General features: G+C 60.5%; 47 protein-coding genes and 1 pseudogene (1 of these 48 cut by a window edge). 24 read left to right on the forward strand and 24 right to left on the reverse strand.

Annotated features, from left to right (window positions below; genetic code table 11):
- On the reverse strand, nucleotides 1-555 hold the 5' portion of the coding sequence (plsY, locus tag CAF90_RS27090) for a glycerol-3-phosphate 1-O-acyltransferase PlsY (protein WP_007959895.1). Its footprint begins 15 nt before the window's first position; 555 of the gene's 570 nt are visible here — the first part of the coding sequence; it begins with the start codon at nucleotides 553-555; its stop codon lies beyond the left edge, outside the window.
- Between the two features lie 74 nt (nucleotides 556-629).
- Between plsY and folB the strand changes: the two genes are divergently transcribed.
- Both folB and folK read left to right on the forward strand, forming a co-directional pair.
- Nucleotides 630-986 (forward strand): dihydroneopterin aldolase, encoded by a 357-nt coding sequence (gene folB, locus CAF90_RS27095; RefSeq protein ID WP_011336216.1) that lies wholly within the window; start codon nucleotides 630-632, stop codon nucleotides 984-986.
- Nucleotides 977-1,495, forward strand: a complete 519-nt coding sequence (gene folK, locus CAF90_RS27100; protein WP_085609090.1) for a 2-amino-4-hydroxy-6-hydroxymethyldihydropteridine diphosphokinase — start codon at nucleotides 977-979, stop codon at nucleotides 1,493-1,495. Before folB ends, folK begins: the two co-directional genes overlap by 10 nt.
- A gap of 39 nt (nucleotides 1,496-1,534) precedes the next feature.
- On the opposite strand, the gene CAF90_RS27105 is transcribed toward folK, so the two are convergent.
- The 11 genes from CAF90_RS27105 to CAF90_RS27155 form a co-directional block, all read right to left on the reverse strand.
- The gene (locus CAF90_RS27105; protein WP_085609091.1) at nucleotides 1,535-2,764 is read right to left on the reverse strand and encodes a multifunctional CCA addition/repair protein; all 1,230 of its coding nucleotides are present in this window, start codon (nucleotides 2,762-2,764) and stop codon (nucleotides 1,535-1,537) included.
- Between the two features lie 63 nt (nucleotides 2,765-2,827).
- Nucleotides 2,828-4,399 carry a SpoVR family protein gene (locus tag CAF90_RS27110; protein ID WP_007959904.1) on the reverse strand — a complete coding sequence of 524 codons (1,572 nt, stop codon included), beginning with the start codon at nucleotides 4,397-4,399 and terminating at the stop codon, nucleotides 2,828-2,830.
- The gene (locus tag CAF90_RS27115) at nucleotides 4,396-5,667 is read right to left on the reverse strand and encodes a YeaH/YhbH family protein (RefSeq protein ID WP_007959907.1); all 1,272 of its coding nucleotides are present in this window, start codon (nucleotides 5,665-5,667) and stop codon (nucleotides 4,396-4,398) included. The genes CAF90_RS27110 and CAF90_RS27115 overlap by 4 nt, the downstream gene beginning before the upstream one ends.
- 205 nt (nucleotides 5,668-5,872) lie before the next feature.
- Nucleotides 5,873-7,795, reverse strand: coding sequence for a PrkA family serine protein kinase (locus tag CAF90_RS27120; protein WP_007959909.1), 1,923 nt, complete (start codon nucleotides 7,793-7,795; stop codon nucleotides 5,873-5,875).
- A gap of 297 nt (nucleotides 7,796-8,092) precedes the next feature.
- Entirely contained in the window at nucleotides 8,093-8,422 is a 330-nt protein-coding gene (gene glpE, locus CAF90_RS27125) for a thiosulfate sulfurtransferase GlpE (protein ID WP_007959911.1), read from the reverse strand.
- Between the two features lie 33 nt (nucleotides 8,423-8,455).
- Nucleotides 8,456-9,337, reverse strand: coding sequence for a symmetrical bis(5'-nucleosyl)-tetraphosphatase (locus CAF90_RS27130; RefSeq protein ID WP_007959914.1), 882 nt, complete (start codon nucleotides 9,335-9,337; stop codon nucleotides 8,456-8,458).
- Nucleotides 9,337-9,717 carry a Co2+/Mg2+ efflux protein ApaG gene (apaG, locus tag CAF90_RS27135; RefSeq protein ID WP_064380341.1) on the reverse strand — a complete coding sequence of 127 codons (381 nt, stop codon included), beginning with the start codon at nucleotides 9,715-9,717 and terminating at the stop codon, nucleotides 9,337-9,339. Before apaG ends, CAF90_RS27130 begins: the two co-directional genes overlap by 1 nt.
- A 116-nt stretch (nucleotides 9,718-9,833) precedes the next feature.
- Nucleotides 9,834-10,652, reverse strand: a complete 819-nt coding sequence (gene rsmA / locus CAF90_RS27140) for a 16S rRNA (adenine(1518)-N(6)/adenine(1519)-N(6))-dimethyltransferase RsmA (protein ID WP_007959916.1) — start codon at nucleotides 10,650-10,652, stop codon at nucleotides 9,834-9,836.
- A complete protein-coding gene (gene pdxA / locus CAF90_RS27145; protein WP_085609092.1) occupies nucleotides 10,649-11,638 on the reverse strand; it encodes a 4-hydroxythreonine-4-phosphate dehydrogenase PdxA in 990 nt (329 codons plus the stop codon). Before pdxA ends, rsmA begins: the two co-directional genes overlap by 4 nt.
- Nucleotides 11,635-12,951, reverse strand: a complete 1,317-nt coding sequence (gene surA / locus CAF90_RS27150; RefSeq protein WP_007959918.1) for a peptidylprolyl isomerase SurA — start codon at nucleotides 12,949-12,951, stop codon at nucleotides 11,635-11,637. Before surA ends, pdxA begins: the two co-directional genes overlap by 4 nt.
- Nucleotides 12,932-15,730 (reverse strand): LPS-assembly protein LptD, encoded by a 2,799-nt coding sequence (locus CAF90_RS27155; protein ID WP_085609093.1) that lies wholly within the window; start codon nucleotides 15,728-15,730, stop codon nucleotides 12,932-12,934. The genes surA and CAF90_RS27155 overlap by 20 nt, the downstream gene beginning before the upstream one ends.
- Before the next feature lie 130 nt (nucleotides 15,731-15,860).
- Between CAF90_RS27155 and CAF90_RS27160 the strand changes: the two genes are divergently transcribed.
- Genes CAF90_RS27160 through CAF90_RS27170 form a run of 3 tightly spaced genes read left to right on the forward strand, consistent with a single transcriptional unit; the run spans nucleotide 15,861 to nucleotide 18,317 of the window.
- Nucleotides 15,861-16,880 carry an aminoglycoside phosphotransferase family protein gene (locus CAF90_RS27160; protein ID WP_007959920.1) on the forward strand — a complete coding sequence of 340 codons (1,020 nt, stop codon included), beginning with the start codon at nucleotides 15,861-15,863 and terminating at the stop codon, nucleotides 16,878-16,880.
- Complete coding sequence (murU, locus tag CAF90_RS27165; protein ID WP_085609094.1) at nucleotides 16,877-17,548, forward strand: N-acetylmuramate alpha-1-phosphate uridylyltransferase MurU; 672 nt, start codon at nucleotides 16,877-16,879, stop codon at nucleotides 17,546-17,548. The genes CAF90_RS27160 and murU overlap by 4 nt, the downstream gene beginning before the upstream one ends.
- Nucleotide 17,549: 1 nt before the next feature.
- A complete protein-coding gene (locus CAF90_RS27170; RefSeq protein ID WP_085609095.1) occupies nucleotides 17,550-18,317 on the forward strand; it encodes a TerB family tellurite resistance protein in 768 nt (255 codons plus the stop codon).
- Between the two features lie 60 nt (nucleotides 18,318-18,377).
- Here CAF90_RS27170 and CAF90_RS27175 read toward each other — a convergent pair whose 3' ends face one another.
- Complete coding sequence (locus CAF90_RS27175; protein WP_085609096.1) at nucleotides 18,378-19,367, reverse strand: alpha/beta hydrolase family protein; 990 nt, start codon at nucleotides 19,365-19,367, stop codon at nucleotides 18,378-18,380.
- Nucleotides 19,368-19,440: 73 nt separating this feature from the next.
- Here CAF90_RS27175 and CAF90_RS27180 point away from each other — a divergent pair, with 73 nt between their 5' ends.
- The 10 genes from CAF90_RS27180 to trpE all read left to right on the forward strand — a co-directional run bounded on the left by CAF90_RS27180 (nucleotide 19,441) and on the right by trpE (nucleotide 31,654).
- Nucleotides 19,441-21,840, forward strand: coding sequence for a PAS domain S-box protein (locus CAF90_RS27180; RefSeq protein WP_085609097.1), 2,400 nt, complete (start codon nucleotides 19,441-19,443; stop codon nucleotides 21,838-21,840).
- Nucleotides 21,841-22,470 (forward strand): response regulator transcription factor, encoded by a 630-nt coding sequence (locus tag CAF90_RS27185; protein WP_007959929.1) that lies wholly within the window; start codon nucleotides 21,841-21,843, stop codon nucleotides 22,468-22,470.
- Nucleotides 22,471-22,688: 218 nt separating this feature from the next.
- Nucleotides 22,689-23,813, forward strand: a complete 1,125-nt coding sequence (locus tag CAF90_RS27190) for an ABC transporter ATP-binding protein (protein WP_007959931.1) — start codon at nucleotides 22,689-22,691, stop codon at nucleotides 23,811-23,813.
- Between the two features lie 48 nt (nucleotides 23,814-23,861).
- Nucleotides 23,862-24,905, forward strand: coding sequence for an ABC transporter substrate-binding protein (locus CAF90_RS27195; protein WP_007959933.1), 1,044 nt, complete (start codon nucleotides 23,862-23,864; stop codon nucleotides 24,903-24,905).
- 166 nt (nucleotides 24,906-25,071) lie between these two features.
- The gene (locus CAF90_RS27200) at nucleotides 25,072-26,319 is read left to right on the forward strand and encodes an ABC transporter permease (protein ID WP_007959935.1); all 1,248 of its coding nucleotides are present in this window, start codon (nucleotides 25,072-25,074) and stop codon (nucleotides 26,317-26,319) included.
- A 12-nt stretch (nucleotides 26,320-26,331) separates the two neighbouring features.
- On the forward strand, nucleotides 26,332-27,156 hold the full coding sequence (locus CAF90_RS27205; protein ID WP_011336198.1) for an ABC transporter permease: 825 nt from the start codon (nucleotides 26,332-26,334) through the stop codon (nucleotides 27,154-27,156).
- A 195-nt stretch (nucleotides 27,157-27,351) separates the two neighbouring features.
- Nucleotides 27,352-28,500 carry an iron-containing alcohol dehydrogenase gene (locus CAF90_RS27210; RefSeq protein WP_085609098.1) on the forward strand — a complete coding sequence of 383 codons (1,149 nt, stop codon included), beginning with the start codon at nucleotides 27,352-27,354 and terminating at the stop codon, nucleotides 28,498-28,500.
- Between the two features lie 114 nt (nucleotides 28,501-28,614).
- A complete protein-coding gene (gene rpe, locus CAF90_RS27215; protein WP_007918813.1) occupies nucleotides 28,615-29,289 on the forward strand; it encodes a ribulose-phosphate 3-epimerase in 675 nt (224 codons plus the stop codon).
- A complete protein-coding gene (locus CAF90_RS27220; RefSeq protein ID WP_085609099.1) occupies nucleotides 29,286-30,104 on the forward strand; it encodes a phosphoglycolate phosphatase in 819 nt (272 codons plus the stop codon). The genes rpe and CAF90_RS27220 overlap by 4 nt, the downstream gene beginning before the upstream one ends.
- A 71-nt stretch (nucleotides 30,105-30,175) precedes the next feature.
- Nucleotides 30,176-31,654, forward strand: a complete 1,479-nt coding sequence (gene trpE / locus CAF90_RS27225; RefSeq protein ID WP_007956307.1) for an anthranilate synthase component I — start codon at nucleotides 30,176-30,178, stop codon at nucleotides 31,652-31,654.
- A 70-nt stretch (nucleotides 31,655-31,724) separates the two neighbouring features.
- Here trpE and estP read toward each other — a convergent pair whose 3' ends face one another.
- Nucleotides 31,725-33,635 carry an esterase EstP gene (gene estP, locus CAF90_RS27230; protein WP_085609100.1) on the reverse strand — a complete coding sequence of 637 codons (1,911 nt, stop codon included), beginning with the start codon at nucleotides 33,633-33,635 and terminating at the stop codon, nucleotides 31,725-31,727.
- A gap of 403 nt (nucleotides 33,636-34,038) precedes the next feature.
- On the opposite strand from estP, the gene CAF90_RS27235 reads away from it, so the two are divergent.
- From CAF90_RS27235 to CAF90_RS27250, 4 genes are all read left to right on the forward strand, one after another.
- Nucleotides 34,039-34,632, forward strand: a complete 594-nt coding sequence (locus tag CAF90_RS27235; RefSeq protein ID WP_007956309.1) for an aminodeoxychorismate/anthranilate synthase component II — start codon at nucleotides 34,039-34,041, stop codon at nucleotides 34,630-34,632.
- A 9-nt stretch (nucleotides 34,633-34,641) separates the two neighbouring features.
- Nucleotides 34,642-35,691 carry an anthranilate phosphoribosyltransferase gene (trpD, locus tag CAF90_RS27240; protein ID WP_007956310.1) on the forward strand — a complete coding sequence of 350 codons (1,050 nt, stop codon included), beginning with the start codon at nucleotides 34,642-34,644 and terminating at the stop codon, nucleotides 35,689-35,691.
- On the forward strand, nucleotides 35,688-36,524 hold the full coding sequence (gene trpC / locus CAF90_RS27245; protein ID WP_007956311.1) for an indole-3-glycerol phosphate synthase TrpC: 837 nt from the start codon (nucleotides 35,688-35,690) through the stop codon (nucleotides 36,522-36,524). Before trpD ends, trpC begins: the two co-directional genes overlap by 4 nt.
- 96 nt (nucleotides 36,525-36,620) lie before the next feature.
- On the forward strand, nucleotides 36,621-37,319 hold the full coding sequence (locus CAF90_RS27250; protein WP_011336191.1) for a lipoate--protein ligase family protein: 699 nt from the start codon (nucleotides 36,621-36,623) through the stop codon (nucleotides 37,317-37,319).
- Between the two features lie 10 nt (nucleotides 37,320-37,329).
- Here the strand turns inward: CAF90_RS27250 and crp are convergent, their stop codons facing one another.
- On the reverse strand, nucleotides 37,330-37,974 hold the full coding sequence (crp, locus tag CAF90_RS27255; RefSeq protein WP_007956313.1) for a cAMP-activated global transcriptional regulator CRP: 645 nt from the start codon (nucleotides 37,972-37,974) through the stop codon (nucleotides 37,330-37,332).
- Between the two features lie 236 nt (nucleotides 37,975-38,210).
- Between crp and CAF90_RS27260 the strand changes: the two genes are divergently transcribed.
- A complete protein-coding gene (locus CAF90_RS27260; protein ID WP_003228794.1) occupies nucleotides 38,211-38,633 on the forward strand; it encodes an OsmC family protein in 423 nt (140 codons plus the stop codon).
- Between the two features lie 237 nt (nucleotides 38,634-38,870).
- Entirely contained in the window at nucleotides 38,871-39,665 is a 795-nt protein-coding gene (speD, locus tag CAF90_RS27265; RefSeq protein ID WP_085609101.1) for an adenosylmethionine decarboxylase, read from the forward strand.
- 61 nt (nucleotides 39,666-39,726) lie between these two features.
- On the opposite strand, the gene coq7 is transcribed toward speD, so the two are convergent.
- The 6 genes from coq7 to hemJ form a co-directional block, all read right to left on the reverse strand.
- Entirely contained in the window at nucleotides 39,727-40,374 is a 648-nt protein-coding gene (gene coq7 / locus CAF90_RS27270; protein WP_007956317.1) for a 2-polyprenyl-3-methyl-6-methoxy-1,4-benzoquinone monooxygenase, read from the reverse strand.
- 107 nt (nucleotides 40,375-40,481) lie between these two features.
- Complete coding sequence (locus CAF90_RS27275) at nucleotides 40,482-40,820, reverse strand: histidine triad nucleotide-binding protein (RefSeq protein ID WP_007956318.1); 339 nt, start codon at nucleotides 40,818-40,820, stop codon at nucleotides 40,482-40,484.
- A gap of 81 nt (nucleotides 40,821-40,901) precedes the next feature.
- Nucleotides 40,902-41,690, reverse strand: coding sequence for an SDR family oxidoreductase (locus tag CAF90_RS27280; RefSeq protein ID WP_085609102.1), 789 nt, complete (start codon nucleotides 41,688-41,690; stop codon nucleotides 40,902-40,904).
- 61 nt (nucleotides 41,691-41,751) lie between these two features.
- A complete protein-coding gene (locus CAF90_RS27285) occupies nucleotides 41,752-42,702 on the reverse strand; it encodes a DUF805 domain-containing protein (RefSeq protein ID WP_085609103.1) in 951 nt (316 codons plus the stop codon).
- 70 nt (nucleotides 42,703-42,772) lie between these two features.
- Complete coding sequence (locus tag CAF90_RS27290) at nucleotides 42,773-43,741, reverse strand: nitronate monooxygenase family protein (protein WP_007956326.1); 969 nt, start codon at nucleotides 43,739-43,741, stop codon at nucleotides 42,773-42,775.
- A 33-nt stretch (nucleotides 43,742-43,774) separates the two neighbouring features.
- Nucleotides 43,775-44,203 (reverse strand): protoporphyrinogen oxidase HemJ, encoded by a 429-nt coding sequence (gene hemJ / locus CAF90_RS27295; protein WP_007956328.1) that lies wholly within the window; start codon nucleotides 44,201-44,203, stop codon nucleotides 43,775-43,777.
- Nucleotides 44,204-44,338: 135 nt separating this feature from the next.
- Between hemJ and argC the strand changes: the two genes are divergently transcribed.
- Both argC and erpA read left to right on the forward strand, forming a co-directional pair.
- Complete coding sequence (gene argC / locus CAF90_RS27300) at nucleotides 44,339-45,373, forward strand: N-acetyl-gamma-glutamyl-phosphate reductase (protein ID WP_085609104.1); 1,035 nt, start codon at nucleotides 44,339-44,341, stop codon at nucleotides 45,371-45,373.
- Nucleotides 45,374-45,541: 168 nt separating this feature from the next.
- Nucleotides 45,542-45,892, forward strand: coding sequence for an iron-sulfur cluster insertion protein ErpA (gene erpA / locus CAF90_RS27305; protein ID WP_003228776.1), 351 nt, complete (start codon nucleotides 45,542-45,544; stop codon nucleotides 45,890-45,892).
- A gap of 72 nt (nucleotides 45,893-45,964) precedes the next feature.
- On the opposite strand, the gene CAF90_RS27310 is transcribed toward erpA, so the two are convergent.
- On the reverse strand, nucleotides 45,965-47,056 hold the full coding sequence (locus CAF90_RS27310) for an anhydro-N-acetylmuramic acid kinase (RefSeq protein WP_085609105.1): 1,092 nt from the start codon (nucleotides 47,054-47,056) through the stop codon (nucleotides 45,965-45,967).
- A gap of 3 nt (nucleotides 47,057-47,059) precedes the next feature.
- A complete protein-coding gene (locus tag CAF90_RS27315; RefSeq protein ID WP_085609106.1) occupies nucleotides 47,060-48,484 on the reverse strand; it encodes a peptidoglycan DD-metalloendopeptidase family protein in 1,425 nt (474 codons plus the stop codon).
- 210 nt (nucleotides 48,485-48,694) lie between these two features.
- Here CAF90_RS27315 and tyrS point away from each other — a divergent pair, with 210 nt between their 5' ends.
- Nucleotides 48,695-49,894, forward strand: a complete 1,200-nt coding sequence (gene tyrS / locus CAF90_RS27320) for a tyrosine--tRNA ligase (protein WP_085609107.1) — start codon at nucleotides 48,695-48,697, stop codon at nucleotides 49,892-49,894.
- A 122-nt stretch (nucleotides 49,895-50,016) separates the two neighbouring features.
- Here tyrS and CAF90_RS29640 read toward each other — a convergent pair.
- Nucleotides 50,017-50,223, reverse strand: a pseudogene (locus tag CAF90_RS29640) (hypothetical protein); the annotation flags it as partial.

The following is a 50,223-nucleotide window of genomic DNA, read 5'->3' on the forward strand; positions in this document are numbered from 1 at the left end:
GCGCCCGGCGAACAGGTCGCGTAGATTGCCCCGGTGGCGCCAGACGATCAGCAGTGTCAGCGTGCTCATCGGCAACAGCGCCGCCGGTTCCTGCCAGGCCAGCAACGGCAGGGTCAGCGGAGTGGCGATCAGCGCCGCCAGCGAGCTGGTGCGGGTCAGGTAGAAGGTCAGCAGCCAGGCGCACACGGCCAGCAGCGCGGCGGGTGGATACAGCCCCAGCAGCATGCCGGCCGCCGTGGCAACGCCCTTGCCACCGCGAAAGCGGAAGTACAACGGGAACAGGTGACCGATCACGGCGCAGACGCCGATCCACGCCTGATCCTGCAGCGAAAGGCCCATTGCCGAAGCGATCAGCACCGGTAGCAGGCCTTTGCACAGATCACCCAGCAGGGTCAGGATCGCGAGTTTGCGTCCGGCCAGGCGCAGCATGTTGGTGGCGCCGGCATTACCCGAGCCACTCATTCGCGGATCCGGATTTCCGGTCAGGCGGCTGAGCAAAATGGCGAAGGACAGAGAGCCGAGCAGGTAGGCGAGGATCGCCAGTAACCAAAACATGCTAACTATTCCGGGCGAGGACGCCCTGATTCTAACGGCGCATTGCGCCCTTGTCGTGCAGCGGAGAAAAGTGCTTGGACAGAGTGTTTATCGAGGGCCTGGAAGTCGACACCGTGATCGGTGCCTACGACTGGGAGCGCGGCATCCGACAGTGCCTGCGTCTTGATTTGAGCTTCGCCTGGGACAATCGCCCGGCCGCGGCCGGTGACGATCTGACCCTGGCGCTCGATTACGCCAGTGTGTCCACAAGGATCCAGGCCTTTGCCGAGCAATCCCAGTATCAACTGGTCGAGACCTTCGCCGAGCGTCTGGTTGAAGTGCTGATGAATGAATTCAAGATCACCTGGGTGCGCCTGAAGCTGACCAAGCCAGGTGCCGTACCGGCCGCCAAGGGTGGTGTGGGTGTGGAGATCGAGCGCGGATGCCGCTGACCCAGGTCTATCTCGGGCTCGGTAGCAATATCGAGCGCGAAACCCATTTGCAGGCCGGTCTGGATGCCTTGTCCACGTTTCTGGTGGATATCCGCTGTTCGCCTGTGTTCGAAAGCCTGCCGGTGGGAATCAAGAGCGGGCCGTTCTTCAACTTCGTGGTGTCGGCGTTCACCGATCTGCCGTTGATCGAGCTGGATCGCCGCTTGAAGTTCATTGAAGCGGACAACGGTCGCTATGCGCCGGATCGCAAGGGCTTGCCGCTGGATATCGACGTGTTGCTGTACGGCGATCTGGCGGGCAACTTCGACGGGCTGATCCTGCCTCGTGCGGAAATCCTGAAAAATGCCTTTGTGCTGTGGCCGCTGTCGCTGATTGCGCCGGATCGGGTACATCCCGGTGTAGGAAAAAGCTTTGCCACATTGTGGGCCGAAGCGCAGATCGATCAAGTGCTGGCACCGGTCGGATTTGAGTGGCGCGGTACTCAGCTCACGCCTTCAGACCTGTCTTGAGCAGTTTGATCCGCCCTCGCAAGGGCGGATCAGGTGTTTTCAGGACGCCGCCGATTCCTTGTAAACCTTCAACGCCTTGAGCCGTTCGCGCTTGATTGCCTCGCCCAGTTCCGGGCCTTTGAATCCCTTCTCCAGCAACGGCTGCACTGCCACGCCACGTGCCACATTGGCCGCGCCGCGCAGGTAATCCGCCTGTGGATAACTGCGCTGCTCAAGTCCTTTGCGGCCTCGGGCATCCATCTCGCACGCGACGATGAATTCTTCGAAACGCTGCGGACGACGGTAAACGTCAAAGCTTTGCAGCAACTCCAGCAAGGTCGAAGCCTTCAGCTCCAGAGCGCGATGTCCGTGGGTGTGATATTGGCCGACCAGCAAGGCCAGCTCCTGACAGTCCTTCGGTGCCTTGAAGCGCTCGTTGACCGCTTTGATCAGCTTCAGGCCTTTGTGCTCATGGGCGATGTGCCTTGGCCATTCCTCCTTTGGAGTCAGGCCTTTGCCGAGGTCGTGCAGCAGGCAGGCCCAGCGCACGGTCAGCGGTTGCTTGTGCAGGGCTGACTGCTCAAGCACGCTCAGGGTGTGAATGCCGCTGTCGATTTCCGGGTGATGGGCTTCCGGCTGCGGCACGCCGAACAAGGCATCGACCTCCGGCATCAGCACCTTCAAGGCGCCGCAATCGCGCAGCACCTGAATGAAAACTTGAGGCTGATCTTCCATCAGCGCGCGGGAAATCTCCTTCCAGCTACGTTCGGCCGTAAGGGCTTCCAGTTCGCCCGATTCGCTGAGCTGACGCATCAGCTCCAGGGTCTCGGGCGCTACCTTGAAGCCAAGCTCCGCGTAACGGGCGGCAAAGCGCGCAACACGCAGAACCCTGAGCGGATCTTCGGCAAACGCGGGGGAAACGTGGCGTAGAATCCGCTCTTCGAGATCGCGCTGGCCGTGGTAGGGATCGGTCAGATTTTGCTGATCGTCTTCGGCCATGGCGTTGATCGTGAGGTCACGGCGGATCAGGTCTTCTTCAAGCGTGACCTCGGGGCTGGCGTGAAAGGTGAAACCGCCATAACCGCGACCGCTCTTGCGCTCGGTGCGGGCGAGGGCGTATTCCTCGCCGCTTTTCGGGTGAAGAAACACCGGGAAATCCGCGCCGACCGGGCGAAATCCCTTGGCGAGCATTTCTTCTGTGGTCGCGCCGACCACCACCCAATCGATATCGGTGACCGGTTTGCCCAGCAGGCGATCACGTACCGCACCGCCGACCTTGTAAATCTGCATAAAAAACCTCCGTTGGCCCGACAGGATAACCCTTGCGCCGGACTTTCGGAGGCCTGAACGGGATCAAAGATGAATGACGGCCAGGTCGAGTCGACCGTAATCCCCCTCACTGTGTTCGCTGCGGGGTGGAACATGATGGGTCTTCATGATCTGGTCGCCCTGCAGGGTTTCCAGGTGAATGTCGAAACCCCACAGCCGATGCAGGTGTTTCAGAACCTCCTCGGTGGAATCGCCCAGCGGTTTGCGGTCGTGTTGCTGGTGGCGCAGGGTCAGCGAGCGATCGCCGCGGCGGTCGATGCTGTAAATCTGCACGTTCGGTTCGCGATTGCCGAGGTTGTATTGCGCTGCGAGCGTTTCGCGAATGATCCGGTAGCCGCCCTCGTCATGGATCGCGGGCACCAGCAGATCGTCTTTCTGATCGTCATCGAGAATGCTGAACAGCTTAAGGTCGCGGATCACCTTGGGTGACAGGTACTGCAGGATGAAACTCTCATCCTTGAAGCTGCTCATGGCGAACTTGATGGTCGACAGCCAGTCGCTGCCGGCGATTTCCGGGAACCAGCGGCGGTCTTCTTCCGTGGGCTCTTCGCACATGCGGCGGATGTCGCGATACATCGCAAAACCCAGCGCGTACGGGTTGATGCCGTTGTAATAAGGGCTGTCGAACCCCGGCTGGAACACCACGCTGGTGTGGGACGTCAGGAACTCCATCATGAAGCCGTCCGTCACCAGGCCTTCGTCGTACAGGTCGTTCATCAGCGTGTAGTGCCAGAACGTCGCCCAGCCTTCGTTCATCACCTGGGTCTGGCGCTGTGGATAGAAATACTGGGCGATCTTGCGCACGATCCGCACGATCTCGCGTTGCCAGGGTTCCAGCAGCGGGGCGTGTTTCTCGATGAAATACAGGATGTTTTCCTGTGGTTCAGCCGGGAAGCGCGCGTTGTCCTTGTCGCTGTACTTGTCCGCGCCTTTGGGAATGGTGCGCCACAGATCGTTGATCTGTTTCTGCAGGTGTTCTTCGCGATCCTTCTGCCGGCGCCGCTCTTCCTCGGCGGAAATCGGATACGGACGTTTGTAACGGTCGACACCGTAGTTCATCAGGGCGTGGCAGGAATCGAGCAGATCCTCCACGGCATCAATCCCGTGGCGCTCCTCGCACTGCATGATGTACTGCTTGGCGAACACCAAGTAATCGATGATCGAACTGGCGTCGGTCCAGGTGCGGAACAGATAGTTGCCCTTGAAAAAGCTGTTGTGGCCGTAGCAGGCATGCGCGACCACCAGTGCCTGCATGCAGATGGTGTTTTCCTCCATCAGGTACGCGATGCACGGGTCCGAGTTGATCACGATCTCGTACGCCAGCCCCATCTGCCCGCGGCTGTAGGATTTCTCGGTGCTGAGGAAGTGCTTGCCGTAGGACCAATGGTGATAGCCCAGCGGCATGCCGACCGAAGCGTAGGCGTCCATCATCTGTTCGGCGGTGATCACTTCGATCTGGTTGGGGTAGGTGTCCAGGGCGTAGCCGGCCGCGATACGGGCGATTTCGCGGTCGTACGTCTGGATCAGCTCGAATGTCCATTCCGAGCCGGTGGAAATGGGTTGGCGCTTCTGCTCTTTGGCGGTCTTGGCAGTCATGTCACTAACCTGCGCTGGAAGAGTTCACGGAAGACCGGATAGATATCCCCGGCCGAGACCAGTTGTTGCTGGGCAAAAGTGTCGGAAAAGGCTTCGGCGATGCGCTCGTACTCGTACCACAAGGCCTGATGTTCGCGCGGGGTGATCTCCACGTAAGTGTAGTACTGCACAAAAGGCATGATCTGGTTGATCAGGATGTCGCGGCAGATCGGCGAGTCGTCGTTCCAGTTGTCGCCGTCGGAAGCCTGGGCGGCGTAGATGTTCCACTCGTTGCTCGGGTAGCGCTCGGCCATGATTTCCTGCATCAGTTTCAGGGCGCTGGAAACGATGGTGCCGCCGGTCTCGCGGGAATAGAAAAACTCCTCTTCGTCCACTTCGCGGGCGCTGGTGTGGTGGCGGATGAACACCACGTCGATCTTGTCGTAGTTGCGCTTGAGGAACAGGTACAACAGGATGAAGAAGCGCTTGGCGATGTCCTTGGTCGCCTGGGTCATGGAGCCGGAAACGTCCATCAGGCAGAACATCACGGCTTTCGAACTGGGGTTCGGTTGCTTGATCAGCAGGTTGTACTTGAGGTCGAAAGTATCGAGGAACGGCACCCGATGGATGCGCGCACTGAGCTTCTCGATTTCCGCTTCGAGATCCTGAATGTCGCCGAAGTTGTCGGGTTCTTCGCGTTTGAGTCGCGCCAGTTCCTCTTTGACCTCGCGCAGTTTGGCGCGGCTGCTGCCCGATAGCGCAATACGCCGAGCGTGGGCCGAGCGCAGGGTGCGGATGATGTTGATCCGCGACGGGTTGCCCTCGTTGCTGATTCCCGCACGCACAGTCTTGAAGGTGTCGGTGCCGGTCAGGTTGCGCTTGACCAGGTTGGGCAGTTCGAGATCCTCGAACATGAATTCGAGGAATTCTTCCTGGGTGATCTGGAAGACGAACTCGTCCATGCCTTCGCCGGAGTTGCCGGCCTTGCCCGGCCCACGGCCTCCGCCACCTCCCGGCGGACGGGCGATGTGTTCGCCTGCGGTGAATTCCTTGTTGCCGGGGTGAACCACGGTCTGCTTGCCGCCGCGACCATGGTGAAGCACCGGTTCGTCGATATCGCGACCGGGAATGCTGATCTGCTCGCCGTGCTCCATATCAGTAATGGAACGCCGGCTGACCGCCTCTTCGACAGCCTTCTTGATGTGGTCACGGTAACGCCGCAGGAAGCGCTGACGGTTCACCGTGCTCTTGTTCTTGCCATTGAGACGTCGGTCGATCACATAGCTCATGACTGCTCCTTAGAAGCTGTCCTGCAAAGGGGCGAGCGGTCATGCAGCATTGAACCGAATGCCAAGGGACGTACACGCTCCCCCAAGCGCTTTGGGTGCTGCCTGAACCTCGCTACCGCCTTTCGAACACCTTCCAGAGGCCTGTGTAGCAGAAAATGCGCGCACAGGCCTCGGGCTGACGACAACCGGTCTGACCGGCCGCGGTTTACTGTGATTTTCTGACCCGCAGATACCACTCGGAGAGCAGTCGTACCTGTTTGTCGGTGTAGCCGCGTTCGACCATTCGTGTAACGAAGTCGTTGTGTTTCTGTTGATCCTCTTTGCTGGCCTTGGCGTTGAAGCTGATGACTGGCAGCAGGTCTTCGGTGTTCGAGAACATTTTCTTCTCGATGACCACACGCAGTTTTTCGTAGCTGAGCCAGGTCGGGTTCTTGCCGTTGTTGTTGGCCCGGGCGCGCAACACGAAGTTGACGATTTCGTTGCGGAAATCCTTCGGATTGCTGATGCCGGCCGGTTTCTCGATTTTTTCCAGCTCCTCGTTGAGGGCAACGCGGTTGAGGATCTCGCCGGTTTCCGGGTCGCGGTATTCCTGATCCTGAATCCAGAAGTCCGCATACAGCACGTAGCGGTCGAAGATGTTCTGGCCGTACTCGCTGTAAGACTCGAGGTAGGCGGTCTGGATCTCCTTGCCGATGAATTCGATATAACGCGGTGCCAGGTACTCTTTCAGGTAACGCAGATAGCGCTCGCGGGTCTCGGCCTGGAACTGTTCCTGTTCGATCTGCTGTTCCAGCACGTATAGCAGGTGTACCGGGTTGGCAGCGATTTCATGCGGATCGAAGTTGAAGACCTTGGACAGGATCTTGAACGCGAACCGGGTTGACAGACCGTTCATGCCTTCGTCGACGCCCGCCGCATCGCGGTATTCCTGGATCGACTTGGCCTTCGGATCGGTGTCCTTGAGGTTTTCGCCGTCATACACCCGCATCTTGGAGTAGATGTTGGAGTTTTCCGGCTCCTTCAGGCGTGACAGCACGGTGAACTGCGCCAGCATCTTCAGGGTGTCGGGCGCGCAATGCGCTTTGGCCAGGGAGCTGTTGAACAGCAGTTTGTCGTAGATTTTCACCTCGTCACTCACACGCAGGCAGTACGGCACCTTGACGATGTAGATCCGGTCGATGAAGGCTTCGTTGTTTTTGTTGTTGCGGAAGGTGTGCCACTCCGATTCGTTGGAGTGGGCCAGCAAAATCCCGGTGAACGGAATCGCGCCGAGACCTTCGGTACTGTTGTAGTTGCCTTCCTGAGTGGCGGTCAGCAACGGGTGGAGCACCTTGATCGGTGCCTTGAACATTTCTACGAATTCCATCAAGCCCTGGTTGGCCCGGCACAGCGCACCGGAGTAGCTGTAGGCGTCTGCGTCGTTCTGCGGGAATTCTTCGAGTTTGCGGATATCGACCTTGCCCACCAGCGCGGAGATGTCCTGGTTGTTTTCGTCACCCGGTTCGGTCTTGGCCACGGCGATCTGGTTGAGGATCGACGGGTACAGCTTGACCACGCGGAACTGGCTGATGTCGCCGCCGAATTCGGCCAGGCGCTTGGTGGCCCATGGCGACATGATGGTATTCAGGTAGCGCCGTGGAATGCCGAAGTCCTCCTCGAGGATCGCGCCATCTTCGGTGGCGTTGAACAGACCCAGAGGCGATTCGAATACCGGTGAGCCCTTGATCGCGTAGAAGGGCACTTTTTCGATGAGCTGTTTCAGCTTCTCGGCCAGGGACGACTTGCCGCCGCCGACAGGGCCGAGCAGATAGAGGATCTGTTTCTTCTCTTCCAGGCCCTGAGCGGCATGGCGGAAATACGACACGATCTGGTCGATGCATTCTTCCATCCCGTGGAAGTCTTCAAAGGCCGGATAGCGGCGGATCACCTTGTTGGAAAAGATGCGCGACAGTCTCGAGTTGGTCGAGGTGTCGAGCAGTTCCGGTTCGCCGATGGCCAGCAATAGACGCTCGGCGGCGGAAACGTAGGCACTGCGATCCTTTTTGCACAGTTCCAGGTACTCCTGCAGGGAGAATTCTTCCTGGCGTGTGGACTCGAAGCGTTGTTGGAAGTGGCTAAAGATACTCATGACGTCACCTCGCTCGATACGTGGAGCCGACGCCGGATCACTCAGTCGATGCTGGCAAGCAGCTGCGATGGCAGCTGTTGTTTACCCCCCAGAACACTTTCGCGATCGACAATCGCGAAAGTCACTCCCGATGACCCGTGCGCCGGTGTACCGGCTCTCCCCTGTTTTGGATGGCCTGGGCTTAAGGATAGTTGGGAATTCGGGAGGTAAAGGCGAGATACGTAATTAGTTGTGGCAGACCGTTCGTCTGCCACCGCGCGAGCCCACGGGAGCCGGGGCTTGCACGTTACAAAAAAATTATTCGGAGGTGCCTTGCGCGGTTTCCGAAGGAAAAGTCGTACGCCACAGTTCGAAGCCGCCGTCCATGCTGTAGACGTCGGAGAAGCCCTGGCTCACGAGATACGCGGCGGCACCCTGGCTCGAATTGCCGTGGTAGCAGACCACGACGGTCGGGGCATCGAGGTCGGCGCCCTGGATGAAAGCATGCAGGGAATGATTATCCAGATGCTTCGAGCCGCTGATGTGCAGTGCGGCAAATGTTGCCGGGTCACGGACGTCGACGACCACAGCACCTTGCTCGCGCAGGGCCTGGGCTTGTTCCGGGGGGATACGTTTGAATTCGCTCATGGCGGGCTCCTGTGGCTCGGCTGAAAACGCAGTCTAGCGCGGGGCGCTGACGGGAGAAGATTCGGTGATCAGTGGTGCGACGCTGGGCAGGACGGCCCCGTGTTCGTCGCATTTGCATGACAGGCGTTCGCCGCTGTCGACATTCATCAGGGTCAGGCTGCCGCCCCAGACGCAACCGGTGTCGAGGGCGCAGATGCCGGGTTCCTGGACGTTGCCTTCCAGCGCCGCCCAGTGACCGAAAATGATCCGCAGGCCACGGGTCTTGCGTTCCTTGTGCTGGAACCAGGGCTTGTAGCCCGGCGGCGCGGTGTCGAGGCCTTCCTTGCTCTTGAGGTCGAGCTTGCCTTCGGCGGTGCAGAAACGCATGCGGGTGAAGTAATTGGTGATGACTCGCAGGCGTGTCACGCCTTTGAGGTCGCTGTCCCATTTCGCCGGCTCGTTACCGTACATGCCGTCGAGAAAGGGTGGAAGCAGGTTGTCGTCACGCAGCGCGGTCTCGACTTCTTCAGCGTACTTGAGCGCCTTGCGCAGCGACCATTGCGGCGGGATGCCCGCATGCACCATGGCCACTTCGCGTTGTTCGTCGTAGTGCATGAGTTTCTGCTGACGCAGCCATTCCATCAGTTCGGCGCAGTCCGGCGCTTCAAGGATTTCACGCAGCGTGTCGGACTTCTTCATGCGCTCGATGTTCTTCGCCGCAGCCAGCAGGTGCAGGTCGTGGTTGCCGAGGACGCAGACCAGCGAGTCGCGCATGCCATAAAGGAAGCGCAGGGTTTCCAGCGACTGCGGGCCCCGATTGACCAGATCGCCCACCAGCCACAGGCGATCCAGAGCCGGGTCGAACGCGACCTGCTTGAGCAGGCATTTGAGTGGTTCGAGGCAGCCTTGCAGGTCGCCGACGGCATACGTCGCCATCAGTGCAGGGCTCCGGGAACGGCGAGGCGGAAGGGCTTGATGATCGCATCGAAATGCTTGCCGTCGTCGGCGACCATTTCGTAGGTGCCTTGCATGGTGCCGACCTTGGTAGTCATCACCGTGCCGCTGCTGTAGGTGTGGCTTTTGCCGGCACCGATCAACGGTTGCTGGCCAACCACGCCGGCGCCGCGCACTTCTTCGACATGCCCGTCGCCATCGGTAATCACCCAGTGGCGCGACATCAGGCGGGCCGGTTGCTCGCCATTGTTCTGCACGGTGATGGTGTAGGCGAAGGCAAAGCGCTCGTGCTCGGGTTGCGATTGGTCTGCCAGATAGTGGGTAACGACACTGACATCGACCTGGTAGCGAGGATCGGACATGCAAAAGGCCTTAAAAACGAAGCGGGACGCGGGGCGTAGCTGATTGGGATTCAGTCTAGGCAAGTATCGGGCAGTAGACCAGAGTTGGCGTCCCGCCCGATAGCGATCATTGCCGGTCAGTCGGCTTCAGGTGCTTTCGCCGGCTGTTCGGCGAGCTTGTCGGCCAGGCGCACGAACGCAGCCAGATCGAGTTGCTCGGGGCGCAGGCTGCCATCGACGCCGGCGGCTTCGATTTCGGCGTTGCTCAGCAACTGCTTGAGGGTGTTGCGCAGGGTCTTGCGACGCTGGTTGAAGGCTTCACGCACCACGCGTTCGAGCAGGCGATGATCCTTGGCTGGATGCGGCAGCACTGCGTGCGGTACCAGACGGACGATCGCCGAGTCGACTTTCGGCGGCGGATTGAACGCGCCCGGGCCGACGTTGAACAGATGCTCGACCCGGCAATGGTACTGAACCATGATCGACAGACGGCCCCAATCGCCGCCACCAGGACCTGCGGCCAGACGCTCGACCACTTCCTTCTGCAACATGAAGTGCATGTCGCGGATGATGCCGGCGTTGTTCAGCAGGTGGAAAATCAGCGGCGTGGAGATGTTGTACGGCAGGTTGCCGACCACGCGCAGGCTGTTCGGCGCAGCGTTCAGGCTGTTGAAGTCGAACTTCAGCGCATCGCCCTGATGCAGGTTGAAATTGCTCTTGCCGGCAAACTGCTGGTTGAGGATCGGGATCAGATCCTTGTCCAGCTCTACTACGTCCAGCTGTGCGCCGGAGTTGAGGATGCCGGCGGTCAATGCGCCCTGGCCCGGCCCGATTTCCAGCATGCGGTCGCCGGCCTTGGCACTGATGGAGCGCAGAATGCGGTCGATGACGCCGGCATCGTGCAGGAAGTTCTGGCCAAAGCGTTTGCGCGCCTTGTGTTGGTATTGCTCGGTCATAAACGGGTCTCGGCCATCTGGTAGGCGGTTTCCAGGGCGACTTGCAGGCTGCCGGTGTCGATCTTGCCGCTGCCGGCCAGATCCAGGGCGGTGCCATGGTCGACCGACGTGCGGATGATCGGCAGGCCCAGGGTCACGTTGACCGCAGCGCCGAAGCCTTTGTATTTCAGCACGGGCAGGCCCTGGTCGTGGTACATCGCCAGCACTGCGTCGCAGTGCTCCAGATATTTGGGGGTAAACAGAGTGTCGGCAGGCAGCGGGCCACGAAGGTCCATGCCCTCGCCGCGCAGGCGCTCCAATGTGGGTTCGATGATGTCGATTTCTTCATGGCCCAGGTGTCCGCCTTCACCGGCGTGCGGGTTGAGCCCGCAGACCAGGATACGCGGCTGGGCGATGCCGAATTTTTGTTGCAGGTCGGCGTGCAGAATTCGCGTGACCCGCTCCAGCCGCTCCGGCGTGATCGCATCGGCGATGTCGCGCAAGGGCAGGTGAGTGGTGACCAGCGCCACGCGCAAACCGCGGGTGGCGAGCATCATGACTACCTGGGCGGTGTGAGTCAGGTCGGCGAGAAATTCGGTGTGACCGGAAAATGCGATGCCCGATTCGTTGATCACGCCTTTGTGCACCGGGGCGGTGATCATTCCGGCGAAGTCGCCGTTCAGACAGCCATTGCCGGCGCGGGTCAGGGTTTCGAGGACGAATGCGGCGTTGGCCTTGTCCAGTTGCCCGGCGATCACGGGGGCGCTGAGCGGGGTGTCCCAGACGTACAGGCTGTTGGCGGGCGCCGGAGCGTCCGGCCAGTGGTCAGGCGCAACTTCCAGCAAGCTGACGGCCAGCCCCAACTGCGCGGCCCGCTCTTGGAGCAGGTCGCGGCTGGTGATGGCAATCAGGGGGTGTGGCTGGGCTTGCGAGGCGAGCAGCAGGCACAGGTCGGGACCGATGCCGGCCGGTTCGCCGGGTGTCAGCGCGAAACGCTTGGGTTTCACTGCGCTGCCTGGTCTGCACCAGGGAGTTTGATCTCTACGTACGCTTCGTCACGGATCTGACGCAGCCAGGTTTGCAGCTCTTCGTCGTATTTGCGGTTACGCAGTACAGTCATCGCTTGCTGCTCCCGGGCCTGTTCGGTGCTGTCGGTGGCGCGACGGCCAAGGACTTCCAGAACGTGCCAGCCGTACTGGGTCTGGAACGGCTTGGACAGCTGACCCTGCGGGGACTTGGCCATCACTGCGCGGAATTCCGGTACCAGTGCGTTCGGGTCGATCCAGTTCAGGTCGCCGCCGTTGAGGGCAGAGCCCGGGTCTTCCGAATACTTCTTGGCCAGTTCGGCGAAATCTTCACCGGCTTCGATGCGGTTGTAGAGCGATTGAGCCAGTTCCTTGGTCTTGGCTTCGTCGCGAACCGGACTCGGCTTGACCAGGATGTGGCGCACATGCACTTCGTCACGCATCTGGCTTTCGCCACCACGTTTTTCCAGCAGCTTCAGGATGATGAAGCCACCTGGAGTGCGTGCCGGTTGAGTGATATCGCCAGCCGTCATGCTGCTCAGTTCACGGTCGAACGGTGGTGGCAGTTGAGCGGCTTTACGCCAGCCCATATCGCCGCCTTCCAGGGCGTTGTCACTGGCGGAGTTGGCCACGGCCATCTGGCCGAAGTCAGCGCCTTGCTTGAGCTGCTGGTAAACGTCCATCGCCTTGCGTGCAGCACTCTGAATCGCTTCGGAGTTGGCGCTTTCCGGGGTCGGAATCAGGATGTTGGCCAGGTGCAGCTCTTCGGACAGTTGCATCTTGCCCAGGTCGGAGGCGAGGAAGTTCTTCACTTCCTGTTCCGATACCTGAATGCGTTCGGCCACGCGGCGCTGACGCACACGGCTGATGACCATTTCACGACGGATCTGCTCGCGAGCGTCCTCGTAGGACAGGCCATCGCGAGACAAAGCGATGCGGAACTGTTCCGGGGTCATGTTGTTGCGCTGGGCAATGGTGCCGACAGCCTGGTTCAGCTCTTCATCGGTGATGCGGATACCGGAACGTTCGCCGATCTGCAGTTGCAGGTTTTCGACGATCAGGCGCTCGAGCACCTGTTGATCCAGTACGCCCGGAGGTGGCAGGCCACCGCCACGCTTGGCGATGGTTTGCTGAACTTCGTGGACGCGTTGATCCAGCTGGCTCTGCATGACCACGTCGTTGTCGACGATGGCCACCACTTTATCGATGGACTGCACCGCGGCGTTGGCCGCGGTACCCAGGAACAGCGCGCCCAGCATCAGCGGGCGCAGACAATCAGAAAGCTTGGTCTTCACGTTGACGATAACCTTGGATGCCTTTGTCGAGGAAGCTCTCTACCTTGGCGCCAGTGAGGCCGCCGAGTCCCTTCAGAACAATTTGGAGGAAGACGCCGTGGTCGCCTTTTTCGTTTTCCGGGGCGTTCTGACTGAATTCGTCATAGCTGACCCAGTAACGGTTGATCAGGCGCAGTTTCCAGCAGCAGTTGTCATATTCGAAACCACCGAAGGCTTCCAGCGTGCGATTGCGGTTGTAGTCGTACTGCCAGCGGCTGATCGCGCTCCACTGTGGAACGATCGGCCAGATGACCGAGAAGTCATGCTGCTGGATCTTGTAGTAGTCCTTCACGTAGCCAGGCTGGCCCGGAGTGCCGTAGTCACCACCACCCACCGACCACTTACCGGTGTTCTGGTCGTAACGGACCTGGTCGTTGCGATAGCGATAGCCGAGGTTGACCACCTTGTTCGGGTTGTCTTCAGGCTGGTAGTGGAACATCGCGCTGCCGGATCGCGGGCTGCGGCTGTCCGGATCCCAGTTGTAATCGGCAGTGGTGCGCCAGTCGCGGTTCCAGCGGTATTCGTATTCCAGTGCGTAAGGCGAAACATTAGCCTTGGCGTCATCCCGATCGTTGAACGCGATGCCTGGAAGTTGAACCTCGCGATCCTTGAAGTACAGAGCCTGGCCGACGCTGATGCGTTGACGCTCGAAACCGTCGTCTTCGATCCAGCGACTGGTCACGCCCAGCGACAGCTTGTTCTCGTCGCCAACACGGTCGGCGCCGGAGAAGCGGTTGTCACGGAACAGCGATGCGTAGTTGAAGGTGTATTCGCTGGAGTCGAATACCGGAATGTCTTCCTGATCCACCTTGGGTACATAGAGGTAGAACATGCGCGGCTCAAGCGTCTGGCGGTAGTTCTTGCCAAAGAAGGACGTATTGCGGTCGAAGTACAGGCCACCGTCAACGCTGGCGATCGGTACGCCGCGACTCTGGTTGCTGTCGAAGGTGCCGTTGAGTTTGTTTTGCTCGGCATTTTGCGTCGCAATGTCGCGTTTGCCTTGACCATCCAGATCCAGTTGATACTGGGTGTATTGGTACTTCAGCGACGGCTTCAGGAAACCATAGGTCCAGTTCATCGGCAGGCTGACGCCTGGCTTCAGATTCAAACGGTCGCCATTGGCGCGAGCGAGGCCGAAAACGTTCGAGTCGAGACGACGCTCCGATGTTCCATCCTCGTTGATGAAATTGCCACTTTTCAGATCGCGATCAAACCGGACGAGCTCGGTCTCGTAATTGAAGTCCAGGCCTTCCGGGTGATATGGCAGCTTGCCATTGAAGGTGATCTGCGGCAGGCGGTCATACGGTGTGATGTTCGATACGGTTGCCAGCTGGTACGCCTGGGCGTTCAAACGGGCGGTGTAGCTGTCGCCACGATAGGTGACCGAGCCCTGCTGGTTCACGTAGTCGGCACTTTTCACGCCGATCTGGTCGGTCTGCAGATCCTGGAAGTAATAAGGATCGCTGATCTTGGTGTAATCCACCTGGGTGAACACGCGGGAGTCGAGACCGCCCTTGTGTTGCCAGTTGTACATGTAGCGGGTCTTGTCGTAGTCGGTCTGGCCCTTGCGCTCGTCGTCCTCGTCGTTGAGGTACGCCGCACCGAACTGACCTTCGCTCGACTTGGTCAGGTAACGGAACTCGCCTTCCATCAGCATGCCGCGCTTGCTCATGTAGCGCGGATACAACGTGGCATCGTAGTTCGGTGCCAGGTTGAAGTAGTACGGGGTGACCAGCATGAAGCCGGTGTCGCTGCCGGAGCCGATGGTCGGTGGCAGGAAACCCGACTGACGACGATCGTCGATCGGGAAGTAGATGTACGGCGTGTACAGAACCGGAATGTCCTTGACCCGCAGCGTCACGTTGGTCGCGGTACCGAAACCGGTGGCAGGGTTCAGGGTGATGTTGTTGCCCTTGAGCTGCCAGGCGTTGCTGTTCGGTTCGCACGTGGTGTACGTGCCGTCCTTCAGACGGATGATCGCGTTTTCGGCACGCTTGGCGTACAGCGCGTTACCGCGGATGCGCGACTTGTGCATCACGTATTCAGCGTTGTCGACCTTGGCTTCACCGGTGTCCAGCTGTACATCGGCGTGGTCGCCGACGATCAGCGCGCCGTTGTCGCGAATGCGCACGTTGCCCGCCAGTTCGCCACGGCTTTCGGCTTGATACAGGTTGGCCTCGTCGGCTTCGACCTGCATGCTGCCCTGACGCATGACCACGTCACCGGCCAGACTCGCGACCTGCGAATCCTGCTGATAACGCGACACCTTGGCGCCGATGAAGGTCGGGGCGTCACTTTTATTCGTCTTGTCATTCATGCCAGGACGAATTGGTTCGATATAGGAACCAGAGCAGTAAGGACCGGTCTCGGCCAGTTGGGCGGCGGTGAGCTTCTCGCGCGGAACCCAGTCGAGGTGACTGTAGTCTTCGCTACGGGATTTCAGGCCACGGCCCTTGGACTCGGTAACCAGTACCGGCTTGGGCCCGTACTCCGCAGTGGAGCCGCTCTCGGCCGGGGCTTCGCCGGCGGCGCTGACGGCACTGCCGTCATGCACGGGACGCGGCGGCAAGGCAGCGGCCGGCGTCTTCGGCGAGCAGGCCCAGCCTCCCGTTGCCGAGACGGCGCAGTCATACTGCTCGGCGGCAACAACGAATGAACTGGCCAGAGGTTGCATAGCCAGCAGACTGCCGGTTACCAACAACGGAAATTTTTTACGAAACGCGGGGGATTTCAATGCCATCTTATTAGTCCGGGCTTCCTGCGTGCCATCTGCCCGCGGTGTGGGCCGCACGCCTCTCGATGGTCTGAAAAAGATGCTGGATAATAAAGCATGACCCGCTTGACGGCTAGCGCCGTCGGAGACCCTTGCAATGCCTGATCAAGATGTACGCTTGCAACACCTGAAAGTTTGGCTCGATGAACAGCTGGCAACCCTTTTTGCCGATCAGGGCTGGGGAGCCGTACCCCCGGCCACGTTGACCGCGGCCAGCAGCGACGCGAGTTTCCGCCGGTATTTCCGTTGGGAAGGCGCGGGTCGCAGCTTCGTCGTGATGGACGCGCCGCCGCCTCAGGAAAACTGCAAACCGTTCGTGGATATCGCCTTTTTGCTGGCGAAATCCGGCATCAACGTGCCGAAAATTTATGCCGAGGACCTCGAACGCGGGTTTCTTTTGCTCAACGACCTGGGCAACAAGACCTATCTGGACGTGATCGACAGCGAAAATGCCGACGCGTTATTCAGCGATGCCCTGCAAGCGCTGCTGGCTTTTCAGCAGCTGCCGATGGTGGCGCCGCTGCCGAGCTATGACGTCGCGTTGTTGCGCCGCGAGCTGGAGCTGTTCCCCGAGTGGTACGTGAAGCGCGAGCTGGGCGTCGAGTTCGATGCCACCCAACAGCAGCAGTGGCAAAAGGTCAGCGAGCTGCTGATCGACAGCGCCCTGGCCCAGCCGAAAGTATTGGTGCACCGCGACTACATGCCGCGCAACCTGATGCTCAGCGAGCCGAATCCCGGCGTGCTGGATTTCCAGGACGCCGTGTACGGCCCGGTGACCTACGACGTGACCTGCCTGTTCAAGGACGCATTCCTCAGCTGGCCTGAAGAGCGTGTGCGCGGCTGGCTGGAAAGCTACTGGCAGCAGGCGTCGGCGCTGAACATCCCGGTGCAGCCGGACTTCGAAGAGTTCCTGCGTGCCAGCGACCTGATGGGCGTGCAGCGTCATCTGAAAGTCATCGGCATCTTCGCCCGCATCTGCCATCGCGACGGCAAGCCACGCTACCTCGGTGACGTCCCACGTTTCTTCTCTTATATAGAAGCGGTTATCGCGCGCCGTCCCGAGCTGGCGGATCTGCAGGCACTGCTCGCCAGTCTGCGTGGTGGAGTGACGGCATGAAGGCAATGATTCTGGCGGCCGGCAAAGGCGAGCGCATGCGCCCGCTGACCCTGACCACCCCCAAACCGCTGGTGCGAGCCGGCGGCGTGCCGCTGATTGAATACCACCTGCGTGCCCTCGCGGCGGCCGGTTTCAATGAGATCGTGATCAACCATGCCTGGCTCGGACAGCAGATCGAAGATCATCTGGGCGATGGTTCGCGATTCGGCGTATCGATCCAGTACTCGCCGGAGGGCGAGCCACTGGAAACCGGCGGCGGCATTTTCCGCGCCTTGTCGCTGTTGGGCGACGACGCGTTTCTGGTAGTCAACGGTGACATCTGGACCGATTACGACTTCAGCGTGCTGCATCAGCCGATCACCGGCCTGGCGCATCTGGTGCTGGCGGATAACCCGGCGCATCACCCGACAGGGGATTTCACCCTGACCGACGGCCAGGTGCGTGATGGCCAGGCCGATGCGGCGACCCTGACCTACAGCGGCATCGCCGTACTGCACCCGCAGTTGTTCGACGGCTGCACTGACGGTGCCTTCAAACTGGCGCCGCTGCTGCGAAAAGCCATGGCGAACGGGCAGGTAACCGGCGAGCGGTTGAAAGGTCACTGGGTCGATGTCGGCACGCACGAGCGTCTGGCCGAAGCCGAAGCCTTGATAGAAGCGAGTCGCTGATATGTTGTGGCCAGGGACTCTGATTGGAGCCGGAGCGGGTTTTGCGATCGCCAGCATTCCGGGGGCCATGCTTGGTGCTTTGTTGGGACAGGCGCTGGATCGGCGCCTGCATTTACAGAGCTGGGGGCATTTGCGGGAAAAACTCGGCGGACGGCCGATGCTGCGCAACGACGAGTTGTTGTTCGTGTTGCTCGGGCGTCTGGCCAAGAGCGACGGGCGGGTCACGGACGGTCACATCCAGCAGGCGCGTCAGGAGATGCGCTCGCTGGAAATGAGCGAACCGGCACAGCGCCGGGCGATTGCCGCGTTCAATCGCGGCAAGTCCGGCAACGACAATCTGCGCGGTTATCTGCGTCGCTTGAGTGCTCAACCCCATGCGGCCGAAGGCGTGTTGCGCGCCTGTTGGCGAATGGTCTGGGCAGATGGCCGGGCCGGCGTCAGTGAGCGTGAATTGCTGGCGCAGTGGGGCAAGTGGCTGGGCTGGACGACCCACCAGATCCAAGCGTTGGCGGCGGACTACGAGCCGCACAAGCGTCCGATCGTCAGCGCGGCGGTGAGCTATCAGGAGGCGATGCGCCTGCTCGGCGTATCGGCCACCAGTGAACCGGCGCAGATCAAGCGTGCCTATCGACGTCTGCTCAGCCGGCATCACCCGGACAAGGTGGCCGGGACGGGTGCCACGCCGGCGCAGGTGCGCGAGGCCACCGAGAGGACTCGCGAGTTGCACAGTGCCTACACGTTGATTCGCGAACGGCGGGATTTTCGCTAGGCATAAAAAATCGCAGCGTCGGGCTGCGATTTTTTTGTCTGCGTTTCCAGTCCGGGCTCTTCAGTCCGGGCTTTGCGGATTCAACCAGCCACGCACCCGTCGGAACAATTGCTCCTGCTCGGCCTTGTTGTCCGGCAGGGCCTTGAGTGCGACCTGACTGAACGCGGACGTTTTCAGCCGCTTGCTCGCCTGCAGGCGTTCCAGTGCCGCGTTGCGGTCCAGCGCCTTATCCATGTAGAAGATGTCCGCCGTCGGCAGCTTCAGGGTCGGCGTCAGTTCCACCAGCTCCGGTTTGGCCTTGGCCGGCGTCTGCGCGGCTACCAGCACCAGCTTCTCGACTTGCGAGCTTTGTCGCTCGCTCATGTAGCGCGCCGCCCAGTAAGCGCCGGTGCCATGACCGAGGACGACGATGCTGCGCGCGCTCTGTTGTTCTGCGTAGGCCAGTGCCGCGTCGATGCGGGCGAAGATTCGCTCGGCGTCGGCCTTGGACTGTTCTTCGGTGGATTCAGCCACGACCTTGTCGGCCACATCGGCTTCGCCACCGGCGGCTTGTTCGATCGGCTCGGCGGTGGTCGAATCCTTGCTGCCCGGGTCGGCGGTTTTCGGCGCGGCGGGTGCTTCGACCACGCGCGGTGCGATGGCATCGCTTTGCAGATCGGGCAGGGTGATACTCAGGCTGCTCCACTCGACGTCCGGCAACTTGCGGCGCAACGGGCCGATCGCCTGGGGCCAGTCTGCGGTTTCGCCGGCACCGGGAATGAGGATTACCGCGCCTTTGGGGTCGGCGGTGTTGGCCGGTTTCCACAGGGCGAGGAAGGTGTCGCTGCCGGCTTGCAATTGCTGTTGTTCCTGAGCCGGAACCTTGCGTTCGAGTGCCGCGGCTTCTTCCTGACTACGCTCAAGCAGAGGCTGGCGTTCGACCGGTTTTTCTTCGGCGGCTTTTTCTGCCGCGGGGGCGGGTGCCGGATCCGCGGCTTCGACGGAAAACGCACAAGGCAGGATCAGCGACAGGCACAATGCTGGCATTGCCAGGCGATAGACAGGGGGCATCGGTTATTCCAGGCCAGAAGTTATCCCGGCAGCCTAATGGGTTGGTCAGAATTTGTCAGTGTATGAGACTTCAATGATGCGTTTTTGCTGCCTGTGGGTTATCGGCTGTCTGGCGTTTCCCTTGATGGGCTGGGCGGCGCCTGCGCCACCGAGCCACCTCGCGCGGTTGTCGGCGAGCGAACAACAGTGGCTCGCGCAGCACAATGAATTGCGCGTGGGCCTGGTGTTGCAGGCGCCGTACGCGCAATACGACCGACGCTTGCAGCGGCTGTCGGGGGCCAACGTCGAAGTCATGAAAGCATTGGCCAAGGCGCTGAATGTCGAGCTGAGCTGGCGCAACTTTCAGGATCTGGCACAACTCGAGGCCGCTGCCCGGGACGGCGAGATCGACATCGCCCCGGGCCTGACCCAGACCCCGGGCGGGCTGCGTCTGTGGCAGTTCTCCGACCCGTACATGCGTGTGCCGCAACTGGTGGTCAGCGACCAGAAAAGCAGCGCGACCGTGGAGCTGGAAAAACTCGACAGCCAGACCCGCGTCGCCGTGCGCATGCCCGGCGTCACCGCCGATTACCTGCGCGGCAACTATCCCCACCTGAATCTGCAAGGCGTACCGATGGAGCGCCAGGCGCTGCAACTGTTGCTGAGTCAGCAGGCGTCCTACGCGGTGGTCGATGAGGCGCAGCTCGGTCGGCTGTCGGCGGAACCGGAGTTTGCCGGGCTGGTGGTGGTCGGTGACATTGGGTTGCCGCAACTGCTGCGCATCGGCACCCGCCGCGACTGGCCGGAGCTTGCTGGCATCGTTGAAAGCGCCCTGCGCGCAATTCCGGCCAAGGATCTGGAACGCCTGCATGCGCAGTGGCTGCAACCCAAGTACCCACGGCTCTCCGAGTCGCCGGGCTTCTGGCAGAACCTGAGTCTGTTGTTCGCGGTGCTGCTGCTCAGTTGCGTGGCCATCGTTTTCTGGCAACGCCGCCAGCAACGCAGTCTTGAACAACGCCTGTTCGACGCGCGCGAAGACATCGCCCTGCGTGCCGCCAGCGAAGAGGCCCTGCGTCTGACTCAGTTTTCCATCGATCAAAGCACCGTCGGCATTCTCTGGGTCAACTGGGACAGTCATGTGCGTTACGCCAACCGTGCGGCAGAAAACATGCTCGGTTATCCACAGGGCGCGATCATCGACCGGCCGTTGATCGACTTCGAACCGGGCCTGCACATGGATCGCTGGCTCAACCTGTGGAAGCGCGCCCGGGCCAGCGAAGAAGGGCCGCTGAGTTTTGAAACCAACTGTGTGCGCGCCGATGGCAGTGTGCTGCCGGCGGACGTGTCGCTGAGCTTCCTGCGTTTTCGCGATGGCGAGTACCTGGTGGTTTATCTCACCGATGTTACCGAACGCCGTCGTGCCCTGGCTGCGTTGCAGGAAAGCGAGGCGCGGCTGCAAGGCATCGCGGCCAATGTGCCGGGGCTGGTGTTCCGTCTTGAGCGCGCACCGGTCACCGGGCAAATCGACTTTGCCTACATCAGTGAGGGCAGCGAAAGTCTGGTCGGCTACGCGCCGGCCGCCATCGCCCATCGCGACATGGGCCTGCGCAGTCTGGTGCATCCGGATGACCGGGCCGCTTATCACCAGACCCAGGATCAGGCGCTGGACACCGACAGCGACTGGTCGTGGCAGGGCCGGATTCTCACGCGCCAGGGCGAACAGCGCTGGGCCGAGATCAAGGCCATCACCCGTCAGCTGGAAGGCGGTTCCTATGTCTGGGACGGCATTGTCTGGGACATCACCGAAAGCAAACGCATCGAACTGGAACTGGCGGCCTCCCGCGAACAACTGCGCGAACTGTCGGCGCACCTCGAAAGCGTGCGGGAAGAGGAAAAGGCGCGGATTGCCCGCGAGGTTCACGATGAACTGGGGCAGATGCTGACAGTGCTGAAACTGGAGACATCAATGTGCGAACTGGCCTACGCGCAACTCGACCCGGGTCTGAACGAACGGCTGAACAGCATGAAACGCCTGATCGCCCAGCTGTTCCAGTTGGTGCGCGATGTGGCGACGGCATTGCGCCCGCCGATCCTCGATGCCGGGATCGCCTCGGCCATCGAGTGGCAGGCGCGGCGGTTCGAGGCGCGCACGCAGATACCGTGTCTGGTGCAGGTGCCGGACAACCTGGCGCCGCTCAGCGACGCCAAGGCCATCGGCCTGTTCCGCATTCTTCAGGAGGCGCTGACCAACGTCATGCGCCATGCCCAGGCGCATACTGTGGAACTGACGCTGGCGCAGGAAGGCGACGAATTGTGTCTGACAGTCAGCGATGATGGCGTAGGATTTGTCGCCGCTGCCGGCAGGCCGACATCCTTTGGACTGGTGGGCATGCGCGAGCGGGTGTTGATCATGGGCGGGCAGCTGTCACTCGACAGCGAGCCGGGCGAGGGCACCACGCTGAGCGTGCGGGTGCCACTGGATGAGGAGAAGTAAGTGATCCGTGTACTGGTAGCCGAAGACCACACCATCGTTCGCGAAGGCATCAAGCAATTGATCGGCCTGGCCAAGGATCTGCAAGTGGTGGGGGAGGCGAGCAATGGCGAGCAGTTGCTGGAAACCCTGCGCAACGTGCCCTGCGAAGTGGTGTTGCTGGACATCTCGATGCCCGGCGTCAACGGGCTCGAAGCGATTCCACGAATCCGCGCGCTGAACCATCCGCCGGCGATTCTGGTGCTGTCGATGCACGACGAAGCACAAATGGCCGCCCGGGCGCTGAAGGTCGGCGCCGCCGGTTATGCCACCAAGGACAGCGATCCGGCGCTGCTGCTGACGGCCATTCGCAAAGTGGCGGCGGGCGGGCGCTACATCGACCCGGAGCTGGCCGACCGCATGGTCTTCGAAGTCGGCCTGACCGATGCGCGACCACTGCACTCGTTGCTGTCGGAGCGCGAATTCTCGGTGTTCGAACGCCTGGCGCAAGGCGCCAACGTCAACGACATCGCCCAGCAACTGGCCCTGAGCAGCAAGACCATCAGTACCCACAAGGCGCGGCTGATGCAGAAACTCAACATCACTTCGCTCGCCGAGCTGGTGAAGTACGCGATGGAACACAAGCTCCTCTGAGCGACATATCCAATAGCGACAGGCGCTTTTGCCGGTTCTGACGGCTTGAGCCCCGACCCATGGGTCGGGTTTGCCAAAACGCGCCATCCTTGTAGGGCAATCCCTACCCCCGGCCTTCCATCCGGCTGAGGCGATTCTCTCCTGCGCCCCGATTTGCGTGACTGCGAGCAGCCACTAGGCTTAATCCCACAGCAGTCATCAATAACAAAGGTGTGGGTATGAGCCAGGTCGAATCAAACGCAGGGGCCAGCGATGTGCTGGTCAGCTTTCGTGGAGTGCAGAAGAGCTACGACGGCGAGAACCTGATCGTCAAAGACCTCAACCTGGACATTCGCAAGGGCGAATTCCTCACCTTGCTCGGGCCGTCCGGCTCCGGCAAGACCACCAGCCTGATGATGCTCGCCGGTTTCGAAACCCCGACCGCCGGTGAAATCCTCCTCGCCGGGCGGGCGATCAACAACGTGCCGCCGCACAAGCGCGACATCGGCATGGTGTTCCAGAACTACGCGCTGTTCCCGCACATGACCGTCGCCGAAAACCTGGCGTTTCCGCTGACCGTGCGCGGCCTGAACAAGAGCGATGTCAGCGACAAGGTCAAGAAAGTCCTGAGCATGGTCCAGCTCGACGCCTTCGCATCGCGTTATCCGGCGCAATTGTCCGGCGGCCAGCAACAGCGTGTGGCATTGGCCCGTGCGTTGGTGTTCGAGCCGCAACTGGTGCTGATGGACGAACCGCTTGGCGCCCTCGACAAGCAACTGCGCGAACACATGCAGATGGAAATCAAACACCTGCACCAGCGCCTCGGCGTGACCGTGGTCTACGTGACCCACGACCAGGGCGAAGCCCTGACCATGTCCGACCGTGTTGCCGTATTCCATCAGGGCGAGATCCAGCAGATCGCGCCGCCACGCACCCTCTACGAAGAGCCGAAAAACACCTTCGTCGCCAACTTCATCGGCGAGAACAACCGCCTCAACGGTCGCCTGCTCAGCCAGAACGGCGAGCGCTGCGTGGTCGAGCTGGGGCGTGGGGAAAAGGTCGAGGCGCTGGCGGTCAACATCGGCCAGACCGGCGAACCGGTCACTCTGTCGATCCGTCCGGAGCGCGTCAGCCTCAACGGTTCGAGCGACCAATGCGTCAACCGCTTCTCCGGGCGGGTGGCCGAATTCATCTATCTGGGCGACCACGTCCGGGTGCGCCTGGAAGTCTGCGGCAAGACCGACTTCTTCGTGAAACAACCGATTGCCGAGCTCGATCCAGCGCTCGCGGTCGGCGACGTGGTTCCGCTTGGCTGGCAGGTCGAGCACGTTCGCGCGCTCGATCCTCTTCTAGAGGCGCATTAAGCGCCCCGGCAATACCAACACCAACCCTGCACGTGGAGAGAACAATAAATGTTGAGATCCCTGAAGTTCACAGCCCTGACCCTGGGCCTGATGGGTGCGGCAAGCGCAATGGCCGCTGGCCCGGATCTGACCGTGGTGTCGTTTGGCGGGGCGAACAAGGCGGCGCAAGTCAAAGCCTTCTACGCACCGTGGGAAGCGGCGGGCAACGGCAAGATCGTCGCTGGTGAGTACAACGGTGAGATGGCCAAGGTCAAAGCCATGGTCGACACCAAAAGCGTGTCCTGGGATCTGGTAGAGGTTGAATCGCCGGAACTGTCCCGTGGCTGCGACGAAGACATGTTCGAGCAACTGGATCCTGCGTTGTTCGGCAAATCCGAAGACTACGTCAAAGGCGCGATCCAGCCATGTGGCGTGGGCTTCTTCGTGTGGTCGACCGTGCTGGCCTACAACGCCGACAAACTGAAAACCGCACCGACCAGCTGGGCGGATTTCTGGGACACCAAGAAATTCCCGGGCAAGCGCGGCCTGCGCAAAGGCGCCAAGTACACCCTCGAATTCGCACTGATGGCCGACGGCGTTGCGCCGAAAGACGTCTACAAGGAACTGGCCAGCAAGGGCGGTCAGGATCGCGCGTTCAAGAAACTCGACGAGCTGAAACCGAACATCCAGTGGTGGGAAGCCGGCGCCCAGCCGCCGCAATACCTCGCTTCCGGTGACGTGGTCATGAGCTCGGCCTACAACGGTCGTATCGCCGCCGTGCAGAAAGAATCCAACCTGAAAGTGGTGTGGAACGGCGGCATCTACGACTTCGACGCCTGGGCCATCCCGAAAGGCCTGGACGCCAAGCGTGCCGAAGCGGCGAAGAAATTCATCGCGTTCTCGGTGCAGCCGCAACAGCAGAAGACCTACTCGGAAAACATCGCCTACGGCCCGGCCAACTCTCAGGCAGTGCCGTTGCTGGACAAGGCAATCCTGAAAGACATGCCGACCACTCCGGAAAACATCGCCAACCAGGTGCAGATCGACGTCAGCTTCTGGGCTGACAACGGCGAGCAACTGGAGCAGCGCTTCAATTCCTGGGCTGCGAAGTAACCAGAGGGCTCGCTCTCCTGTGGGAGCGGGCTTGCTCGCGAAAGCGTCAGTACATTCAACATTGATGTCGACTGACACGCCGCCTTCGCGAGCAAGCCCGCTCCCACATTCAAAGTTCGAGGTGGCTTGCCGCCTCTGTAACGATCAAAGATTTGCGGAGTACGTCATGGCCATCGCCGTTCCCCTGAACGAGGGCAACAGCCCCACCTTGAAGCAGCGGCTCAAGCACGCCGAGCGGGTCAACCGCTGGAAGGCCCAGGCGTTGATCGCGCCGCTGGTGCTGTTTCTGTTGCTGGTGTTCCTGGTGCCGATCGTGGCGCTGCTCTATAAAAGCGTCGGCAACCCGGAAGTGGTCGGCGGCATGCCGCGCACCGTGACCGCGATTGCTGCGTGGGACGGCCGCGGCCTGCCCGCAGAACCGGTCTACAAAGCCGCCAGCGAAGACCTCGCCGAAGCGCGCAAAAACCAGACCCTGGGCGATCTGTCCAAGCGCCTGAACATGGAGTTGGCCGGCTATCGCAGCCTGCTGACCAAAACCGCCCGCTCGCTGCCATTCGCCAGCGAACCGGCCTCTTATAAAGAAGCACTGGAAGGCCTCGACGAGCGTTGGGGCGATCCGGCCTACTGGCAAGCGGTGAAGCGCAACACCAGCAGCATCACCCCGTTCTACTTGCTGGCAGCAGTGGATCACCGCATCGACGATCTCGGCGAAATTGCCCCGGCCACCCCGGATCAGGCGATCTACCTCGACATCTTCGCCCGGACTTTCTGGATGGGCCTGATCATCACCGTGATCTGCCTGGTGCTGGCGTATCCGCTGGCTTACCTGCTGGCCAACCTGCCGTCGCGTCAAAGCAACCTGCTGATGATTCTGGTGCTGCTGCCGTTCTGGACGTCGATTCTGGTGCGAGTCGCCGCGTGGATCGTGTTGCTGCAATCCGGCGGATTGATCAACAGCGCGTTGATGGCGATGGGCATCATCGATAAACCGCTGGAGCTGGTGTTCAACCGCACCGGGGTCTACATCTCGATGGTGCACATCCTGTTGCCGTTCATGATCCTGCCGATCTACAGCGTGATGAAAGGCATCTCGCCGACCTACATGCGCGCCGCGATTTCCCTCGGCTGCCATCCGTTCGCCAGTTTCTGGCGGGTGTACTTCCCGCAGACCTATGCCGGTGTCGGCGCCGGTTGCCTGTTGGTGTTCATCCTCGCCATCGGCTACTACATCACCCCGGCGCTGCTGGGCAGCCCGAACGATCAGATGGTCAGCTACTTCGTCGCGTTCTATACCAACACCAGCATCAACTGGGGCATGGCCACTGCACTCGGCGGGCTGTTGCTGCTGGCGACCGTGGTGCTTTATCTGATCTACAGCTGGCTGGTGGGCGCCAGTCGCCTGCGCCTGAGCTAAGGGGAATTTGAAATGCTGAGTCCTTATATGTCGCCCGTCGAGCGGGTGTGGTTCTACAGCTTGCGGATCCTCTGCGGCTTGATCCTGTTGTTTCTGATCCTGCCGGTGCTGGTGATCGTGCCGCTGTCGTTCAACTCGGGCAGTTTTCTGGTGTATCCGCTGCAGGGCTTTTCGCTGCACTGGTATCAGGACTTCTTCGCTTCGGCGGAATGGATGCGCTCGCTGAAGAACAGCATCATCGTCGCCCCGGCCGCGACCGTGCTGGCAATGGTGTTCGGCACGCTGGCGGCCATAGGCCTGACCCGTGGCGACTTCCCCGGCAAGCCGCTGGTGATGGCGCTGGTGATTTCGCCGATGGTGGTGCCGGTGGTGATAATCGGTGTGGCCAGTTACCTGTTCTTTGCGCCGCTGGGGCTGGGCAACAGTTTCTTCTCGCTGATCGTGGTGCACGCGGTGCTCGGTGTGCCGTTCGTGATCATCACGGTGTCGGCGACGTTGCAGGGGTTCAACCATAACCTGGTGCGGGCGGCGGCCAGTCTTGGCGCCTCGCCGCTGACCACGTTCCGTCGGGTGACCTTGCCGCTGATTGCGCCGGGGGTGATTTCCGGTGCGCTGTTTGCCTTTGCGACCTCGTTCGATGAAGTGGTGGTGACGCTGTTTCTTGCAGGTCCCGAGCAGGCGACGTTGCCTCGGCAAATGTTCAGCGGGATTCGCGAGAACCTGAGTCCGACGATTGCGGCGGCGGCGACTCTGCTGATTGCCTTCTCGGTGATTCTGTTGCTGACGCTGGAATGGTTGCGTGGACGTAGCGAGAAACTGCGTACCGCTCAGGTCTGAACCCCCTCGATGATTGTTCCCTCGCTCCGCATTCCAGCTTCCGAATGGAACGCGGAGCGTCCCTGGCTGCATTCCCACGCAGAGCGTGGGAACGATCATCCGGGTTGTCTGCCATTCATGCGCTGAATGACAGACAACCCGAATTCCCCAGCTACGCTTGTGCTCAGCTCCCACATCTATAAGAGGCTGCGCACGATGAGTCTTTCCTCGTTCAAGATTGCTCACAAACTGATCACCGGCGCCGGGGCCATCGAGCAACTCGCGGCCGAGCTCACGCGGCTGGACATCGACAACCCGCTGATCGTCACCGATGCTGCGCTGGTCAAGTCCGGCACGGTGGAGCTGGCGCTGGCGCAAATCGGTGAGCGCGAGTACGAAATCTTCGACCGGGTACTGCCGGATCCGGAGATCGCCATCGTCGAGGACTGCATGCGCGTTTACCGAGAGGGCGGGCATGACGGGCTGATCGGTCTCGGTGGCGGCAGTGCGATCGACATCGCCAAAAGTGTCGCGGCGTACGCCGGTTATCACGGCGCGCTGGAAGACCTGTTCGGCGTCGATCAGGTGCCGCGCAAAGGCCCGCCGCTGATCGCCATCCCGACCACGGCCGGCACCGGTTCTGAAGTGACCAACGTCGCCATTCTTTCGGACAAGGTCGCCCAACTGAAGAAAGGCATCGTCAGCGATTACCTGTTGCCGGACGTGGCGCTGGTCAGCCCGCAGATGACCCTGACTTGTCCACGCAGCGTGACGGCCGCCAGTGGCGTCGATGCGCTGGTGCATGCCATCGAATCCTATCTGTCGCTGAATGCCTCGCCGATCACGGATTCGCTGGCCATCGGCGCGATCAAGTTGATCGCCCGGTCATTGCCCAAGGCCTACGCCAACCCCTCCAACCTGCAAGCCCGGGAAGACATGGCCACCGCCAGCCTGATGGCCGGCATGGCGTTCGGCAATGCCGGGGTCGGCGCGGTGCATGCGCTGGCGTATCCGCTGGGCGGGCGTTTCAACATTGCCCACGGCGTCAGCAATGCGTTGCTGCTGCCGTATGTCATGACCTGGAACAAGATGGCCTGCGTCGAGCGGATGCAGGATATCGCCGAAGCCATGGGGGTGAAGACCGGTCATCTGAGTCTCAACGAGGCCGCCGACAGTGCGGTCGCGGCGATGACCGAACTGTGCGCAGCGGTAGAAATCCCGCTGGGCTTGCGCAGTTTCGGCGTGCCCGAAGAGGCGATCCCGGCCATGGCCGTAGAGGCCGCCGGCATCGAGCGCCTGATGCGCAACAACCCGCGCAAGCTCAGCGCCGCCGACATCGAGAAGATCTACCGGGCGGCGTACTGAGAAACTGTCGGCCGCCGGTCATGGCACAACCCAATCATCGCGGTCACGGTGCGCGCGCGGAAACTTGAGGTATACAATGCGCGCCATCGTGATTTAGCTCAGAAAAGGTGCGTCATGCAGCCCTTCGTTATTGCTCCGTCGATTCTCTCCGCCGACTTCGCCCGCCTGGGCGAGGAAGTGGACAACGTTCTGGCCGCCGGTGCCGACTTCGTCCACTTCGATGTCATGGACAACCACTACGTACCGAACCTGACCATCGGCCCGATGGTCTGTGCTGCGCTGCGCAAGTACGGCGTGACCGCGCCGATCGACGCGCACCTGATGGTCAGCCCGGTGGATCGCATCGTCGGCGACTTCATCGAAGCCGGCGCCACCTACATCACCTTCCACCCGGAAGCCACGCTGCACGTCGATCGTTCGCTGCAACTGATCCGTGAAGGCGGCTGCAAATCCGGCCTGGTGTTCAACCCGGCGACCCCGCTGGACGTGCTCAAGTACGTGATCGACAAAGTCGACATGGTCCTGCTGATGAGCGTCAACCCGGGCTTCGGCGGGCAGAAGTTCATTCCCGGCACCCTCGATAAGCTGCGCGAAGCGCGGGCGATCATCGATGCGTCGGGCCGTGACATCCGCCTGGAAATCGATGGCGGCGTCAACGTCAACAACATCCGTGAAATCGCTGCCGCTGGCGCCGACACTTTTGTGGCCGGCTCCGCGATCTTCAATGCGCCGAACTATCAGGAAGTCATCGACAAGATGCGTTCCGAACTGGCGCTGGCTCGCCCATGAGCGGTTTTGAGCAGCTGTTCCCGGGGCAACTGCCGCGGTTGGTGATGTTCGATCTGGATGGCACGCTGATCGATTCGGTACCCGACCTGGCGGCGGCAGTGGATAACATGCTGCTCTCCCTCGGGCGCAAGCCTGCCGGTATCGAGTCGGTGCGCGAGTGGGTCGGCAACGGTGCGCCGGTGCTGGTGCGCCGCGCGTTGGCCGGCGGCATCGATCATTCCTCCGTGGATGACGTCGAAGCCGAGCATGCGCTGGAGGTTTTCATGCAAGCCTACGGCGCCAGCCATGAGCTGACCGTGGTCTATCCCGGCGTGCGCGATACCCTGAAATGGCTGCACAAGCAGGGCGTGGCCATGGCGCTGATCACCAACAAGCCGGAGCGCTTCGTTGCGCCGCTGCTGGATCAGATGAAGATCGGCCGCTACTTCAAGTGGATCATCGGCGGCGACACCCTGCCGCAGAAGAAGCCCGATCCGGCGGCGCTGTTCTTTGTCATGAAGATGTCCGGTATCCCGGCCTCGCAATCGCTGTTCGTCGGCGATTCGCGCAGCGACGTGCTGGCGGCGAAAGCAGCGGGGGTCAAATGTGTCGGGCTGAGTTATGGCTACAACCATGGCCGGCCGATTGCCGAGGAATCCCCGGCGCTGGTGATCGACGATCTGCGCAAGCTAATTCCCGGTTGCCTGGATACGGCCGCTGAGATAACGTTGCCCGACGCTTCTCAATCCCCTTCTGGAAACGCCATCGTGGTGGTCACCCGCAAACTCTGGATGAAAGTCATCAAGGCCCTGGCCCGCTGGCGTTGGCGCGCCTGACTTGTTCCTGGCCGGCCTGCCGGCGCGTTTGCACACCTGACTGATTTGCCCCTCACACCACGAGGCACCCTATGATCCGCGAAGAATTCCTGCGTCTGGCCGCTGACGGCTACAACCGCATCCCGCTGGCCTGCGAAACCCTGGCCGACTTTGACACGCCGCTGTCGATCTACCTGAAACTGGCCGACCAGCCCAACTCCTACCTGCTCGAATCGGTGCAGGGCGGCGAGAAATGGGGCCGTTACTCGATCATCGGCCTGCCGTGCCGCACCGTGCTGCGGGTTCACGATCATCACGTCAGCATCACCGTCGATGGCGTCGAGACCGAAAGCCACGACGTTGAAGACCCGCTGGCCTTCGTCGAAACCTTCAAGGCCCGCTACAACGTGCCGACCATTGCCGGTCTGCCGCGCTTCAACGGCGGCCTAGTCGGCTACTTCGGTTACGACTGTGTGCGTTATGTAGAGAAGCGCCTCGGCAAATGCCCGAACCCGGATCCGTTGGGCGTGCCGGACATTTTGCTGATGGTCTCCGATGCGGTGGTGGTGTTCGACAACCTCGCCGGCAAGATGCACGCGATCGTGCTGGCCGACCCGGCACAGGCCGATGCCTACGAGCAGGGCCAAGCGCAATTGCAGCAACTGCTGGAAAAACTGCGTCAGCCGATCACCCCGCGTCGTGGCCTGGATTTCAGCAAGCAGCAGGCGGCCGAGCCGGTGTTCCGCTCCAGTTTCACCCAGGACGACTACGAAAAAGCTGTCGACACCATCAAGGAATACATCCTCGCCGGTGACTGCATGCAGGTCGTGCCGTCCCAGCGCATGTCGATCGACTTCAAGGCGGCGCCGATCGATCTTTATCGCGCACTGCGTTGCTTCAACCCGACGCCGTACATGTACTTCTTCAACTTCGGCGATTTCCACGTCGTCGGCAGTTCGCCGGAAGTGCTGGTGCGGGTCGAAGACAACCTGATCACCGTGCGCCCGATTGCCGGCACCCGTCCTCGCGGGGCGACCGAAGAGGCGGACGTGGCGCTGGAAGAAGACCTGCTGTCCGACGACAAGGAGATCGCCGAGCACCTGATGCTGATCGACCTCGGTCGCAACGACACCGGGCGCGTTTCGGAAATCGGTTCAGTGAAACTTACGGAGAAGATGGTCATCGAGCGTTATTCCAACGTGATGCACATCGTGTCCAACGTCACCGGTCAATTGAAAGCCGGGCTGACGGCGATGGACGCGCTGCGGGCGATCCTGCCGGCGGGCACCTTGTCCGGCGCGCCGAAGATCCGCGCGATGGAAATCATCGACGAACTGGAGCCCGTCAAGCGTGGCGTGTATGGCGGCGCGGTCGGTTACTTCGCCTGGAACGGCAACATGGACACCGCGATTGCGATCCGTACCGCCGTGATCAAGAACGGCGAGCTGCACGTGCAGGCCGGTGGCGGCATCGTCGCCGACTCGGTGCCGGCGCTGGAATGGGAAGAAACCATCAACAAGCGTCGGGCGATGTTCCGCGCTGTTGCATTGGCCGAGCAAACCCCGGACTGAGTGATTGATGACTCAGCCATAAAAAAACGCGGCGCCTGTGAGGGCGCCGCGTTTTTTTATGGCCTGCGAATCAGAAGTCGAGTGCTACGCCGACGTTGATCCCTTGCTGGGTGAAGTCGTCATCCTTGCGAATGTCGTAGCTGGCGCGCAATGCCAGATCCTTGGTGAGGTTGTGGCTCACACCCAGGTTCAGGCGGTTCAGGTTGGTCTGAGGGGCATAGCCGGCCAGGGTGTAGCGGTTGTTCGGCAGGCTGTTGAGGTTCATCGTCACATTCTGGGTGTCGTCGTTGTACTCGCGCTCATGGGCCAGTTCGCCGAACACCTGGGTCTGCGAGGTGATCTGGTACTTGCCCTGGATCCCGAGGCCGAGACGCCGGGAAATGCGCGACTGGTCATCGAACGTCAGCGCGGTGGAGTCGGCGCCGTTTTCCGAGTAACCGTCGACTTCAACCTTGGCAAAGTCGGCGCTGACGAATGGCGACAGGTGCCATGGGCTGCTCGCTTCTGGCGCAATGTCGTAACCCACGCGTCCGCTGAAGGCCAGAACATAGCCATCGGTATCGCCTTTCTCGCCGCGTTCGTTGACCCCCAGCTGGAATTTGCGTTTGAGGCTGTCGTAATCCAGATGCCCGGCGGTCACGGCGGCGTCACCCCACCAGCGGTTCTGCTGGTACTGGGCGAACGCGGTGCCGAGGTAGGTGTTCAGCTTGTAGTCCGAATCGTTGTCGCCGGCCTCGAGTTTCTGGTTGTAGAAACCGGCCGCCACGCCCACGCGCCAGGCGTCGTTGAGACGGTAGCTGCCGCCGATGCTCAGGTTGTAACCGTTGCCGTCGGCGCTGGCGCCGCTGCGCTGGCTGTCGAAATCCTGATGCTGGCCGCCACCGGCGACAATCGCCCGCCATTGGCCAACGGCTTGCCAGTTTTCCCAATCCGCCAGCCACTGGTTGCGCAGTTCATCCTGATGCGAGCGCAGGGTGCCTTGAGCCATTTGCGGCAACAGGGTCGCTTCCCATGGCGCGGCCAGCAACGAGTAGGCGTAATCGGCAATCAGGCGCTGCCCGGCTTCGGTCGGGTGGACGGCGTCGTTGTAGATCAGCTTGGTCGGATCCGGGGTGGCGCTGTTGATCCCGTACCGCGCGTTCTCCGTGCAACTGTTGCCGCTGAAGCAGGTGCCGACCAGATTCTGGTCGGTCGCCAGGCCGAACTGCGCCGGATTGGCGAATGCCTCTTTGAGCAGAACAGGGACGTTCAGCGGGATGACGTTGGCGTTGACGCTCTGCAATTGGCTGACCAGTTCGGTGTTGAACTGGGCGCTGAGTTGCGAGGTGAAGGCCTGTAGCGGCGAGCCGTTGATGGCTGGAGTCAGGCCAATGTCCGGCAACAGCCAGACCATGATGTAGCGGGCGCCGGCACCTTGCAGCGTGCGTACGCTGTCGACCAGTCGATCGGCCGCGGCATTCGCCTGAGGAAGACTGGTGACGCGGCCCTGGAGGAAGTCGTTGCCACCCCCGGTCAGGTAATACAGGGCATTCGGGTCGGCGCGGAAGCCGTTCGACGGCAGATAACCGGCACGGGTGCGTTCGCCGGTGGCGGACTGGCTGGTGATCGAGTCGAGAATCTGGTCGGTGCGGTAACCGCCTACTGCCCAGTTGTTGCCATCCGGCTGGCCTTGGCCGGCACGTACCGCTGAGGACGAGGAGGCGGTTTGATCGGGGGTGAAGCCGAGGCGGCCACCGAGCAACTGGGTGGAATTGAGTGAGTAGAACTCACCGCTGCCGTCCTGATAGTTCGGACCGGTGCGGTTGGTGTAGCGTTCGGTGGCGCCGGCCGGGCCGCCGCTGTCGGTGAAAGTCCCCGCATCACTAAGGCTGTCGCCGAAGACCACGAAATTCGAATAGGGATTGGGTGCGGCGTTCGCCTGGGCGCAGGCCATCGCGAGCAGGCATCCGGCGAGCGGTACAAACAACGTCTGTTTGATCATGAGCAAGTCCGTTTATTTATTGTTGTAGTGAACGAAACGACAGTACCAAAAACTTCCGGCGTTTTGCCATCGGTCGTCAACCCTCCCATTGTTTTATCCCCCACGGCCCCGGCCATATTGCACGCTCCGCCCAGCTAAGTTACTGTGCCGAAACGTATGAACGAGACCTTCCCCGTGTTGATCACCAGCAAACTTCTGGATCAAGTCATCAAGGCACACGCCCGCTGGCGTTGGCGCGCCTGAATCTTTTCTGCCGGCCCCGCCGGATCTGTATCGCTTTGCCTTCCTTGCCCGTTTGAAATGCCGCTGTGCCGATGCGACCTGCGCGTCCGCCAGTGTGCAGCGCCCTGGCAAGTCATTCGAAGGCTGTCTTCAAGTCAGAATTCAAGAGGTTCGAAACGCCATGTTGCTGATGATCGACAACTACGACTCCTTTACTTACAACGTTGTGCAATACCTCGGCGAGCTGGGTGCCGAGGTCAAAGTGGTGCGCAACGACGAACTGACCATCGCCGAAATCGAAGCGCTCAACCCTGAGCGGATCGTCGTATCCCCGGGCCCGTGCACACCGACCGAAGCCGGCATTTCCATCGAGGCCATCAAGCACTTCGCCGGCAAACTGCCGATCCTCGGTGTCTGCCTCGGTCACCAGTCCATCGGCCAGGCTTTTGGCGGCGATGTCGTCCGCGCTCGCCAGGTGATGCACGGTAAGACTAGTCCGGTATTCCACGAGGACAAGGGCGTGTTTGCCGGTCTGAACCGCCCGCTGACCGTCACCCGCTATCATTCCCTGATCGTCAAACACGAAACGTTGCCCGATTGCCTGGAGCTGACGGCGTGGACCCAGCACGATGACGGTTCGGTCGACGAGATCATGGGCCTGCGTCACAAGACCCTGAACATCGAGGGCGTACAGTTCCACCCGGAATCGATCCTCACCGAGCAGGGCCACGAACTGTTCGCCAACTTCCTCAAACAAACCGGCGGCACGCGCTAAGGACTTTCCATGAATATCAAGACAGCCCTGAGCCGTATCGTCGATCACCTCGACCTCAGCACCGATGAAATGCGCGACGTGATGCGCGAAATCATGACTGGCCAATGCACGGACGCGCAGATTGGCGCGTTCATGATGGCGATGCGCATGAAGAGCGAGAGCATCGACGAGATCGTCGGTGCCGTGTCGGTGATGCGCGAGCTGGCGGACAAGGTCGAACTCCAGACCCTCGACCGAGTGGTCGATGTGGTCGGTACCGGCGGTGACGGGGCAAACATTTTCAACGTGTCGACCGCATCTTCCTTTGTGGTCGCCGCGGCTGGCTGCACCGTGGCCAAGCACGGTAACCGCGCGGTGTCGGGCAAGAGCGGCAGCGCCGATCTGCTGGAAGCCGCCGGCATCTACCTCAACCTGACCCCGGTTCAGGTGGCGCGCTGCATCGACAACGTCGGCATCGGTTTCATGTTTGCCCAGACCCACCACAAAGCCATGAAGTATGCCGCCGGCCCGCGTCGCGATCTCGGCCTGCGTACCCTGTTCAACATGCTCGGCCCGCTTACGAATCCGGCCGGTGTGAAACATCAGGTGGTGGGCGTGTTCACCCCGGCGCTGTGCCGGCCGTTGGCTGAAGTCTTGCAGCGTCTGGGCAGCAAGCACGTGCTGGTGGTGCATTCGAAAGACGGTCTGGACGAATTCAGTCTGGCGGCGCCGACGTTTGTCGCCGAGCTGAAGGACGATCAAATCACCGAATATTGGGTCGAGCCGGAAGATCTGGGCATGAAGAGCCAGAGCCTGCACGGCCTGTCGGTCGAAGGCCCGGAAGCGTCGCTGGCGCTGATCCGCGATGCACTGGGCAAGCGCAAGACCGAGAACGGTCAGAAGGCTGCCGAAATGATCGTGCTCAATGCCGGTGCGGCGCTGTACGCCGCCGACCTGGCGACAAGTCTGAAAGAGGGCGTGGCACTGGCCCACGACGCTCTGCACACCGGTCTTGCTCGGGAAAAACTCGAGGAGTTGGGTGCCTTTACCGCGGTATTCAAAGTGGAGAATGAGGGATGAGTGTACCGACGGTTCTGGAAAACATTCTGGCCCGCAAGGTTCAGGAAGTCGCCGAGCGTAGCGCCCGTGTGAGCCTGAGCGAGCTGGAAAGTCTGGCCAAGGCGGCCGATGCACCCCGTGGTTTTGCCCAGGCACTGCTGGCGCAGGCCAAGAAGAAACAGCCGGCAGTGATCGCCGAGATCAAGAAGGCGTCGCCGAGCAAGGGCGTGATCCGCGAGAATTTCGTGCCTGCCGATATCGCCAAAAGCTACGAGAAGGGCGGGGCGACCTGCCTGTCGGTGCTGACCGACATCGACTACTTCCAGGGCGCCGATGCTTACCTGCAACAGGCCCGCGCGGCGTGCTCGCTGCCGGTGATCCGCAAGGACTTCATGATCGATCCGTACCAGATCGTTGAAGCCCGTGCGCTGGGCGCCGATTGTGTGTTGTTGATCGTCTCCGCACTGGATGACGTGAAAATGGCCGAACTGGCGTCGGTCGCCAAAGACGTCGGCCTCGATGTGCTGGTGGAAGTGCACGACGGCGATGAGCTGGAGCGCGCGCTGAAAACCCTCGACACGCCGCTGGTCGGGGTCAACAACCGCAATCTGCACACTTTTGACGTCAGCCTGGAAACCACCCTCGACCTGCTGCCGCGCATTCCGCGCGATCGTCTGGTCATCACCGAGAGCGGCATCCTCAACCGTGCCGATGTCGAGCTGATGGAAATCAGTGATGTCTACGCGTTCCTGGTCGGCGAAGCGTTCATGCGCGCCGAAAGTCCGGGCATCGAACTGCAGCGTCTGTTCTTCCCGGAGCGCGGCGTTCCGGTGAGCGGTTCGACCCTCGACTGATCGAGTCTTCGCAGGCGCCCGTCCCCCTGTGGGAGCGGGCTTGCCCGCGAAGGCGGCATAAGATTCACCTCAGACTCAACGTCCTATGGAAACCTTATGATCCCCACATCCCTGACCATCGAAGCCGGCCTGCAAGCCGAACAGGATCTGCTGGCCTCGGTCTGCGCCGGTGATGCCGAATTTGGCCTGCTGTTCTGGCAGCCCAGCGATCGCGCTTTGGTCATGCCGCGCCGTTTGAACCGCTTGCCCGGATTCGATCACGCCTGCGAAGTCTCCGCTGCTGCCGGTTGGCCGGTGTTGCTGCGTGAAACCGGCGGCGAACCGGTTCCGCAATCGGCTTCCACCATCAATATTGCACTGGTCTACGCACCGCCTCGCAGCGAAGGCGATCTGAACCGCATCGAAACCGGTTACCGGCGGTTGTGCGATCCGATCTGTGAGTTGCTGGATGAGTTGGGTGGCACTTCGTCGTTGGGTGAAATCGACGGTGCATTCTGCGACGGTCGCTTCAACGTCAATCTCGACGGTCGCAAGATGGTCGGCACCGCTCAGCGCTGGCGCCAGAGTCAGGGGGGGCAGCGTCCGGTGGGGTTGGTGCACGGGGCGATGCTGGTGGATGACGAACGTGAGTCGATGGTTGCGGCGGTCAACCGCTTCAACGAAGCATGTGGTCTGGAGCAACGGGTACGTGCCGCCAGCCACATCGCTCTGCATGAGAAATTCCCGGCGCCCCATGCACTGGCGCGTCTCGATGAACTCTTTCGTTTGATGCTGGCGCAGATCTACGCCGGCTGAGTTTTCGAACTCAGCGAGTGCCGAAGACCACCATGGTCTTGCCTTTCACATCCACCAGGTTGCGTTCCTCAAGATCCTTGAGCACGCGACCGACCATCTCTCGCGAGCAACCGACAATTCGGCCGATCTCCTGACGGGTCACCTTGATCTGCATGCCGTCCGGGTGGGTCATCGCGTCCGGTTGTTTGCACAGCTCCAGCAGGCAGCGAGCAACACGACCAGTGACGTCGAAGAACGCCAGGTCGCCGACTTTGCGTGTGGTGTTGCGCAGGCGTTGTGCGATTTGTCCGCTGAGGACGTAAAGAATGTCTGGATCCTGTTGCGACAGTTCGCGGAACTTGGTGTAGCTGATTTCCGCCACTTCGCATTCAACCTTGGCCCGCACCCAGGCGCTGCGCTGCTGTTCCTGGCCGGCTTCTTCGAACAGACCCAACTCGCCGAAGAAGTCCCCGGCATTCAGGTAGGCGATGATCATCTCGCGGCCGTCGTCGTCCTCGATCAGGATCGTGACCGAACCGCGGATGATGAAGTACAGCGTGTCGGAGCGATCCCCGGCGCAGATGATGTTGCTCTTGGCCGCGTGACGCCGGCGCTGGCAATGCATCAGCAGCTTGTCGAGGTTCTTGATTTTGGGTGTGGGGGTAATACCAACCATGGTTGTATCCCGAAAAGACTGCACGGTTATATTTGGTTTTTATATGAGGCGCTGAGGCGGTCGCTACACAGTCTGGCGAAGGCGCCAGTGAATTGGCGCCAGCTTACCAGACACTTCGTCGAAATTTCGAGAAATCACCTACGTTAAAGGTGCATTCGTCCCAGGAACGTGCTCGCTGTCCGGGCAGGGCCCTGTGCTAAGCTGGCGACCCTTTTTTCTACAGTGGAGTCTTGGCGATGAAGGCACGCATCCAATGGGCTGGCGAAGCCATGTTCCTCGGCGAATCCGGCAGCGGTCATGTCGTGGTCATGGACGGTCCGCCGGACGCCGGTGGTCGTAACCTGGGTGTCCGCCCGATGGAAATGCTCCTGCTGGGTGTCGGCGGTTGCAGCAATTTCGACGTGGTCAGCATTTTGAAGAAGTCCCGTCAGGCCGTTGAAAGCTGCGAAGCCTTTCTGGAAGCCGAGCGCGCGACCGAAGATCCGAAAGTATTCACCAAGATCCACATGCACTTCGTGGTCAAGGGCCGGGGCCTGAAAGAAGCCCAGGTCAAACGCGCCATCGAACTGTCTGCCGAGAAGTATTGCTCGGCTTCGATCATGCTCGGCGCGGCCGGCGTAGCGATCACCCACGACTACGAAATCGTTGAACTCGGCTGAGCCGACATTCAACTATCATAAAAGCAGTGCAGACTCTGGCGATCCCCCGCTGACGTCTGCATAATGCGCCACTTTTTTCAGGGCCGTGATCAGTCAACCGACCGGTCATCCGCCTGAACAGATAACCAAAATCGCCATCGCGAAGAGGTGTTAACCGTCCTACGCAGGTGCGTTGTTCGCACTTGACGGGCATGCTTGATCACGCGGCCGTGCCGCATACATAGAGAGTTTTTAACGGTGAAAAGCAAACTCAAGCTCCACGGGTTCAATAACCTGACAAAGACCTTGAGCTTCAACATCTATGACATCTGCTACGCGGAAACCCCGCAAGACCAGCAGGCTTACGTCGAGTACATCAATCAAGAGTACAACGCCGAACGCCTGACGCAGATTCTCACGGAAGTTGTCGAAATCATTGGTGCCAACATTCTGAACATTGCGAGTCAGAACTATGAGCCTCAGGGTGCCAGCGTCACGATTCTGATCTCGGAAGAGCCGGTGACCCCGACCGAAAGCCAGATCGAAGAGTCCCCGGGCCCGTTGCCCGAAATCATCCTGGCCCACCTCGACAAGAGCCACATCACGGTGCATACCTACCCGGAAATCCATCCGGACGCCGGTATCGCGACCTTCCGTGTGGACATCGACGTGTCGACCTGTGGTGTCATTTCACCGCTCAAAGCGCTCAATTTCCTCATTCACCAGTTCGATTCGGACATCGTGACCGTGGATTACCGTGTGCGCGGCTTCACCCGTGACGTTGAAGGCAACAAGCACTTCATCGACCACGAGATCAACTCGATCCAGAACTACCTCTCCGATGACACTCGCGACGCGTACCAGATGACCGACGTGAACGTGTACCAGGAAAACCTGTTCCACACCAAAATGCTGCTGAAGAACTTCGAACTGGACAACTACCTGTTCGGTGATGCCACCAGCAATCTGTCTTCCGAGCAGCGCGCTCAGGTGACCGAGCGTGTGAAACACGAAATGCTGGAAATCTTCTACGCGCGCAATATGCCGAGCTAAGAAATCCGGGCACAAAAAAAGGCGACTGCTTTGCGGCAGTCGCCTTTTTTATGGGCGTTTTTCAGATCCGGTAAGTGCTCTTGGTCATCACTTTGGCCAACAGGCTCATGCCGAACTTCACCGGCGCCGGGAAGCGGAAGCCGCCGGCCTCCAGTGCGCTTTCCGCGTGATGTTCTTCATCTATACGCATCTGCTCCAGAATCGCCCGGGACTTTTCGTCCTCGGCCGGCAGTTGCTCCAGATGCTCGTTCAGATGCTTGCAGACCTGATGCTCGGTGGCGGCGACAAACCCGAGACTGACCTTGTCGCTGATCAGCCCGGCGACTGCGCCGATGCCGAACGACATACCGTAGAACAGTGGGTTGAGCACACTGGTGTGGCTGCCCAACTGGTGAATGCGCTGTTCGCACCAGACCAGATGATCGATCTCTTCTTCGGCCGCATGCTCCATGGCCTCGCGCACCTGTGGCAGCTTGGCGGTCAGCGCCTGGCCCTGATACAGCGCCTGGGCGCAGACTTCACCGGTATGGTTGATGCGCATCAGACCGGCTACGTGGCGGGTGTCTTCATCGCTCATCTGCACATCGGGCTGCACGATCGCCGGCGACGGACGGTACGGCTGACCGCTGAAGGGCAGCAAGGTGCGCATCGCGGCATCGGCTTGCAGCAGAAGACGATCAATGGGCGAGTAGTGACGTTGGGTAGTCATGCTGACCTCCGGGAAGAATCTCGGCGGCCAGTTTAACCGAATCGGCCGGGGAAGGTTTGCGCTGGGTCATGTGGGAGCAGGGCGCTCCCACCGATCTCTGGGTTCAATCAGCCCGGAGGCCAGTTCATCTGGCGTTGACCGAGCACGTGCATGTGAATGTGGTAGACCGTCTGCCCGCCCATTTCATTGCAGTTCATCACCACACGGAAGCCTTCCTCGCAACCCAGTTCCAGCGCCAGACGCTGGGCGGTGAACAGGATATGTCCGGCCAGTGCCTTGTCGTCTTCGGTCAGGTCGTTGAGGGTGCGCACCGGTTTCTTCGGGATCACCAGAAAATGCACCGGTGCCTGTGGGGCGATGTCGTGGAACGCCAGAACCTGGTCGTCCTCGTAGATGATCTTCGCCGGGATTTCCCGGTTGATGATCTTGGTGAACAGAGTATCCACAGCTGTTTTCTCCGTTGTTTGGGCTGGTCTGAGTGTACTCATAGGAGGATTAGCCCGCCCAGTGTTTTGCCGTAGGGCTTTTCAGCGCGGGCAGTAAGCCTTGTTGACCATGCCGACAATCGTTCGATTGAGCCAGCGCGAACCGAGCCGTGGCAGAAAGGCGAACCAGCGGTTTCGGCGTCCGGGAATGATGATTGCGCGGTTTTTCTCCAGGGCGCGCACGGTATATAGCGCAACCTCCTCGGGACTCATCAGCAATTTGCTGGCGTTGAGCTTGTCGTTGTTCAGTTGCGCGGTGCGAAAGAACGCGGTGCGGGTCGGGCCGGGGCAGAGCACCGACACCTTGACCGCACACTTCTTCAATTCCACCCGCAGTGCTTCCGAGAAGTGCAACACGTACGCCTTGCTGGCGTAGTAGGTGCTCATCCAGGGACCGGGGTTGAAGGCCGCCACCGACGCGACATTGAGAATCTGCCCGCCGCCCTGCAACGCCATGGTGTTGCCGATGGCATGGCAGAGGCGGGTGAGGGCGAGGATGTTCACTTCGATCAGATCCTGTTCGGTCATCCAGTCCTGGGCCAGGAACGGGCCGCAAGTACCGATGCCGGCGCAATTGACCAGCAGATCGATCTGCCGGTCGCCTTCTTCAAGCTCCAGCAGAAAACCGGACAGGCGCAGCGGCTCGCCGAGGTCACAGGCGCGGAACAGCACTTCAACGCCGAAGCGCTGGGTCAGTTCAATCGCAATGCTTTCCAGCTGATCACGCTGGCGAGCCACCAGAATCAGGCTTCGGCCACGGCGTGCCAGGGCTTCGGCCATGGCCAGGCCGATGCCGCTGGAGGCGCCGGTGATCAGAGCGTAACGGGTCATGCAAATCTCCATCGCAACAGCGCCGCGCCGTGGACGCAGGTGTCACGGCGGGGAGCGTTGTTCATTCTTTCGCAGAGTCTACAGGGGCGAGGGCGGCTTCGGCTGCATCGTCTGCCGAATTCGCGGCGGGCTCGACTTCCACATCGATTTCATCGGTGGTCACCGAACCGCTCTCGTAGCTGCTTTCAAGACTGCTTTCGTATTCCTGCTGGATGGCTGTGATCCCGCCCAGCATGCCACCCACAAAGAACAGCCCGATAAACACGATCCACAGCGAGCACAGCACTTTGACTGCCGTGCTGTTCGGCGGAGGCGGTGGGCCATAGCGGTTGGCGCCGGTATTGCCCGGCACGACCATGATTACCAGCGGGAAGAAACTGCCCACGAACGGCACCAGCGTCAGCAGCCAGAGCCACCCGGACCAGCCGATATCGTGCAGGCGCTGAATGCTGAACAGGATCCCGACAATCGCGAAGGCCAGAAACAGGAAGAAAGCGAGGAGACCGCCGATGATCAGGCCGGTCGTCGAGTCGGCGCTCACCAGGCCCAGACCGATCAGCGCGAATACGCTGACGATTGGCAGGGCTACCAGGCTCAACACCATCGACCATGCCAGATAACGCAAGCGGCCGATCCGGCCCTCAACGCTGAACGGCTTTAGCGGCGCGAATGTCGGCAGGCTTTCACCGACGGCGGCCCGAGGGGGAGCATAAGGCGAGTCAGGCTCCGCGGGAGCGGCGCTTTGCTCGTGGACATCCGACAGGTTCAGTTCGATGGGCGTTTCGGTTTCGATCCGGGCATCGATCCCTGTCTTCCCCAGCGCTTGCAGGTAGGTCTGCGCATCGCTGTGGGACAGATCACGCTTGAGCGCGACGGTGCGACCATTGAACAGGCGCTCGATGGCGGCGACATCGCTTTTGAACAGATCGGCCAGGTTGAGCTTGGCCGTGGTGATATCGACGCCGGGCTGGAGCGCGCCGTCGAAAACGATCTTGTAACGGGGTTCGCTCATGGCCGAGGCATCCTTGTCGCGAGATAAATTGAGTCTAAGGCCAGTCAGACAGCGACTGGCCGGGTTTCATTCAACGTGGCCAGCGTTTCGGCAGTTGCGCTGCGTGCTCCAGGGCCTGGCGGTATTCGGCATCTAGACGCGCCACCAGTTGATCCACGCTTGGCAGATCGTCGATCTGGCCTACGCCTTGGCCCGCAGACCACACGGTTTTCCAGGCCTTGGCTTCGTCGTTGATCGGCTTGAGCTTGTCGCCGAAATTCACTTCACCCTTGCCTTGCAGGGCTGCCATGTCGAAACCGGCGGCCTCCAGGCTTTGACGCATGAAACTGGCCGGTACACCGGACACGGCAGGAGTATGAATGATGTCGGCGGCTTTGGCAGTCAGCAGCATCTCCTTATAGGCGTCAGGCGCATGACTTTCAGTAGTACCGATAAATCGCGTGCCGAAGTAGGCCAGATCCGCGCCGAGCAGTTGTGCGGCGAGAATCTCATGTCCATGGTTCAAACATCCTGCAAGCAACAGGGTCTTGTCGAAGAACTCGCGGATCTCGGCAATCAGCGAAAACGGGCTCCAGGTCCCGGCGTGACCACCGGCGCCGGCTGCGACGGCGATCAAACCATCGACACCGGCCTCGGCAGCTTTCTCGGCATGGCGACGGGTCGTCACATCATGGAAGACCAGGCCGCCGTAACTGTGCACGGCGTCTACCACTTCCTTCACCGCGCCGAGGCTGGTGATGACGATGGGCACCTTGTGCTCGACGCAGATGTTCAGATCCGCCTCCAGACGCGGATTGCTCTTGTGAACAATCAGGTTTACCGCGTACGGCGCCGGGTTCTCCAATGTCGCCAGCCCCGCTTCGATCTGCTCCAGCCAGGCCTTGAACCCGCTGCTTTCGCGTTGGTTCAGCGCCGGGAAGCTGCCAACCACGCCATTGCGGCAGCACGCCAGCACCAGTTCAGGATTCGAGATCAGGAACATCGGCGCCGCCACCACAGGCAGACGCAGACGTTGTTCGAGCAGAGCGGGCAGCGACATCGGAAGTACCCCGGAAAGTTGTATTTGTTGAAGTTAGAACGGCTTGACCACGACCAGAATTACGATAGCCAGCAATATCAGAACCGGCACTTCATTGAACCAGCGATAAAAGACATGGCTGCGGGTGTTCTCGCCACGGGCAAAACGTTTTACCTGCGCGCCGCACATGTGGTGGTAACCGATCAACAGCACGACCAAGGTCAGTTTCGCGTGGATCCAGCCACCGCTGCTAAAGATGCTCGGGTTGAGATAGATCAGCCAGCCGCCGAAGATCAGCGCGGCGATCATCGCCGGGCCCATGATGCCGCGATACAGCTTGCGCTCCATGATGCTGAAGCGTTCCTTGCTGATCGTGTCTTCACTTTGCGCGTGATAAACGAACAGTCGCGGCAGATAGAACAGCCCGGCAAACCAGCACACGATGCTGACGATATGAAGCGCTTTGATCCACAGATAGAGCATTTTTGGTTATTCCCTGATTCACGGTAGGCCGGATAGTAGAGGCTTGAGCGTCCGCACGTCACCTTGACGGTTGTCGCAGGGGCGCGCGGCCCCTATTATCGACGGCTTTCCAGTGGGTTCGTTGAGGGCAGGTTTATGGTCAAGGTCGGTATCGTCGGCGGCACGGGTTACACCGGTGTCGAACTGCTGCGTCTGTTGGCACAGCATCCGCAGGCGGAAGTGGTAGTGATTACTTCCCGATCCGAGGCCGGTCTGGCCGTGGCTGATATGTATCCGAACCTGCGCGGCCACTACGACGGTCTCGCATTCAGCGTGCCGGACATCAAGACCCTGGGCGCTTGCGACGTGGTGTTCTTCGCCACTCCGCACGGCGTTGCCCACGCACTGGCCGGCGAATTGCTGGCGGCCGGCACCAAGGTCATCGACCTGTCGGCAGACTTCCGTCTGCAGGACGCCGATGAATGGGCCAAGTGGTACGGCCAGCCGCACGGCGCGCCGGAGTTGCTGGACGAGGCGGTTTACGGTCTGCCGGAAGTCAATCGTGAGCAGATCAGGAAAGCACGCCTGATCGCGGTGCCGGGTTGCTACCCGACCGCGACGCAGCTGGGTTTCCTGCCGTTGCTTGAAGCGGGTATTGCCGACGCTTCGCACCTGATCGCCGACTGCAAGTCCGGTGTCAGCGGTGCCGGTCGTGGCGCTGCCGTAGGCTCGCTGTACTCCGAGACGTCGGAAAGCATGAAGGCCTATGCGGTGAAAGGTCACCGTCATCTGCCGGAAATTCGTCAGGGGCTGCGTCGTGCTGCAGGCAAGGACGTCGGTCTGACTTTTGTGCCGCATCTGACGCCGATGATCCGTGGCATTCACTCCACGCTCTACGCGACTGTAGTGGATCGCTCGGTGGATCTGCAGGCGCTGTTCGAGAAGCGTTATGCCAATGAGCCGTTCGTCGATGTGATGCCGGCCGGCAGTCATCCGGAAACCCGCAGCGTGCGTGGCGCCAACGTCTGCCGCATCGCGGTTCACCGTCCACAGGATGGTGATCTGGTGGTGGTGCTGTCGGTGATCGACAATCTGGTCAAGGGCGCGTCGGGTCAGGCGGTGCAGAACATGAACATCCTGTTCGGGCTGGATGAGCGCTTTGGTCTGTCCCACGCCGGCATGCTGCCGTAACGACTGATCTTGCTTGGTAAAAAGGCCCGTCTAACGGGCCTTTTTGCATTCTGGTCGGTTGATCAGCTTTATTGATATACCGTAACAATAGTTGACCGATTTTCTAGGACAAGCGGATAATGCGCGTCATCACGCATTATGGCGGCGTAACGCCGGGAGATAGTCAGCATGAGCGTCGAATCCTTCACCCCCACGGCTTTGCAATTCACTCAAGGTGCCGCGCACAAGGTGAAGAGCCTGGTCGATGAAGAGGGGAATGATCGCTTGAAGCTGCGCGTATTCGTTACGGGCGGCGGTTGTTCAGGGTTTCAGTACGGCTTCACCTTCGATGAAGATGTGGCCGAGGACGACACCATCGTCGAGCGCGAAGGCGTCAGTCTGGTGGTCGATCCGATGAGCTTCCAGTACCTGGCAGGTGCCGAGGTGGATTATCAGGAAGGTCTGGAAGGTTCGCGTTTCGTGATCAAGAACCCGAATGCCACCACCACTTGTGGTTGCGGCTCCTCGTTCTCGATCTGATCGCGCTTCACCGAACACAATAAAGCGCCGCAGAGCCTCACGGTTCTGCGGCGTTTTGTTATCTGGGATTTGTCAGTTGGGGTAGATGGCGCCGAGTACGCGCAGACCTTTGGCGCCGGTGACGCTCGGGCGGTTGGCGGCAATGCCTTCCAGACAGCAGTGGGCCAGCCAGGCGAAGGCCATGGCCTCGACCCAGTCCGGATCGACGCCGTGGGTCGATGTGCTGGCGACCTTGGCGTTGGGTAGCAGGTCGGCCAAGCGCTTCATCAGTGTGGCGTTGTGAGCGCCGCCGCCGCAGACCAGGAGTTCTTCGGTATTCGATTGAGCGCTTTGCAGCGATTCGACGATGGTCAGCGCCGTCAGTTCGAGCAGTGTCGCCTGTACGTTTTCGGGTGCGAACTCTGGCAGGTGCGACAGTTTCTGTTCCAGCCAGGGCAGGTTGAAAACTTCGCGGCCGGTGCTCTTTGGGCCTTGGGTCATGAAAAACGGATCGTTGAGCAGGGCTTTCAGCAGGGTCGGCTCGACCTTGCCGCTGGCTGCCCACTGCCCGTTACGGTCGTAGTTCTCGCCCCGTTGCTTATGAATCCACGCATCCATCAGCACATTCCCCGGCCCGCAGTCGAAACCGGCTACAGGCTTGTTCGGCTCGATCAGACTGAGATTGCTGAAACCGCCGACATTCAGGACCGCGCGGTTGCCGATATGCTCTTCGAATAGCGCTTCATGAAAGGCAGGAACCAGCGGCGCGCCTTGTCCGCCAGCGGCCACATCGCGGCTGCGGAAGTCACTGACGACTGTAATGCCGGTCAGTTCGGTCAGCAGAGCGGGGTTGCCGATCTGCACAGTGAAACCGCGCGCAGGTTCATGGCGAATGGTCTGGCCGTGGCTGCCGATCGCGCGAATGGCTTCAGGCTTGAGCTGTTGCTGTTCGAGGAGGGTATGGATCCCTTGCGCGGCGAGCTTCACCCAGTTTTGCTGGGCAATCGCCGAGCGGGCGATTTCGTCAGGGCCGCTGGCGCACAAGCCAAGCAGCTCGGCGCGCAGGGTATCTGGCATGGGAATGTAGTGCGTGGCGACCAGATTGATCGCCGAGGATTGCTCGATCAGGGCGATGTCCAGCCCGTCGAGACTGGTGCCGGACATCACGCCGATATAAAGAGCCATGGCTTAACGTTTGCTCGAAGCCAGCATGGTGGCCTTTTCCTGGTCCATACGAGCCATCAACGGCTGGCTCTGCGCCAGGAAGCGCGCGCGTTCGGATTTGGCGATCGGGTCGGCCATCGGCAACTTCTGGCCCAATGGATCGACGTGAACACCGTTGACCTGGAACTCATAGTGCAGGTGCGGGCCGGTGGACAGGCCGGTGGTGCCGATGTAACCGATCACCTGGCCCTGTTTGACGGTGCCGCCGGTCTTCACGCCCTTGGCGAAGCCCTGCATGTGGCCATACAGCGTACGGTAAGTGTTGCCGTGCTGGATGATCACGGTGTTGCCGTAACCGCCGCGACGGCCGGCCAGCAGCACTTTGCCGTCGCCGGCAGCCTTGATTGGCGTACCGCGTGGAGCGGCGTAGTCGACGCCTTTGTGGGCGCGGATCTTGTTGAGGATCGGGTGTTTGCGGCCCATGGAGAATTTCGAGCTGATGCGGGCGAAGTCCACCGGTGTACGGATGAACGCCTTGCGCATGCTGTTGCCATCGGCGGTGTAGTAGCTGCTGTTGCCCTGCTTGTTGGTGTAACGCACGGCAGTGTAAGTCTTGCCGCGGTTGGTGAAGCGGGCGGACAGGATCGGTCCGTTGCCAACGGCTTTGCCATTGACCACTTTCTGTTCATAGATTACATCGAACTCGTCACCCTGGCGGATATCCTGGGCGAAGTCGACGTCGTAGCCAAAGACACTGGCCATGTCCATGGTCAGGCTGTGGGACAGGCCTGCGCGGGCGGCGGACTGCGACAGCGAGCTGTTGATCACACCGTGGACATAAGCAGTGCGAACAGTCGGTTTGGCGGTAACGCGGTTGAACACATAACCCTTGTCGTTCTTGGTCAGGGTGATGGTTTCAACGTCGCTGACCTTGCTGTGCAGGTTGGTCAGCTGGCCTTGTGGGTTCAATTCGAATTCGAGTTTCTGGCCATGTTTGAGCTGGCTGAACTGCTTGGCTTGTTTGTCGCTGGCCAGCACTTCATGCACGGCCGCGGCCGGGAGGCCGACTTTCTCGAACAATGTAGAAAGCGTATCGCCCTTGGAGACGATCACTTCCCTGTGATTTGGAGCCTTCTTTTCTTCAGCTACCGGTGTCGGCGCTGGTGCAGCCTGAGCGGTTTCCTGCGCCTCTTCGGCGCTGTTTTCGATCTGCGCGAAAGGGGAGGCTACGGACTCATTTGTGGCTTGAGCTGCGTCGGCAGCGTCTTGATCTTGTGTCAGTTGTTCAGCAGGACTTTCCAGTTCAAGGCTCAGCGTCGTCTTTTTGGCTTCAACATCACTGGATGGAAACACCAGGAGCGCCAGGCTGAGAAGGGCGGCGATACCACTCGCGGCGAGCAGGTGGGTCTTCGGGTAAAGCGGTGGCGCTTTAGACGGTTCAGTGGTCATAAGTAATTTGACTTTGAAAAAGATGAATTGGAAAAGATGAATGACATGATGAAGATGAAATAACTGTATAAAATATAACCAAATCATCCCTGAAGCAAGTCTGTGGACGCCCTGTCTGTGGATTGGCGTCCGTGCGCCGGGCAAAACTTGTATTTGGTGCGCGATCTTGTATGGTTGGTTCCCTTTGAATCTGAGCCTTGCGGGTCTGTTATGAAGTCGGTTGAAGAGCAGCTAGCGCTGATTAAACGTGGTGCGGAAGAACTGTTGGTCGAGTCCGAGCTGATCGAAAAGCTCAAGCGTGGCCAGCCGCTGCGAATCAAGGCCGGCTTCGATCCAACTGCGCCGGATCTGCACCTTGGTCACACTGTGCTTATTAATAAGCTGCGCCAGTTCCAGGAACTGGGGCATCAGGTAATCTTCCTTATTGGTGATTTCACCGGAATGATCGGTGACCCGAGCGGCAAGAGTGCCACGCGTCCTCCTTTGACCCGTGAGCAGGTTCTGGAAAACGCCGAGACCTACAAGACTCAGGTGTTCAAGATTCTTGATCCGGCGAAAACCGAAGTCGCGTTCAACTCCACCTGGATGGATCAGATGGGGCCTGCGGACTTTATTCGTCTGACTTCGCAGTACACCGTTGCTCGTATGCTCGAGCGTGATGACTTCGACAAGCGCTACACCACCAATCAGCCGATCGCCATTCACGAATTCCTCTATCCGCTGGTGCAGGGTTATGACTCGGTTGCTTTGCGCGCTGACGTTGAGCTGGGTGGTACCGATCAGAAGTTCAACCTGCTGATGGGGCGTGAGCTGCAGCGTGGTTATGGCCAGGAAGCGCAGTGCATCCTGACGATGCCGTTGCTTGAAGGTCTGGATGGTGTGAAGAAGATGTCCAAGTCGCTGGGCAACTACGTCGGTATCCAGGAAGCGCCGGGTGTCATGTACAGCAAGCTGGTCTCGATTCCTGATGCGTTGATGTGGCGCTACTTCGAGTTGCTCAGCTTCCGTTCGATGGATGAGATCAATGCGTTCCGTGCTGATGTAGAGGCGGGCGCTAATCCTCGCGATATCAAGATCAAGCTGGCCGAAGAGATTGTTGCGCGCTTCCACGGTGAAGAGGCTGCGGCCAATGCTCACCGTGGTGCGGGTAACCGTATGAAAGATGGTGAGTTGCCGGATGATCTGCCAGAGGTCGAGTTGACTGCTTCCGAGGATATGCCGATTGCTGCTGTCCTTAATAAGGCCGGTCTGGTGAAGAACTCGGCGGCTGCTCGTGATCTGCTGGCCTCCGGTGGTGTACGTATAGATGGTGAGGTGGTTGATCGTTCCTTTATATACGTACTGGGCGCGACTCACGTTTGTCAGGCCGGCAAGAAGGCTTTTGCACGGATTTCGCTGAAATCTGAGTAAAGTTGAAATAAGGGGTTGACGGCGAATTCCAGAGGTCTATAATTCGCCCCACTTCCGGCGCAGTCGAAACGGAAAACTCCTTGAGGTTCAATGAGTTAAGTAGGTTTCGAAGGCGGGTTGCTTCAGTTCATCGAAGCCTGGAAGGAGTTGGAAATGCCGGTTTGTTGGGTGCTTTCAACGGTTCGATCTTCTCGGTCGAAAGCGGAGAAAAAGAGGTGTTGACAGCAGCGTGTAACGCTGTAGAATTCGCCTCCCGCTAACGAGAGATCGGAAGCGCAAGTGGTTGAAGTTGTTGAGGAAATCTTCGAAAGCTTCTGAAAATAATCACT

Origin of the sequence: Pseudomonas sp. B37(2017) (assembly GCF_002112885.1) — a bacterium.
GTDB lineage: Bacteria > Pseudomonadota > Gammaproteobacteria > Pseudomonadales > Pseudomonadaceae > Aquipseudomonas > Aquipseudomonas paraglycinae.

Excerpts from the sequence above, each read along its gene's own strand:
- glpE (WP_007959911.1), bottom strand. The coding sequence starts at position 8,422 with ATGAGCGAATTCAAACGTATCCCCCCGGAACAAGCCCAGGCCCTGCGC.
- CAF90_RS27235 (WP_007956309.1), top strand. The coding sequence starts at position 34,039 with ATGTTGCTGATGATCGACAACTACGACTCCTTTACTTACAACGTTGTG.
- folK (WP_085609090.1), top strand. The coding sequence starts at position 977 with ATGCCGCTGACCCAGGTCTATCTCGGGCTCGGTAGCAATATCGAGCGC.
- murU (WP_085609094.1), top strand. The coding sequence starts at position 16,877 with ATGAAGGCAATGATTCTGGCGGCCGGCAAAGGCGAGCGCATGCGCCCG.
- CAF90_RS27195 (WP_007959933.1), top strand. The coding sequence starts at position 23,862 with ATGTTGAGATCCCTGAAGTTCACAGCCCTGACCCTGGGCCTGATGGGT.
- CAF90_RS27155 (WP_085609093.1), bottom strand. The coding sequence starts at position 15,730 with ATGGCATTGAAATCCCCCGCGTTTCGTAAAAAATTTCCGTTGTTGGTA.
- CAF90_RS27290 (WP_007956326.1), bottom strand. The coding sequence starts at position 43,741 with ATGTCGCTGCCCGCTCTGCTCGAACAACGTCTGCGTCTGCCTGTGGTG.
- CAF90_RS27280 (WP_085609102.1), bottom strand. The coding sequence starts at position 41,690 with ATGACCCGTTACGCTCTGATCACCGGCGCCTCCAGCGGCATCGGCCTG.
- CAF90_RS27260 (WP_003228794.1), top strand. The coding sequence starts at position 38,211 with ATGAAGGCACGCATCCAATGGGCTGGCGAAGCCATGTTCCTCGGCGAA.
- CAF90_RS27130 (WP_007959914.1), bottom strand. The coding sequence starts at position 9,337 with ATGGCGACGTATGCCGTCGGCGACCTGCAAGGCTGCCTCGAACCACTC.
- hemJ (WP_007956328.1), bottom strand. The coding sequence starts at position 44,203 with ATGCTCTATCTGTGGATCAAAGCGCTTCATATCGTCAGCATCGTGTGC.
- CAF90_RS27160 (WP_007959920.1), top strand. The coding sequence starts at position 15,861 with ATGCCTGATCAAGATGTACGCTTGCAACACCTGAAAGTTTGGCTCGAT.
- CAF90_RS27285 (WP_085609103.1), bottom strand. The coding sequence starts at position 42,702 with ATGAGCGAACCCCGTTACAAGATCGTTTTCGACGGCGCGCTCCAGCCC.
- trpC (WP_007956311.1), top strand. The coding sequence starts at position 35,688 with ATGAGTGTACCGACGGTTCTGGAAAACATTCTGGCCCGCAAGGTTCAG.
- erpA (WP_003228776.1), top strand. The coding sequence starts at position 45,542 with ATGAGCGTCGAATCCTTCACCCCCACGGCTTTGCAATTCACTCAAGGT.
- CAF90_RS27220 (WP_085609099.1), top strand. The coding sequence starts at position 29,286 with ATGAGCGGTTTTGAGCAGCTGTTCCCGGGGCAACTGCCGCGGTTGGTG.
- CAF90_RS27110 (WP_007959904.1), bottom strand. The coding sequence starts at position 4,399 with ATGACTGCCAAGACCGCCAAAGAGCAGAAGCGCCAACCCATTTCCACC.
- CAF90_RS27170 (WP_085609095.1), top strand. The coding sequence starts at position 17,550 with ATGTTGTGGCCAGGGACTCTGATTGGAGCCGGAGCGGGTTTTGCGATC.
- CAF90_RS27190 (WP_007959931.1), top strand. The coding sequence starts at position 22,689 with ATGAGCCAGGTCGAATCAAACGCAGGGGCCAGCGATGTGCTGGTCAGC.
- CAF90_RS27120 (WP_007959909.1), bottom strand. The coding sequence starts at position 7,795 with ATGAGTATCTTTAGCCACTTCCAACAACGCTTCGAGTCCACACGCCAG.
- CAF90_RS27310 (WP_085609105.1), bottom strand. The coding sequence starts at position 47,056 with ATGGCTCTTTATATCGGCGTGATGTCCGGCACCAGTCTCGACGGGCTG.
- crp (WP_007956313.1), bottom strand. The coding sequence starts at position 37,974 with ATGGTTGGTATTACCCCCACACCCAAAATCAAGAACCTCGACAAGCTG.
- CAF90_RS27105 (WP_085609091.1), bottom strand. The coding sequence starts at position 2,764 with ATGCAGATTTACAAGGTCGGCGGTGCGGTACGTGATCGCCTGCTGGGC.
- trpD (WP_007956310.1), top strand. The coding sequence starts at position 34,642 with ATGAATATCAAGACAGCCCTGAGCCGTATCGTCGATCACCTCGACCTC.
- CAF90_RS27210 (WP_085609098.1), top strand. The coding sequence starts at position 27,352 with ATGAGTCTTTCCTCGTTCAAGATTGCTCACAAACTGATCACCGGCGCC.
- CAF90_RS27205 (WP_011336198.1), top strand. The coding sequence starts at position 26,332 with ATGCTGAGTCCTTATATGTCGCCCGTCGAGCGGGTGTGGTTCTACAGC.
- CAF90_RS27175 (WP_085609096.1), bottom strand. The coding sequence starts at position 19,367 with ATGCCCCCTGTCTATCGCCTGGCAATGCCAGCATTGTGCCTGTCGCTG.
- CAF90_RS27200 (WP_007959935.1), top strand. The coding sequence starts at position 25,072 with ATGGCCATCGCCGTTCCCCTGAACGAGGGCAACAGCCCCACCTTGAAG.
- coq7 (WP_007956317.1), bottom strand. The coding sequence starts at position 40,374 with ATGACTACCCAACGTCACTACTCGCCCATTGATCGTCTTCTGCTGCAA.
- CAF90_RS27115 (WP_007959907.1), bottom strand. The coding sequence starts at position 5,667 with ATGAGCTATGTGATCGACCGACGTCTCAATGGCAAGAACAAGAGCACG.
- rpe (WP_007918813.1), top strand. The coding sequence starts at position 28,615 with ATGCAGCCCTTCGTTATTGCTCCGTCGATTCTCTCCGCCGACTTCGCC.
- tyrS (WP_085609107.1), top strand. The coding sequence starts at position 48,695 with ATGAAGTCGGTTGAAGAGCAGCTAGCGCTGATTAAACGTGGTGCGGAA.
- trpE (WP_007956307.1), top strand. The coding sequence starts at position 30,176 with ATGATCCGCGAAGAATTCCTGCGTCTGGCCGCTGACGGCTACAACCGC.
- rsmA (WP_007959916.1), bottom strand. The coding sequence starts at position 10,652 with ATGACCGAGCAATACCAACACAAGGCGCGCAAACGCTTTGGCCAGAAC.
- apaG (WP_064380341.1), bottom strand. The coding sequence starts at position 9,717 with ATGTCCGATCCTCGCTACCAGGTCGATGTCAGTGTCGTTACCCACTAT.
- argC (WP_085609104.1), top strand. The coding sequence starts at position 44,339 with ATGGTCAAGGTCGGTATCGTCGGCGGCACGGGTTACACCGGTGTCGAA.
- CAF90_RS27315 (WP_085609106.1), bottom strand. The coding sequence starts at position 48,484 with ATGACCACTGAACCGTCTAAAGCGCCACCGCTTTACCCGAAGACCCAC.
- CAF90_RS27250 (WP_011336191.1), top strand. The coding sequence starts at position 36,621 with ATGATCCCCACATCCCTGACCATCGAAGCCGGCCTGCAAGCCGAACAG.
- estP (WP_085609100.1), bottom strand. The coding sequence starts at position 33,635 with ATGATCAAACAGACGTTGTTTGTACCGCTCGCCGGATGCCTGCTCGCG.
- CAF90_RS27180 (WP_085609097.1), top strand. The coding sequence starts at position 19,441 with ATGATGCGTTTTTGCTGCCTGTGGGTTATCGGCTGTCTGGCGTTTCCC.